The organism is Pseudomonas sp. NFX71 (assembly GCF_048079215.1).
GTDB classification, from domain to species: domain Bacteria; phylum Pseudomonadota; class Gammaproteobacteria; order Pseudomonadales; family Pseudomonadaceae; genus Aquipseudomonas; species Aquipseudomonas fluorescens_B.
In genome coordinates, this window is sequence record NZ_CP182230.1 from 6513161 (window position 1) to 6568533 (window position 55373).

The 55373-nt window shown below is 60.7% G+C and carries 56 protein-coding genes and 3 pseudogenes (1 of these 59 cut by a window edge); 30 read left to right on the plus strand and 29 right to left on the minus strand.

The features are described from left to right. Positions 1-2 precede the first annotated feature (2 nt). The 3 genes from ACM1ZW_RS30340 to ACM1ZW_RS30350 all read left to right on the plus strand — a co-directional run bounded on the left by ACM1ZW_RS30340 (position 3) and on the right by ACM1ZW_RS30350 (position 1304). Positions 3-371 carry a hypothetical protein gene (locus tag ACM1ZW_RS30340; RefSeq protein WP_031319047.1) on the plus strand — a complete coding sequence of 123 codons (369 nt, stop codon included), beginning with the start codon at positions 3-5 and terminating at the stop codon, positions 369-371. A gap of 443 nt (positions 372-814) precedes the next feature. Beyond that, positions 815-1009, plus strand: a complete 195-nt coding sequence (locus ACM1ZW_RS30345; RefSeq protein WP_017339884.1) for a hypothetical protein — start codon at positions 815-817, stop codon at positions 1007-1009. Between the two features lie 112 nt (positions 1010-1121). After that, the gene (locus ACM1ZW_RS30350; protein WP_017339885.1) at positions 1122-1304 is read left to right on the plus strand and encodes a hypothetical protein; all 183 of its coding nucleotides are present in this window, start codon (positions 1122-1124) and stop codon (positions 1302-1304) included. On the opposite strand, the gene ACM1ZW_RS30355 is transcribed toward ACM1ZW_RS30350, so the two are convergent. Continuing rightward, positions 1301-2362 carry an AI-2E family transporter gene (locus tag ACM1ZW_RS30355; RefSeq protein ID WP_017339886.1) on the minus strand — a complete coding sequence of 354 codons (1062 nt, stop codon included), beginning with the start codon at positions 2360-2362 and terminating at the stop codon, positions 1301-1303. The genes ACM1ZW_RS30350 and ACM1ZW_RS30355 overlap by 4 nt on opposite strands. Before the next feature lie 163 nt (positions 2363-2525). On the opposite strand from ACM1ZW_RS30355, the gene yegQ reads away from it, so the two are divergent. After that, positions 2526-3851, plus strand: a complete 1326-nt coding sequence (yegQ, locus tag ACM1ZW_RS30360; RefSeq protein WP_416739930.1) for a tRNA 5-hydroxyuridine modification protein YegQ — start codon at positions 2526-2528, stop codon at positions 3849-3851. 175 nt (positions 3852-4026) lie between these two features. Here the strand turns inward: yegQ and ACM1ZW_RS30365 are convergent, their stop codons facing one another. Continuing rightward, positions 4027-4890 (minus strand): LysR substrate-binding domain-containing protein, encoded by an 864-nt coding sequence (locus ACM1ZW_RS30365; protein WP_414877977.1) that lies wholly within the window; start codon positions 4888-4890, stop codon positions 4027-4029. A 96-nt stretch (positions 4891-4986) separates the two neighbouring features. On the opposite strand from ACM1ZW_RS30365, the gene ACM1ZW_RS30370 reads away from it, so the two are divergent. Then, complete coding sequence (locus ACM1ZW_RS30370; protein WP_416739931.1) at positions 4987-5892, plus strand: DMT family transporter; 906 nt, start codon at positions 4987-4989, stop codon at positions 5890-5892. Between the two features lie 110 nt (positions 5893-6002). Here the strand turns inward: ACM1ZW_RS30370 and ACM1ZW_RS30375 are convergent, their stop codons facing one another. Both ACM1ZW_RS30375 and ACM1ZW_RS30380 read right to left on the minus strand, forming a co-directional pair. After that, complete coding sequence (locus tag ACM1ZW_RS30375; RefSeq protein WP_416740867.1) at positions 6003-6164, minus strand: hypothetical protein; 162 nt, start codon at positions 6162-6164, stop codon at positions 6003-6005. Between the two features lie 89 nt (positions 6165-6253). After that, positions 6254-6970 carry a FadR/GntR family transcriptional regulator gene (locus tag ACM1ZW_RS30380; protein WP_416739932.1) on the minus strand — a complete coding sequence of 239 codons (717 nt, stop codon included), beginning with the start codon at positions 6968-6970 and terminating at the stop codon, positions 6254-6256. A gap of 281 nt (positions 6971-7251) precedes the next feature. On the opposite strand from ACM1ZW_RS30380, the gene ACM1ZW_RS30385 reads away from it, so the two are divergent. Both ACM1ZW_RS30385 and gudD read left to right on the plus strand, forming a co-directional pair. Continuing rightward, positions 7252-8598, plus strand: a complete 1347-nt coding sequence (locus ACM1ZW_RS30385; RefSeq protein ID WP_017339892.1) for an MFS transporter — start codon at positions 7252-7254, stop codon at positions 8596-8598. Positions 8599-8622: 24 nt separating this feature from the next. After that, positions 8623-9966 carry a glucarate dehydratase gene (gene gudD / locus ACM1ZW_RS30390; protein ID WP_416739933.1) on the plus strand — a complete coding sequence of 448 codons (1344 nt, stop codon included), beginning with the start codon at positions 8623-8625 and terminating at the stop codon, positions 9964-9966. Positions 9967-10002: 36 nt separating this feature from the next. Here gudD and ACM1ZW_RS30395 read toward each other — a convergent pair whose 3' ends face one another. Further along, positions 10003-10884 (minus strand): LysR substrate-binding domain-containing protein, encoded by an 882-nt coding sequence (locus tag ACM1ZW_RS30395; protein ID WP_017339894.1) that lies wholly within the window; start codon positions 10882-10884, stop codon positions 10003-10005. 160 nt (positions 10885-11044) lie between these two features. Here ACM1ZW_RS30395 and ampC point away from each other — a divergent pair, with 160 nt between their 5' ends. Further along, positions 11045-12211 carry a class C beta-lactamase gene (ampC, locus tag ACM1ZW_RS30400; RefSeq protein ID WP_416739934.1) on the plus strand — a complete coding sequence of 389 codons (1167 nt, stop codon included), beginning with the start codon at positions 11045-11047 and terminating at the stop codon, positions 12209-12211. A 78-nt stretch (positions 12212-12289) separates the two neighbouring features. On the opposite strand, the gene ACM1ZW_RS30405 is transcribed toward ampC, so the two are convergent. Further along, a complete protein-coding gene (locus tag ACM1ZW_RS30405; RefSeq protein ID WP_416739935.1) occupies positions 12290-12841 on the minus strand; it encodes a DUF4174 domain-containing protein in 552 nt (183 codons plus the stop codon). 177 nt (positions 12842-13018) lie between these two features. Between ACM1ZW_RS30405 and ACM1ZW_RS30410 the strand changes: the two genes are divergently transcribed. After that, the gene (locus ACM1ZW_RS30410) at positions 13019-13387 is read left to right on the plus strand and encodes a VOC family protein (protein WP_017339897.1); all 369 of its coding nucleotides are present in this window, start codon (positions 13019-13021) and stop codon (positions 13385-13387) included. An 18-nt stretch (positions 13388-13405) separates the two neighbouring features. On the opposite strand, the gene ACM1ZW_RS30415 is transcribed toward ACM1ZW_RS30410, so the two are convergent. Both ACM1ZW_RS30415 and ACM1ZW_RS30420 read right to left on the minus strand, forming a co-directional pair. Continuing rightward, positions 13406-14191, minus strand: coding sequence for a sulfite exporter TauE/SafE family protein (locus tag ACM1ZW_RS30415; protein ID WP_017339898.1), 786 nt, complete (start codon positions 14189-14191; stop codon positions 13406-13408). A gap of 225 nt (positions 14192-14416) precedes the next feature. Further along, positions 14417-15166 carry a hypothetical protein gene (locus ACM1ZW_RS30420; protein ID WP_414877985.1) on the minus strand — a complete coding sequence of 250 codons (750 nt, stop codon included), beginning with the start codon at positions 15164-15166 and terminating at the stop codon, positions 14417-14419. A gap of 236 nt (positions 15167-15402) precedes the next feature. Between ACM1ZW_RS30420 and ACM1ZW_RS30425 the strand changes: the two genes are divergently transcribed. From ACM1ZW_RS30425 to ACM1ZW_RS30435, 3 genes and pseudogenes are all read left to right on the plus strand, one after another. Further along, positions 15403-16551 (plus strand): aldose epimerase family protein, encoded by a 1149-nt coding sequence (locus ACM1ZW_RS30425; protein ID WP_416739936.1) that lies wholly within the window; start codon positions 15403-15405, stop codon positions 16549-16551. A 364-nt stretch (positions 16552-16915) separates the two neighbouring features. Further along, a pseudogene (locus ACM1ZW_RS30430) lies at positions 16916-17748 on the plus strand (aldo/keto reductase). Between the two features lie 29 nt (positions 17749-17777). Further along, on the plus strand, positions 17778-18248 hold the full coding sequence (locus ACM1ZW_RS30435) for a DUF1810 domain-containing protein (RefSeq protein WP_017339902.1): 471 nt from the start codon (positions 17778-17780) through the stop codon (positions 18246-18248). Here the strand turns inward: ACM1ZW_RS30435 and ACM1ZW_RS30440 are convergent. Further along, positions 18213-20573, minus strand: coding sequence for a DNA polymerase II (locus ACM1ZW_RS30440; RefSeq protein WP_416739937.1), 2361 nt, complete (start codon positions 20571-20573; stop codon positions 18213-18215). The genes ACM1ZW_RS30435 and ACM1ZW_RS30440 overlap by 36 nt on opposite strands. Before the next feature lie 217 nt (positions 20574-20790). Between ACM1ZW_RS30440 and ACM1ZW_RS30445 the strand changes: the two genes are divergently transcribed. Then, on the plus strand, positions 20791-21231 hold the full coding sequence (locus tag ACM1ZW_RS30445; RefSeq protein ID WP_017339904.1) for a CBS domain-containing protein: 441 nt from the start codon (positions 20791-20793) through the stop codon (positions 21229-21231). A gap of 70 nt (positions 21232-21301) precedes the next feature. On the opposite strand, the gene ACM1ZW_RS30450 is transcribed toward ACM1ZW_RS30445, so the two are convergent. Further along, positions 21302-21925 carry a glutathione S-transferase gene (locus tag ACM1ZW_RS30450; protein WP_416739938.1) on the minus strand — a complete coding sequence of 208 codons (624 nt, stop codon included), beginning with the start codon at positions 21923-21925 and terminating at the stop codon, positions 21302-21304. A 146-nt stretch (positions 21926-22071) separates the two neighbouring features. Between ACM1ZW_RS30450 and ACM1ZW_RS30455 the strand changes: the two genes are divergently transcribed. From ACM1ZW_RS30455 to ACM1ZW_RS30475, 5 genes are all read left to right on the plus strand, one after another. Further along, the gene (locus ACM1ZW_RS30455) at positions 22072-22866 is read left to right on the plus strand and encodes a DUF4349 domain-containing protein (RefSeq protein WP_414877989.1); all 795 of its coding nucleotides are present in this window, start codon (positions 22072-22074) and stop codon (positions 22864-22866) included. A gap of 128 nt (positions 22867-22994) precedes the next feature. After that, positions 22995-23516 (plus strand): DUF3455 domain-containing protein, encoded by a 522-nt coding sequence (locus ACM1ZW_RS30460; RefSeq protein WP_017339907.1) that lies wholly within the window; start codon positions 22995-22997, stop codon positions 23514-23516. Positions 23517-23630: 114 nt separating this feature from the next. Further along, positions 23631-24158, plus strand: a complete 528-nt coding sequence (locus ACM1ZW_RS30465) for a sigma-70 family RNA polymerase sigma factor (protein ID WP_031319051.1) — start codon at positions 23631-23633, stop codon at positions 24156-24158. After that, on the plus strand, positions 24155-24865 hold the full coding sequence (locus ACM1ZW_RS30470) for an anti-sigma factor (RefSeq protein WP_017339909.1): 711 nt from the start codon (positions 24155-24157) through the stop codon (positions 24863-24865). The genes ACM1ZW_RS30465 and ACM1ZW_RS30470 overlap by 4 nt, the downstream gene beginning before the upstream one ends. A gap of 203 nt (positions 24866-25068) precedes the next feature. Next, the gene (locus tag ACM1ZW_RS30475; protein ID WP_416739940.1) at positions 25069-25431 is read left to right on the plus strand and encodes a hypothetical protein; all 363 of its coding nucleotides are present in this window, start codon (positions 25069-25071) and stop codon (positions 25429-25431) included. Positions 25432-25508: 77 nt separating this feature from the next. Here ACM1ZW_RS30475 and ACM1ZW_RS30480 read toward each other — a convergent pair whose 3' ends face one another. After that, on the minus strand, positions 25509-26603 hold the full coding sequence (locus ACM1ZW_RS30480; RefSeq protein WP_017339700.1) for a DUF1615 domain-containing protein: 1095 nt from the start codon (positions 26601-26603) through the stop codon (positions 25509-25511). Between the two features lie 210 nt (positions 26604-26813). Here ACM1ZW_RS30480 and ACM1ZW_RS30485 point away from each other — a divergent pair, with 210 nt between their 5' ends. Then, positions 26814-28349: an FAD-dependent oxidoreductase gene (locus ACM1ZW_RS30485; protein WP_416739941.1), complete on the plus strand. Its 1536-nt coding sequence runs from the start codon at positions 26814-26816 to the stop codon at positions 28347-28349. A gap of 26 nt (positions 28350-28375) precedes the next feature. Here ACM1ZW_RS30485 and hemB read toward each other — a convergent pair whose 3' ends face one another. From hemB to ACM1ZW_RS30500, 3 genes are all read right to left on the minus strand, one after another. After that, positions 28376-29350, minus strand: a complete 975-nt coding sequence (gene hemB, locus ACM1ZW_RS30490) for a porphobilinogen synthase (RefSeq protein ID WP_017339702.1) — start codon at positions 29348-29350, stop codon at positions 28376-28378. Between the two features lie 134 nt (positions 29351-29484). Further along, positions 29485-30327, minus strand: coding sequence for a PhzF family phenazine biosynthesis protein (locus ACM1ZW_RS30495; RefSeq protein ID WP_017339703.1), 843 nt, complete (start codon positions 30325-30327; stop codon positions 29485-29487). A 33-nt stretch (positions 30328-30360) separates the two neighbouring features. Then, complete coding sequence (locus ACM1ZW_RS30500) at positions 30361-31059, minus strand: glutathione binding-like protein (RefSeq protein ID WP_416739942.1); 699 nt, start codon at positions 31057-31059, stop codon at positions 30361-30363. A 367-nt stretch (positions 31060-31426) separates the two neighbouring features. Here ACM1ZW_RS30500 and ACM1ZW_RS30505 point away from each other — a divergent pair, with 367 nt between their 5' ends. After that, a complete protein-coding gene (locus ACM1ZW_RS30505; protein ID WP_017339705.1) occupies positions 31427-32101 on the plus strand; it encodes a hypothetical protein in 675 nt (224 codons plus the stop codon). A gap of 153 nt (positions 32102-32254) precedes the next feature. Here ACM1ZW_RS30505 and mnmH read toward each other — a convergent pair whose 3' ends face one another. The 5 genes from mnmH to ACM1ZW_RS30530 form a co-directional block, all read right to left on the minus strand. Next, positions 32255-33358, minus strand: a complete 1104-nt coding sequence (mnmH, locus tag ACM1ZW_RS30510) for a tRNA 2-selenouridine(34) synthase MnmH (protein WP_414883235.1) — start codon at positions 33356-33358, stop codon at positions 32255-32257. Then, positions 33358-34392 (minus strand): selenide, water dikinase SelD, encoded by a 1035-nt coding sequence (selD, locus tag ACM1ZW_RS30515; protein WP_017339707.1) that lies wholly within the window; start codon positions 34390-34392, stop codon positions 33358-33360. The genes mnmH and selD overlap by 1 nt, the downstream gene beginning before the upstream one ends. Before the next feature lie 169 nt (positions 34393-34561). Further along, a complete protein-coding gene (locus tag ACM1ZW_RS30520; protein ID WP_017339708.1) occupies positions 34562-35518 on the minus strand; it encodes a quinone oxidoreductase family protein in 957 nt (318 codons plus the stop codon). Between the two features lie 30 nt (positions 35519-35548). Then, positions 35549-35722, minus strand: a complete 174-nt coding sequence (locus ACM1ZW_RS30525; protein ID WP_008035179.1) for a DUF1427 family protein — start codon at positions 35720-35722, stop codon at positions 35549-35551. Positions 35723-35849: 127 nt separating this feature from the next. After that, complete coding sequence (locus ACM1ZW_RS30530; RefSeq protein WP_017339709.1) at positions 35850-36620, minus strand: AraC family transcriptional regulator; 771 nt, start codon at positions 36618-36620, stop codon at positions 35850-35852. Positions 36621-36765: 145 nt separating this feature from the next. Between ACM1ZW_RS30530 and ACM1ZW_RS30535 the strand changes: the two genes are divergently transcribed. Together ACM1ZW_RS30535 and ACM1ZW_RS30540 are read left to right on the plus strand one after the other, a co-directional pair. Further along, entirely contained in the window at positions 36766-36993 is a 228-nt protein-coding gene (locus tag ACM1ZW_RS30535) for a DUF6555 family protein (RefSeq protein WP_017339710.1), read from the plus strand. A gap of 31 nt (positions 36994-37024) precedes the next feature. Next, complete coding sequence (locus tag ACM1ZW_RS30540; RefSeq protein ID WP_017339711.1) at positions 37025-37303, plus strand: hypothetical protein; 279 nt, start codon at positions 37025-37027, stop codon at positions 37301-37303. Positions 37304-37330: 27 nt separating this feature from the next. Here ACM1ZW_RS30540 and ACM1ZW_RS30545 read toward each other — a convergent pair whose 3' ends face one another. The 3 genes from ACM1ZW_RS30545 to ACM1ZW_RS30555 all read right to left on the minus strand — a co-directional run bounded on the left by ACM1ZW_RS30545 (position 37331) and on the right by ACM1ZW_RS30555 (position 38514). Next, complete coding sequence (locus tag ACM1ZW_RS30545) at positions 37331-37495, minus strand: metallothionein (protein WP_017339712.1); 165 nt, start codon at positions 37493-37495, stop codon at positions 37331-37333. 72 nt (positions 37496-37567) lie between these two features. Continuing rightward, positions 37568-38023, minus strand: a complete 456-nt coding sequence (locus ACM1ZW_RS30550; RefSeq protein ID WP_017339713.1) for a DMT family transporter — start codon at positions 38021-38023, stop codon at positions 37568-37570. Next, positions 38023-38514, minus strand: coding sequence for a DMT family transporter (locus ACM1ZW_RS30555; RefSeq protein ID WP_017339714.1), 492 nt, complete (start codon positions 38512-38514; stop codon positions 38023-38025). The genes ACM1ZW_RS30550 and ACM1ZW_RS30555 overlap by 1 nt, the downstream gene beginning before the upstream one ends. Before the next feature lie 240 nt (positions 38515-38754). On the opposite strand from ACM1ZW_RS30555, the gene ACM1ZW_RS30560 reads away from it, so the two are divergent. Then, positions 38755-39690: a LysR family transcriptional regulator gene (locus tag ACM1ZW_RS30560; RefSeq protein ID WP_414877996.1), complete on the plus strand. Its 936-nt coding sequence runs from the start codon at positions 38755-38757 to the stop codon at positions 39688-39690. Between the two features lie 129 nt (positions 39691-39819). Here the strand turns inward: ACM1ZW_RS30560 and ACM1ZW_RS30565 are convergent, their stop codons facing one another. Both ACM1ZW_RS30565 and ACM1ZW_RS30570 read right to left on the minus strand, forming a co-directional pair. After that, entirely contained in the window at positions 39820-41502 is a 1683-nt protein-coding gene (locus ACM1ZW_RS30565) for a methyl-accepting chemotaxis protein (RefSeq protein WP_017339716.1), read from the minus strand. A 164-nt stretch (positions 41503-41666) separates the two neighbouring features. Then, positions 41667-42983 (minus strand): Na+/H+ antiporter family protein, encoded by a 1317-nt coding sequence (locus ACM1ZW_RS30570; protein ID WP_162491081.1) that lies wholly within the window; start codon positions 42981-42983, stop codon positions 41667-41669. 636 nt (positions 42984-43619) lie between these two features. Between ACM1ZW_RS30570 and ACM1ZW_RS30575 the strand changes: the two are divergent. Both ACM1ZW_RS30575 and ACM1ZW_RS30580 read left to right on the plus strand, forming a co-directional pair. Further along, positions 43620-44642: pseudogene (locus ACM1ZW_RS30575) on the plus strand (chemotaxis protein); the annotation flags it as partial. A 309-nt stretch (positions 44643-44951) separates the two neighbouring features. Beyond that, positions 44952-45548, plus strand: a pseudogene (locus ACM1ZW_RS30580) (methyl-accepting chemotaxis protein); the annotation flags it as partial. Between the two features lie 159 nt (positions 45549-45707). Here the strand turns inward: ACM1ZW_RS30580 and ACM1ZW_RS30585 are convergent. From ACM1ZW_RS30585 to ACM1ZW_RS30600, 4 genes are read right to left on the minus strand one after another with little or no spacing between them, the layout of a single operon-like run. After that, positions 45708-47021 (minus strand): sensor histidine kinase, encoded by a 1314-nt coding sequence (locus tag ACM1ZW_RS30585; RefSeq protein ID WP_017339719.1) that lies wholly within the window; start codon positions 47019-47021, stop codon positions 45708-45710. Beyond that, positions 47018-47686 carry a response regulator transcription factor gene (locus tag ACM1ZW_RS30590; protein WP_416739944.1) on the minus strand — a complete coding sequence of 223 codons (669 nt, stop codon included), beginning with the start codon at positions 47684-47686 and terminating at the stop codon, positions 47018-47020. The genes ACM1ZW_RS30585 and ACM1ZW_RS30590 overlap by 4 nt, the downstream gene beginning before the upstream one ends. A gap of 3 nt (positions 47687-47689) precedes the next feature. After that, a complete protein-coding gene (locus tag ACM1ZW_RS30595) occupies positions 47690-47995 on the minus strand; it encodes a PepSY domain-containing protein (protein WP_414883232.1) in 306 nt (101 codons plus the stop codon). Next, positions 47995-48303 carry a PepSY domain-containing protein gene (locus ACM1ZW_RS30600; protein WP_416739945.1) on the minus strand — a complete coding sequence of 103 codons (309 nt, stop codon included), beginning with the start codon at positions 48301-48303 and terminating at the stop codon, positions 47995-47997. The genes ACM1ZW_RS30595 and ACM1ZW_RS30600 overlap by 1 nt, the downstream gene beginning before the upstream one ends. A 262-nt stretch (positions 48304-48565) precedes the next feature. On the opposite strand from ACM1ZW_RS30600, the gene ACM1ZW_RS30605 reads away from it, so the two are divergent. Together ACM1ZW_RS30605 and queD are read left to right on the plus strand one after the other, a co-directional pair. After that, on the plus strand, positions 48566-49645 hold the full coding sequence (locus tag ACM1ZW_RS30605; RefSeq protein WP_414883231.1) for a patatin-like phospholipase family protein: 1080 nt from the start codon (positions 48566-48568) through the stop codon (positions 49643-49645). A gap of 74 nt (positions 49646-49719) precedes the next feature. Beyond that, entirely contained in the window at positions 49720-50076 is a 357-nt protein-coding gene (gene queD / locus ACM1ZW_RS30610) for a 6-carboxytetrahydropterin synthase QueD (RefSeq protein ID WP_017339724.1), read from the plus strand. 78 nt (positions 50077-50154) lie between these two features. On the opposite strand, the gene ACM1ZW_RS30615 is transcribed toward queD, so the two are convergent. After that, a complete protein-coding gene (locus tag ACM1ZW_RS30615; RefSeq protein ID WP_416739946.1) occupies positions 50155-52863 on the minus strand; it encodes a C2H2-type zinc finger protein in 2709 nt (902 codons plus the stop codon). 152 nt (positions 52864-53015) lie between these two features. Between ACM1ZW_RS30615 and ACM1ZW_RS30620 the strand changes: the two genes are divergently transcribed. The 3 genes from ACM1ZW_RS30620 to codA all read left to right on the plus strand — a co-directional run. Next, positions 53016-53837: an alpha/beta fold hydrolase gene (locus ACM1ZW_RS30620; RefSeq protein WP_414878000.1), complete on the plus strand. Its 822-nt coding sequence runs from the start codon at positions 53016-53018 to the stop codon at positions 53835-53837. 186 nt (positions 53838-54023) lie between these two features. After that, positions 54024-55295 (plus strand): cytosine permease, encoded by a 1272-nt coding sequence (gene codB, locus ACM1ZW_RS30625; protein ID WP_414878001.1) that lies wholly within the window; start codon positions 54024-54026, stop codon positions 55293-55295. Between the two features lie 13 nt (positions 55296-55308). Continuing rightward, on the plus strand, positions 55309-55373 hold the 5' portion of the coding sequence (gene codA, locus ACM1ZW_RS30630) for a cytosine deaminase (protein ID WP_017339728.1). Its footprint extends 1183 nt past the window's final position; 65 of the gene's 1248 nt are visible here — the first part of the coding sequence; the start codon lies at positions 55309-55311; its stop codon lies beyond the right edge, outside the window.

The window sequence follows — 55373 nt, forward strand, 5'->3', positions numbered from 1 at the left end:
TCATGATCCGTAAAATTCCCACAGTGGCCTTGCTGATCGGTGCTCTTGCTATCGCAGGGCAGGCAGAGGCTGGCGGCGGTCACGGTTGGCAAGGTCCAGCGGTATTTGGCGCGATCGTTGGCTCGGCCATCGTCGGTTCGGCCATCATCAACAGCAACCGGCCCGTTTATGTCCAGCAGCAACCGGTTTACTACCAGCCGCAACCGGTGTACGTGCAGCAACCGCCACCGGTTTACTACCAGCCGGCGCCGGTCTACGTGCAACAACCGGTCTATTACGCCCCGCCACCGGTCTACTACGGTCCGCCCCGTGGCTATTACGGCCCGCCACGCGGTTATTACGGCCATCCCCATGGTTACGGCCGCTGGTAACAGGCGCACAAGGCCCCGCTTTTATAGCGCAATGTTGTTCACTTAAGAGTGTCTTGAATCAAAGGAAACTTGTGGCGAGGGAGCTTGCTCCCGCTTGAGTGCGTAGCACTCACAAAACTCGGCAATAGTTGTCAGATTTTTGGGGCCGCTACGCAGCCCAGCGCGAGCAAGCTCGCTTGCCACAAAGGTATGCACGATTCAAGAGCGCGCTTAAGTGAACAGCATTGCTTTTATAGCGGGGCTTTTTTATGCCCGTTCGTCGGCGAAGGTCTGAAAAAATCTCGCCAAGGTCGCTATCGGGACAGTCCCGCCGGTTCAAGCGGGCAAGATTGACTTGAGCGCCCTTTCCCCGCGGAGGGGAACCGGTCATGTTTATGTCATGTCAGGTCCGCAAGCTTGGATCTGTCCGTCAACAACAGGTTGATAACAACAAGGACGACCTCATGCCCACGCAAAATCCGCACCGCGATATCAGCTTGTGCACTTCCAGCAAGGTGTACAACACCCTGACCGAACTCAAGCACCTGGAAGGCCATCGCAGCGCCAAGTTCTTATCGCTGCTGACAGAAAACCTGGTGCGCAAAGGCCTGCTTAACGAGCACGAAGTGGTCCACATGCTGGATCTGGTGGTCGACTGACGGACAGACGGTCGTTTGGGACCGCTAACGTCAATGACGACTATCGAAAGCGTTGATTTCTCGTTCAAGCGCAAGATCCGTAAGGTAGCTCCATAGATTGATGGAGGTACTTATGTCCCAGGTTCAGATCATGTCCGTTATCGGCAGCGCCGTTCCCGCCCCGCTCAGAGAGCTGGGATTGCTCGCCTGTTGGTATCTGGTGCAGGACGGCGAAGCGATCAGCGGTCCGCTCACCTCACTTAACGCCGCCAAGGCCCTGTCGCAGAGCCTCGACACCGGTCGACTCAGCGCCTAAGGCAGCTGTACCCGCGGTTTGGTTTCGATGAAAATCGCCCAGCTCGACATGAACAGTGCCGCGATCAGGGGCCCGATGACAAAGCCGTTGAGCCCGAAAATCGCCAGGCCGCCCAAGGTCGAGATGAGAATCAGATAGTCCGGCATCTTGGTGTCCTTGCCCACCAGGATCGGTCGCAGCACATTGTCCACCAGGCCGATCACGAACACGCCGAACAGCCCCAGCACCACGCCCTGCCAGATCGCTCCGGAGAACAGGAAAAACGCCGCCACCGGCGCCCAGACAATCCCCGCGCCCACCGCTGGCAACAGCGATAGAAACGCCATCAACACCGCCCAGAGCAAAGCGCTCGGGATGTCGAGAAACCAGAAAATCAAACCGCCCAAGGCGCCCTGCGTAATGGCCACCAGCAGGTTGCCTTTCACCGTGGCGCGCACCACGCGGTTGAACTTGAGCTGCAAGCGGCGTTTCTGGTGTTCCTCCAGCGGCACGGCTGCGCGAACCTTGCGTGCAAGCTCTGCGCCGTCGCGCAAAAAGAAGAACAGCAAGTAGAGCATGATGAAAAAACCCACCACGAAATCAAACGTACCCTGCCCGAAACTGAACACCTGCGTGGCGACAAACTCGTTGCCCGTCACCGCACTCTTGATGATTTTTTCCCGCAGCCCGTCCAGCTCACCGACCCCGGCCCGATCGAGCAAGTGCTGAAAGTACGGCGGCAGGCTGTGTTTGAAATGCGTCACGTACCCCGCGATGTCCAGCTCGCCGCTTTCGATGCTTTTGTACAGCGTGGCCCCCTCTTGCACCAGCAGGATACTGAGGATGATCACCGGCAGAATAGCGATGATCAGGCAGATGCTCAGGGTGAGCAGCGACGTCACGTTGCGTTGCCAGCCAAACTTCAGTTGCAGGCGACGCTGCAGCGGTGCGAAGAGGATGCCGAGAATCACCGCCCAGAACACCGCGCCGTAGAACGGCAGCAGAATCCAGATAAACGCCGCCGTCACCAGCCCAAGCAGAATCACCAGTGATTTGTTTTTTACCGTCTCTTCGTTCATGTCCGATCCATGTCAGTCCGCAGGGACGCAATGTCGCGTCCTGATGCTTAGTCCGCCACGGTTCGCGCGAGTGCCATCCGCTTGTTCATCAAGCATAGATCCAGATCAATGAAACCTGTGGGCAAGCCGATTACCCTCGCGGTCTTTTGCGATCGACCCGCCCATGACCCTCGCCACGCCTGAACTGCTCGCCCCCGCCGGCACCCTGAAAAACATGCGATACGCCTTCGCCTATGGTGCCGATGCGGTGTACGCCGGCCAGCCGCGCTACAGCCTGCGGGTGCGCAACAACGAATTCGATCACGCCAACCTCGCGCTCGGCATTCGCGAAGCCCAGGCCCAGGGCAAGCGTTTCTACGTGGTGGTGAACATCGCCCCGCACAACGCCAAGCTCAAAACCTTTCTCAAGGACCTGCAACCGGTGATCGCCATGGCACCGGACGCGCTGATCATGTCCGACCCCGGCCTGATCATGCTGGTGCGCCGGCACTTCCCGCAGATGCCGATTCACCTGTCAGTGCAGGCCAACACGGTGAACTGGGCGAGCGTCGAGTTCTGGCAGCAACAAGGCTTGAGCCGGATCATCCTGTCGCGTGAGCTGTCTCTGGAAGAAATCGCCGAAATCCGCCAGCAAGTGCCCGCCATGGAACTCGAAGTGTTCGTTCACGGCGCACTGTGCATGGCCTATTCCGGACGCTGCCTGCTGTCGGGCTACATGAACAAACGCGATGCCAATCAGGGCAGTTGCACCAACGCCTGTCGCTGGAAGTACACCGCGCAAGAAGCCACGGAAAACCAGCTCGGCGAAATCGTGCAGACGTTCCAGCCCGAACCGACGCTGGGGATTGGCGCACCCACCGATCAGGTGTTCCTGTTGCAGGAAGCCAATCGTCCGGACGAACTGATGCCGGCGTTCGAGGACGAACACGGCACCTACATCATGAATGCCAAGGACCTGCGCGCCGTGCAGCATGTCGAGCGTCTGACGCAGATGGGCGTGCACTCATTGAAAATCGAAGGCCGGACCAAATCCCATTTCTATTGCGCGCGGACCACTCAGGTGTATCGCCGGGCAATCGACGATGCGGTGGCCGGTCGTGAGTTTGACCGCGGCCTGATGACCGATCTGGAATCCCTCGCCCAGCGCGGTTACACCGAAGGTTTTCTGCGTCGCCATGTGCATGACGAATACCAGAACTATCAGCAAGGCAGCTCGGTGTCGGAACGGCAGCAGTTTGTCGGTGAGCTGACCGGCGAGCGGCGTGACCGCTTGGCGGAGGTCAAGGTGAAGAACCGGTTTGGCCTGGGCGACCACATGGAACTGATGACGCCCAAGGGCAACTTCCACTTCGATCTGCATCAGCTGCAGAACGTCAAAGGCGAGGCCATCGACGTGGCGCCGGGGGACGGGCACACGGTGTACCTGCCGATTCCGGATGCGGTGGATTTGCGGTTCGGGTTGTTGATGCGGGATGTGGGTATGAAGTAGCCCGGTAGTCCAGATAAAACCTGTGGCGACGGCGCTTGCTCCCGCTCGAGCGCGAAGCGTTCGCCAAGGGTGATCAGTGCTCAACCTGAAGAAATCCATGTTCTGGTTTGGGGGAACTTCGCTCCCAGCGGGAGCAAGCTCCCTCGCCACAAAGTCCCCTGTTTCACAATGTCGTCTACGCGAACTCCTCCCGCAACATCGCCACAAATGCCTCTCTCGCCGGGTGCACCCCGGCGTTTTCGTGCCAGTAAAACAGGTTGTCGATGGCCGTCAGCTCAGGGAATTCGTACCCCGCGCACCCGGCGCCCTTGGCGTATTGATCGAACACACCTTTGGGCACCAGCGCGACACCCGCCCCTGCGCTGACGCAACCGACAATCGCGCCATAACTGGCCAGGCTGACAATCGGCAGCGCCTGCCCCTGACGCAACAACCAATGCTCCAGCGCCGCGCGGTATGGGCAGCCCTGCGGCCACATGAACACGGTTTTGTCCTGCAAATCGGCAATGTCACGCACCGGTCCCAGGGACGTCGAGGCGATCAGCAGCAGCTCCTCGCGGTACATCGGCGTGCGTTTGAGGTGCGCACGCTCGACGTCCACCGCGACAATCGCACCGTCGAGCCGGTGGCTGACAGTGTCATCGAGCAATTGGCCCCAGGTGCCGGTGGTCAGTTCCAGCGCCACCGCCGGGTAGCGCTTGTGGAACTTGGCGAGCAAGCGCGGCAAGCGCCCGGTGGCCGAGGATTCGATGGCGCCGATGCGCAGCGGGCCAGAGGGCTCGGCCGCGGGGTCGACCGCGCGTTTGGCCTCCGCCGTGAGCGCGAGAATCTTCGAGGCATAGGCCAGAAACGTCTGTCCCGACGGGCTGATGCGCAATCCCCGGCCTTCCCGTAGAAACAGCGCGACGCCCAACTCCGCCTCCAGCGCCTTGATCCGTGCCGTGATGTTCGACGGCACGCAATGCAGCAACTCGGCCGCACGGGCGATGCTGCCGACGTCGGCAACGGTCTTGAACATGCGAATCTGCGCGAGCTCCATACATCACCCAAAGTGAACAGTAGGCGCAGTATAAGTCAGTTGTGGCGAATGGTTAGAGTTCTGATACTCGATGCATCTGTCCACAGGTGCTCGACCATGCAAACGCACACTCATCCTTCGCCCTTCAAAATCATTCTGGCCATGGCGTTTGTCGTGGCCTGCTGGGGTTATTCCCCGACCGGCATTCACATCGGCCTGCAAGCCTATGACCCAGGGCATCTGGCGCTGCTGCGGTTCCTGGTGGCGTCTGTGTTCATGGCGCTGGTCGCGCTGGTCAACGGCATCAGCCTGCCCAACCTGCGTGATTTGCCGCTGCTGTTCGGCCTCGGTTTTTTTGCCGTGAGCCTGCATCACGTGGCGATCAATTTCGGCCAGCAAGGTGTCAGCGCCGGCGCGTCCAGCGTGCTGGCGCAAACAACGCCACTGTTCAGCACGCTGCTGGCGCGTTTCGTGTTCAAGGACCACGTGAGCGCCTGGCGTTGGGGTTGTGTTTTTCTGGGGCTGGTCGGCGTAGTGATCGTGGTCGCCGGGGATCGCGGGGTGGGCAGCATCGACGCCCACGGCTTGTTGATCCTGCTGGCGGCGGTGTCCTGGAGCTTTTACTTCGCGTTGCAGAAACACCACTCCGGGCGCTACGACGGACTGACGCTGGTTTGCTACACGGTGTGGTCGGGAACGGCGTTGTTGCTGGTGTACCTGCCGGGGTTGACGGCGCAAGTGGTCAACGCACCGATGCATGTACAACTGGCGGTGATGGCGCTTGGGGTGTTTCCAAGTGCGCTCGCGTACCTGGCCTGGGCGTTTGTGTTGGCTCACGTTGATTTGAGCCGGGCGACGATGACCTTGTATCTGGTGCCGCCGACGGCGATGGCGATGGCCTCGTTTGCGCTGGGCGAGCGGCCGACGTTGATGATTGTCGCGGGGGGCATCGTGGTGTTGCTGAGTGTGTTGGCGTTGAATCTGGAGCGGCGGTGGGTGGCGATTCGGGTGGCGGAGGTTTGATTGGGGATTTGTGGTGATGCGTCTGGCGTTATCGCGAGCAGGCTCGCGATGAACGATGACGTGGCCAACCGGCCAGGCACAAAAAACCCGGCACACTGGCCGGGTTCTGTTCAGCGCCTGTCATCGGACAGCGGCGTGGGTTCATCCGGCGGAGGCACGTCCTCCTCCGCGGCGGGGTCTATCCAGTCTTCAGGTCGGTCAGGGTCTGCGGCGGCCGGGTCCCGCGCAGGGTCCATGCCAGGTGGAGCATCGTGATCCATTGGGTTAGCCATGGCGCACCTCATTGGTGAGGTCCAGCAAATCTGGGCCGTATTCGTTGGAAGCAAGCGCACGAACGGCGTGCTATCGAATAGACAGACGGCTAGTCGCGATCCGCCAAAAACCGGTCCCGACTGTTGGTCAGGTGCAGCCACATGGCCGCCCGCGCCGCGTCCGCGTCCTGGCGTTTGATGGCGTTGAGAATCGCCTCGTGCTCAAGGTTGGCAAGGTGCCCGAGCTTGCTCAAATCCGCCGCGCCACGCTCGACGGCATTGACCCGGGTCCGGGGAATCATGGCGCTGCCCAGGTGCTGCATGATTTCGGTGAAGCAGACGTTGCCGGTGGCTTCCGCGATCAACAGGTGAAAGCGCTTGTCGGCTTCGACGCAGCTGTCGTTGTTGGCGAGCAGGCTTTGATAGTCATCCAGCGCTTCGCGCATTTGCGCCAGTTGCTGATCCGTGCGACGCATGGCCGCCAACGCGGCGGCCTGGGTTTCGAGGCCCATGCGCAACTCCAGAATGCTGCGCACCCCCAGCGCCGTATCGACATTCAGTCGCAGCCCCTGCTCCGGCGCGCGTTCGATCACGAACGTGCCGATGCCGTGCCGGGTTTCCACCAGGCCGGACGCCTGCAATTTCGAGATCGCCTCGCGTACCACCGTGCGACTGACGCCGTGCTCCAGAACGATCGTGTTCTCCGAGGGAAGTTTGTCCCCCGGCAACATCTGGCCCAGCAGAATGCTCTGGGTCAGTTTCGCGACCAGGTCGTGGGCCAGGTTGTGTGTGCGCTTGCGGGCAGGCGCGTCGAGGTCTTCTTGCATGGCGGTCATCCGAGAGCAGAGCTGACGGAATCGTAGCACCGCGATCAAGTGAAAGCCCCAAAAAATACCGCCCTACTTGTATGACAACACTCAACAACGGCAGCAAATCCAGTTCAAAAAGACCGACTCACAACCAGCCACCACCACAAAAATTTCGAGATAACAGCCATTTTATTGGACATTACAGCTTGCAGAATAAAAAAACGCAGTTGTATGATGTCTAGCAACAACACAGCACCCGCAACACCCCCGCACAAAAATAATCAGTGGGAGAAAACCAAGTGAATACATCCATCTCCGGGATGCACGACGGCGCCGATTCGGTCCTGAAATCCGCCATCTCGAAAGTGAAACGCCACGTTCTGCCGCTGTTCGTCATCATGTTCATCGTCAACTACATCGACCGCGTGAACATCGGCTTCGTCCGCGCCCACATGGAACACGACCTGGGCATCGGCGCCGCCGCCTACGGCCTCGGTGCCGGTCTGTTCTTCATCGGTTACGCGCTGTTCGAAGTCCCCTCCAACATCCTCCTGCAAAAAGTCGGCGCGCGAATCTGGCTGACCCGCATCATGCTGACCTGGGGCCTGGTGGCCGCATGCATGGCCTTCATCCAGAACGAAACCCACTTCTACATCCTGCGATTCCTGCTGGGCGTGGCTGAAGCCGGGTTCTTCCCGGGAGTGATTTATTACTTCACGCGCTGGTTGCCGGGGGTGGAACGCGGCAAGGCCATTGCGATTTTCCTCAGTGGCTCGGCGATCGCTTCGCTGATCTCCGGCCCGTTGTCCGGGTTGCTCCTGCAGATCAGCGGGTTCGGGATGCACGGCTGGCAATGGATGTATTTCATTGAAGGGATGTTCTCGGTCGGGCTGTGCGTGTTCGTCTGGTTCTGGCTCGACTCCAAACCCCACGACGCCAAATGGCTCAGCCGCGAAGAACAGGACGCACTGGTCAAGGCCATCGACGACGAACAACTGGCCCGAGAAGCCGCGACGCCGATCAAACCGTCGCTGGGCAAGTTGCTCAAGGATCGCCAGATCATCCTGTTCTGCCTGATCTATTTCTTCATTCAGCTGACCATCTACGCCGCGACCTTCTGGCTGCCAAGCATCATCAAGAAGATGGGCGACCTCAGCGACATTCAGGTCGGGCTGTTCAACTCGATCCCGTGGCTGCTGTCGATCGTCGGCATGTACGCCTTCGCGTCGCTGTCCGCGAAATGGAAACACCAGCAAGCCTGGGTGGCCGCTGCCCTGCTGATCGCGGCGGCCGGCATGTTCATGTCCACCACCGGCGGGCCGGTCTTTGCCTTCGTGGCGATCTGCTTCGCAGCACTGGGCTTCAAATCCGCTTCGTCACTGTTCTGGCCGATTCCCCAGGCGTACCTCGATGCACGGATCGCCGCAGGCGTCATCGCGCTGATCAATTCGGTGGGCAACCTCGGCGGCTTCGTTGCACCGACTACGTTCGGCCTGCTGGAAGAACACACCGGCTCGATTCAGGGCGGGCTGTATGGCCTGGCCGCCACCTCGATCATTGCCGCGATCATCGTCTTCTCCGCACGGAACACACCGAAAACCGTACCTGCCGTTGCCTTGGACGAAACCGCCCCCCACCGCGCCTGAACATTGCTTTTTAAGGACAAGAAAATGAATCCACAAGACACCGCAAAAGCCCCGATCATCACCAGCATGCAAGTGGTTCCGGTGGCGGGTCACGACGGCATGCTGCTCAATCTGAGCGGCGCCCACGGTCCGTTTTTCACCCGCAATATCGTGATCCTCAAGGACAACGCCGGCCACACCGGCGTCGGCGAAGTGCCCGGTGGCGAGCGTATTCGCCAGACACTGGAAGATGCGCGCAGCCTGGTGGTCGGCAGCCCGATCGGCACGTACCAGAAGATCCTCAATCAGGTGCGCCAGACCTTCGCCGATCGCGATGCCGGTGGCCGCGGCTTGCAGACGTTCGACCTGCGCATCACCATCCATGCTGTCACCGGCCTGGAAGCGGCGTTGCTCGACTTGCTCGGTCAGCACCTGGACGTGCCGGTCGCCGCCCTGCTGGGTGAAGGCCAGCAGCGCGATGAAGTGAAGATGCTCGGCTATCTGTTTTATGTCGGTGATCGTCACCAGACTGACCTGGCCTATCGCAGCGAACCGGACGCGGACAACGACTGGTTCCGCGTACGTCACGAAAAAGCCATGACCGCCGACGCCGTAGTGCGCCTGGCCGAAGCCGCCCACGCCCGTTACGGCTTCAAGGATTTCAAACTCAAGGGCGGCGTGCTCTGTGGCGATGAAGAAATCGAAGCGGTCACCGCGCTGGCCGAACGCTTCCCCGAGGCGCGCATCACCCTCGATCCGAATGGCGCCTGGTCGCTGAAAGAAGCCATTCGCTTGTGCCGGGACCAGCATCATGTTCTGGCCTACGCCGAAGACCCGTGCGGTGCGGAAAACGGCTTTTCGGGCCGGGAAGTCATGGCTGAGTTCCGCCGCGCCACCGGCCTGAAAACCGCAACCAACATGATCGCCACCGACTGGCGGGAAATGGGTCACGCGATCCAGTTGCAATCGGTGGACATTCCGCTGGCCGACCCGCACTTCTGGACCATGCAAGGCTCTGTGCGCGTGGCGCAGATGTGCCACGAATGGGGCCTGACCTGGGGCTCGCATTCCAACAACCACTTCGATATTTCCCTGGCAATGTTCACGCATGTCGCGGCCGCCGCACCCGGCGACATCACCGCCATCGACACCCACTGGATCTGGCAGGACGGCCAGCGCCTGACCAAAGCCCCGCTGCAAATCGTCGACGGTTGCGTGCAAGTGCCGAAGAAGCCGGGGCTCGGGGTCGAGCTGGACATGGACCAGTTGGCCAAGGCCCATGAACTGTACAAAGGCATGGGGCTGGGTGCGCGGGACGACAGCGTGGCGATGCAGTTCCTGATTCCGGGGTGGACGTTTGATAACAAGCGGCCGTGCCTGGTGCGCTAGGCCCTTCGAAACCACCTCATTTTGTGGGGGCTGTGTTCACCCGTTTTGCTGTGCCGTTTGCAACAGCCAGCTCTTGAACGCCGCCATCGCCGACGTCTCGGCCCGCGACTGCAAGCGGGTCAGCCAGTAGCTGCCGGTGGTGATGCCGATGGCGAAGGGTTGCTCGATGGCGCCCGTTGCCAGCAGTCGGGCGAACATCAGCGGTGGTGCCAATGCCACGCCCATTCCTTGCAGTGCCGCCTCCATCATCGCCAGCGAGGAATCGAAGACGATGCTCCGGGGTGGCGCGGCATGGGCCGCAAGGCCGGTGGCCTGAAACCATTCGGGCCACTCATCCGTGCGATAGGAACGCAGCAGCGTTTGCTGCAACAGATCGGCCGGCGTGCGCAGTTGCCGGGCAATCTCGGGCACGCACAACACCGATAACGGCGCCTCGATCAAGCGCACCGCTTCAATCCCGTGCCACGCCCCCGCGCCAAAGCGAATCGCGTAATCCAGCCCTTCCGCCGCCACATCCACCCGATTGTTGTGGGTCGACAGGCGCACATCTATGAACGGATGTTTCGCCTGGAAGTCGGACAATCGCGGCAACAACCAGCCCACCGCAAACGTTCCCACCGCGCCCACCGTCAGCACTTCGCGAAAATGCCCGCCCTCGAAGCGCTCGAGGGTTTCAGCGATGCGGTCAAAGGACTCGCGCAGCACCGGCAACAACGTCTCCCCTTCACTGGTCAGCATCAGGCCGCGGGGCAAGCGTTTGAACAGCGTAACGTTGAGCTGGGCTTCCAGGCTTTTGACCTGGTGGCTCACCGCAGCCTGCGTGACGCACAACTCTACCGCCGCCCGTGTGAAACTCAGGTGGCGTGCCGAAGCCTCGAAGGCGCGTAGTGCGTTAAGCGGTAATTGCGGCCGAATCATGCCAACCCCTAATTTTTCTAATGGCTCATCTGAAATAACGTCGTTTGTCGATGGCCGGCAAAGTGACTAGATTTGGCACGCTCATTCGGCGCACCACTGTGCAAACCGCTCGCTGTGTAGCGGGCACACCTCTTGAAAACTCATGGACAGCGGCACACACATGCAGAACTTCAGACTCAGCAAGGTCTTATCCTACAGTGCTTTCAGCCTTTTCCTCGGCGCGGGCTACTGCGTTGCCGCAACCCCCACGGACCCGCAGATCGAAACAGCGGTCAAAAACGCCGTCGTTCCGGTCATGCAGCAACAGCACATTGCGGGGATGGCGATCGCCATCACCGTCAACGGCAAACCGCATTACTTTAACTACGGCGTGGCCTCGAAGGAAACCGGAACGGTTGTCACCCAAGACACCCTGTTCGAGATCGGTTCGGTGAGCAAAACCTTCACCGCCACCCTCGCCGCCTACGCCCAGGCCAGCGGCAAACTGTCCCTGTCCGACAAGGCCAGTCACCTCCTGCCGGCTTTACGCGGCAGTGCGTTCGATAACATCAGCGTGCTGCAACTGGGCACTTACACCGCCGGTGGCCTGCCGCTGCAATTCCCGAGCGATGCCGATGCGCCGGACAAGATGCTCGGCTATTTCAAACAGTGGAAACCGGTCTACGCGGCTGGCAGCCATCGGCAGTATTCGAACCCGAGCCTGGGGCTGTTCGGTTATCTTGCGGCCCACAGCATGGGCCAGCCGTTTGAGGCGCTGATGGAAAAAACCTTGCTGCCGAAACTCGGGTTGCAGCACACCTTCCTGAAGGTGCCGCCCACGCAAATGGCGCTTTACGCCCAGGGCTACAGCAAGGATGACAAGCCTGTGAGGGTTGAACCAGGCGCACTGGACTCAGAGGCGTATGGCGTGAAAACCAGCGCCTCGGACTTGCTCCGATACGTCGAAGCGAACATGAAGCCAACGGGCCTGGAAGCGCCGATGCAGCAGGCAATCGCCGCGACGCATACCGGCTACTACACAGTTGGCGACATGACTCAGGGCCTGGGCTGGGAGCGTTACACCTACCCGATCGCCCTCGACAAACTGCTTGCCGGCAACTCGTCGCAGATGGCGATGGAGGCTCATAAAGTCCAGTGGTTGAACCCGCCGCAACCGCAACCGGCCAATGTGCTGTTCAATAAAACCGGCTCAACCGGTGGCTTCGGTGCCTACGTGGCGTATGTGCCTTCGAAGGACATTGGCATCGTGATCCTGGCCAACAAAAACTACCCGAACCCGGAGCGGATCAAAATCGCCCATTCGATATTGAGCACACTCAGCCAATAACACCCCGGAACGGGCGTAAACAAAATGGGCGACCCCTTGAGGTCGCCCATTTTCGTTGGTGCGTGTCCATTCCTGTGTTCAATCGTCAGGCATCTCAGGTGGCTTGGCGGGCTTCGCCGGCTTGCCCGGTTTCGTTCCTTTCGCACCTTTGGCCGGTTCGGCTTCGGTGACCGGCGGCGTGGGCGTGGGCACCGTGGCTTCTTTTTCGGTCGGCGGCAATTGGTCGACGGTACTGAAGATCGCCTTCAGATCAACCGCATCCGATTGCTCGAGTTTCTTTTCGCCGTCCTTGCCAACCAGAATCACTTTGGTCTTTGCGCCAGCGCCCAGCTTGAGCGAACGGATCAGTGCCGCCGTGTCTTGTGGTCCCAGGTCTTTGCCTTCGCGCTGGCCCATCAGGTTGAGCACGGTGTACAGGACCATATTCCGGTCGGTGAATTCTTTGCGATTGGCCGGCTCATCCAGCGACTTTTTCAGGCTGACCCACGTCGGATCGACCGTGCTCGGAGCGATGACAATCAATGGCCGGGACCTGCCCTTGTCCATGTCCAGCGGTGAGTCGCCATCGGCGGCGAGCAAGGGGCCGGCAATCGCCAGCAGGGTTGTCAGGGTCAATGACCTGATGAGCATGCGCATCTCCTTTTGATATCCACGCTCTAATGATTGCGCATCGCGGCGTTCGTTCCGGGTGACGCACCGCAATTGTGTCTCGCCTTGACCCAAGCTTAGGTCAGGGCGGTCATTGCGCAACAGGCTGAGCTAATCTCATGACTCGATACGCACCTGAACCGCCGTGAGGATCACACCATGAGCGCTCAGTTGAATCACACCATCGTCTGGTGCCAGAACAAACACATATCCGCGACGTTTCTCGTCGAGATTCTCGGCTTGCCGCCCCCCGAGCCCTTCGGGCCGATGCTGATCGTGAAACTCGATAACGGCGTGTCGCTGGACTACTACGACAATGATCCGCCGATAGCCTCCCAGCACTATGCGTTCCTGATCGGCGACGACGATTTCGATGCGGCCTTCGCGCGCCTGCAAGCCAGAAAACAACCCTGGTGGGCTGATCCAGGCAAGCAGCGCCCAAAAGAAATCAATGATTTTGCGGGAGGACGGCGCGTGTATTTCGATGACCCGGACGGGCATCTGCTGGAGATTTTCACCCGTGAATGACTGACGCCCGGACAACCATCAGAACGCCAGTTTGTAGCCGATCAACACCAGCATCGTGGCCAGGCAAGGACGCAGCACTTCATCGGAGATACGGCCCGTCAGGTGACTGCCCAGGTAAATGCCCGGCAGTGAACCGATCAGCAAGAAGCCCAGTACATGCCAATCCATGTTGCCCATGCTGGCATGGCCAAGACCGGCGACCAGGGTCAGTGGCACGGCGTGGGCGATTTCCGTGCCGACCAGGCGGCGTGTCGGCAGCAGCGGATAGAGGATGAACAACGCCACGGTACCCAGCGCACCTGCGCCGATGGAGGTCAGGGCCACCATGGTGCCGAGGACGAGGCCGGTAATCACGGTCAGCACATTCAAGCGCTTGCCGCTTGGGTTGTACTCGCCGCCCGCGCGTTTGTGGGCGAAGTCGAGCAAGCGCTTCTTGAAGAAAATCGCCAGTGCCGTGGCAAACAGCACAAAGCCCAGCGCCTGTTTGATGACGGCGTTCATCGCGTCGGGGGAAGTTTGCAAACTGCTGAGGAACCACAGCGTCAGCGCCACCGCCGGCACACTGCCGAGGGTCAGCCAACCGGTAATCGCCCAGTCGATGTTCTTGTTCTTGCGGTGCACCAGCACACCACTGGACTTGGTGATCGCGGCGTACAAAAGGTCCGTGCCCACCGCGGTGGCAGGATTGATCCCGAACCACAGCAGGATCGGCGTCATCAACGAGCCGCCGCCCACGCCGGTCATGCCGACGATGAAGCCCACCACCAAACCTGCAACCACCAACCCGAAGTTAACGAATTCCATTAACACGCCCACTGAAAACGCACGAGAAATCTGGCCCGCAGCATAGCGATTTTTCTTATAACCACTTATATCGATAAGGACTATCGTTATGCCTTCCCCAATGGGTAGCGAGCCTTTGTGGCGAGGGAGCTTGCTCCCGCTGGGCTGCGTAGCGGCCCCTTTTGTGAGTGCTGCGCACTCAAGCGGAAGCAAGCTCCCTCGCCACAAAGGGGTGACACATCAGGATCACTGCACAGGCAGGAAATTGAGGAACAGCAGACTCTGCGCGTAATTCAGGCCGATCCGTCGGTAGCGTTCGTCCAGCATCTGGGTCAGCAGGTCCAGGCGCGCGACGATCTTGCCGAACTCCACGGCGAAACTCAGGTTGCTGCCCTCCTCCGAGATTTCGTTGGAGAACAGCAAGGGTTCGCCGTTTTTGTTCTGCCGCTGACTGAGGATCCAGGTGGCTTTCTCGATGTTACGCGCGGCGTTGTTGACGAAGGTCGGGTTGATCGCATCGGTCATGTAGAACTCCAGCCGGTTGCCGTGCGCGGTGACCAGCATACTGCCGATGGCATAGATGAAGGCACCGACCCGGTCGCCGAGGAACTCCGGACTCATGGCGTAACTCAGCGCCGCCAGATCCTTCTTGCCCCCCAGGGTCGGCAGCGGCTGTTGTTGCTCAATGGCCATGCGCACCTGTTTGCCGGCGGTGCGGGCGTCGAGGAATCCGGACTTTTTCAGCTCCTGCGGGTTACGCAGGTAGAGCTTGCTCATCAGCAGGTAGAGGCTGTCGAGGTTGTCGCGCATCGCCAGGGTGGCCATGCGGTCGACGCTGGTCTGGAGGAATTCCTGGGGCCGGCCTTCGCGAAACTGGCTGACGATGTCGCGGCCCTGCTGCTGGCTGCAACCGGTCGTGATGAGCATCGACAACACGGCGAGCAGCAGACAATGGCGGCGGATGTGCTCAGCGGTGAGGGGTAAAACTCGGGCCATGGGCGCTTGAACTTGGCATGGGCCGGCGGAGGGGATCGCCGCGGGCTGACCAAAGATAGAGCCGTGGATGTCGAAAAAGTGCAGTGCCTGCAGTCCACAAACATGAGCGACAAGCTAATTAGTCTGACTTTATTCAGACGCAATCGCAAATATCGACTATAAATCCTTCCTGATCGATTTATTGATCAACAACTAGTATGACTACTTCATAAAAAACAAAAACAGGAAGGTCAACCATGCTTCTATCCCGGTACCCACTTCGCGGCCTCGGAGTGTCCCTGATGATCGCCACCCTCACCTCCCAGGCCGCCGGCCTGTCCAGTGAACACAAAGCCTTCGGCAAAACCAATGACGGTACGCCCGTCGAGCAATATGTGCTGCGCAACAGCCACGGCATGCAAGCCACTGTCATCACCTATGGCGCGACGCTGCAGGCGCTCGAGGTGGCGGATAAAAACGGCAAGTTCGAGGACGTGGTGCTCGGCTTCGACGATGTCCAGGGTTATCAGAAAGGCACCGCCTACTTTGGCGCGACCATCGGCCGCTTCGGCAATCGCCTGGCCAACGGCGCGTTCGAACTCGACGGCAAGCGCTTTCAGGTGCCGCTCAATGACGGCACGAATTCGCTGCACGGCGGGCCGCTGGGTTTTGACAAACATGTGTGGAAAGCCGAACCGGCCAAAGGCAAGGACTCGGTTGGCGTGACACTGACGTACCTGTCGGCGGACGGCGAGATGGGTTTCCCCGGCAACCTGAAAACCGAGGTCACTTACAGCCTCAATGACAAAAACGAGCTTCGCATCGAGTACAAGGCATCCACCGACAAACCCACGGTGTTGAACCTGACCAACCACAGCTACTTCAACCTGGCTGGCGCGGGTAATGGCGACGTGTTGCAACAGGTCGCGACGTTGTATGCGAGCCATTACACGCCGGTCAACGGCACGTTGATCCCTACCGGCGAAATCGCGCCAGTGACCAGCACGCCGATGGACTTCACCCACCCCACTGCAATCGGCAAAAACATCAAGGCCGATCATCCGCAGTTGAAATTCGCTGAACCGAAACACGGTGGCTTTGATTTCAACTGGGTGCTGGACGCCAAGGGTGACCAGGGCAAACTTGCCGCCGACGTCAGCGATCCGCAGTCCGGGCGCCGCTTGCAGCTCTACACCACTGAGCCTGGCGTGCAGTTCTATACCAGCAACTTTCTCGACGGTTCAGTCAAGGGCAAAGCCGGCAAGACGTATGCGCACTGGAGTGCATTTACCCTGGAGACCCAGCATTATCCGGATGCGCCGAATCAGCCGAACTTCCCCTCTACGCGGCTGGATCCGGGCAAGACGTATACCCAAAGCACTGTGTTGAAATTTTCAGCTCATTAAAATACCGAACGCCGGTTCAGTCGGGTTTGGTGTCGGAGCGTTTGGGGTATCTGCGTCTCGGCGGTAACGGCTGACAGGGGTTTCCACCCCTGCGGCGGGCTACGTGGAGAAACACAACGCCGCCCGGCACCCGGAAACCGGGTGCACCGGCAATTTTGGCGAACCCGGTGTTCGGGTATGACACCGGTCAACTGGAGCTGGCTTGCCGGCTCCTACAAGGGAAATACGTACGCCCCGCCGCAATTAAGGAGAACGCGGATAGCAAAAGAGCCAGGCCGGCCGGCAGGCCGTCTCGGCAACGAACGGAACCCATGGGCTATTCTGCTGCCAACCTAAGTATCCATCGAATACACAGGAGGTTTGCATGCGGACCCTGGAACTGGCCGGCATCCACGTACCCGTCATCGGCCAAGGCACCTGGCGCATGGGCGAGGATCCCGCTCGATACCGCGAAGAAGTCGCCGCGCTGCGCCTGGGCATCGAGTTGGGCATAACCCTGATCGACACCGCTGAAATGTATGCCGAAGGTGGCGCCGAAGAGGTGGTGGGCGAAGCGATTGCCGGCAGGCGCGACGAGGTGTTTCTTGTCAGCAAGGTCTATCCGCACAACGCCAGCCGCAAAGGCATTCCGCAGGCCTGCGAGCGTAGCTTGCGCCGCTTGAACACTGACTACATCGACTTGTACCTGTTGCACTGGCGCGGCCAGTATCCGCTTGAAGAAACCGTCGAAGCCTTCGAGCGCCTGCGCGAAGACGGCAAGATCGGTCGGTGGGGCGTGTCCAATTTCGATGTGGATGACCTTCAGGAACTGGCCTCCCCGGCGTGCGCCACCAATCAAGTGCTCTACAACCTGGAGGAACGAGGCATAGAAGAGGCATAGAATTTGATTTACTGCCGTGGTGCCAGCGGCATCGGCAGCCATTGATGGCGTACTGCCCCATCGGCCAGGGCGGGAAGCTGCGGACCCACCCGACGCTCAATCAGGTGGCCGCTCGTCACAGTGTGGCGCCGGCACAGATAGCGCTGGCATGGATTCTGCGACAGGAGGGTGTGATCGCCATTCCCAAAGCGGTTCTGCCTGAACACGTGCATTTGAATGCGCAAGCCGCGCAATTACGGCTTGAGGCCGGGGATCTGGAGGCGCTGGACCAAGCGTTTCGCGCGCCACAACGCAAACAGCGACTGGCCATGGTCTGAGCCAGCGCGGTGTTGTCAGAGGGCTTCTCATGAGAAGCACCGATCAGCTCGACGCCTTCAACCTGCAGCGCTTTATCCAGGCGCAGGACCCGGTGTTCGAGCGAGTGAAAAAAGAACTCGGCACAGGACGAAAGCGCAGTCACTGGATGTGGTTCATCTTTCCGCAATTCGCCGGGCTGGGCGGCAGCAAGATGTCTCAGCACTTCGCAATCCGTTCAGGCGCAGAGGCAACGGCCTACCTGAACCATCCCCGGCTGGGTGCCCGCCTCCTTGACTGCACACAAAAGGTGCTGGATATCCCGGACGGCTCCATCAGCGAAATTTTCGGCCATCCGGACGACATTAAATTTCGTTCATCGATGACCCTGTTCGCGCAGTTCGCCCCGGATGACAGCCTGTTCCATCAGGCACTGGACCGCTATTTCCACGGTATTGCGGACGAGTGGACGTTAACCCTGCTGGACTCAAAACAAGCCCAGTTGCCCCCCAATCAGGGTTGAGAAATCGTCGTCCACGAACGGCAGGATGGCATCGGCCACCGGTTGCAGCTGCCGGGTGACGTAATGGTCGTAATCGATCGGCGCACTGCGGATCTCCAGCGGCTCGGGCCCGGCGACGGTGATCACGTAGCTGATCCAGCCGCCGTTCTGGTATTGCCGCGGCCGCCCCTGCTGATCGTTGTAATCGTCGGCAGTCCGCGCCGCGCGCACATGCGGGGGGACGTTGCGTTCGTAGTCATCCAGGGTCCGGCGCAGGCGCTTGCGATAGATCAAGCGATCATCGAACTCGCCCGCCAGGGTTTTGCGCACGTACTCACGCACATAATCCTGATAAGGCTGGCGGTGGAAGATCCGCGTGTACAGCTCTTGCTGGAATTGCCGCGCCAGCAGCGACCAGTCGGTGCGTACGGTTTCCAGCCCCTTGTAGACCATCTCGTCAGTGCCGTCGTCACGTGTGACCAGCCCGGCATAACGTTTCTTGCTGCCCTCTTCGGCGCCACGAATGGTCGGCATCAGAAAGCGTTTGTAGTGGGTTTCGAACTGCAACTCCAGTGCGCTTTCCAGCCCGTATTCCTGTTGGACATGCTCGCGCCACCACTGGTTGACGTGGTCCACCAGCGCGCGGCCGATCTGCGCCGCTTCCTGCTGACCGTGGGCTCGGCGCAACCAGACAAATGTCGAGTCGGTGTCACCGTAGATCACCGTGTGCCCCTGGGCTTCGATCAGTTGCCGGGTGCGCAGCATGATTTCGTGGCCGCGCAAGGTGATCGACGAGGCCAGACGTGTATCGAAGAAGCGGCAACCACTGGAACCGAGTACGCCGTAGAAGGCGTTCATGATGATCTTCAGCGCCTGGGACAACGGCGCGTTGTGTTCGCGCTTGGCGGTTTCGCGGCCTTCGGCGACCCGGGCGACGATGGCCGGCAGGCAATGCCGGGTCCTGGAAAAACGCGCACCGCGGAAACCGGGCACGGACTCGCTGTCATCGGGATGCTTGAGCCCTTCGATCAGGCCCACCGGGTCGATGAGGAAGGTGCGGATGATCGACGGATAGAGGCTTTTGTAGTCGAGTACCAGCACCGATTCGTACAGGCCCGGCTGCGAGTCCATGACAAATCCGCCGGGGCTGGCCTGCGCCGGTTTGGTGCCGAGGTTGGGCGCGACGAAACCCTGACGGTGCATCAGCGGCATGTACAGGTGCGTGAAGGCCGCTACCGAGCCACCACTGCGATCCGCCGGTAATCCGGTGACGCTGGCTCGCTCAAGCAGGAAAGTGAGCAATTGGGTTTTGGCGAAAATCCGCGTGACCAGTTCGCAGTCCTTGAGGTTGTAGGTGGCCAGGGCCGATTTGTCCTCGGCGAACATGCGGTTGATTTCGTCCATGCGCTGGTACGGCGTACTGATCGCCTTGCCTTCGCCAAGCAAGGTTTGCGCGACGTTTTCCAGGCTGAACGAGGGGAAACTCCAGGTCGCCGAGCGCAGGGATTCGATGCCATCGATGATCAATCGCCCGGCGGCCGAAGCGAAGTAATGGTTGCGGCTGCCGTGTTCACGCCACTGCATTTCTTCGCCGCCCCGCCCCAGTTTCAGCGGCACCGCGAGCCGTCGTGCGTGTTCGTGCAGCACGCGCAGATCGAACTGCACAACGTTCCAGCCGATGATCGCGTCCGGGTCATGCCGGGCGAACCATTCGTTGAGTTTTTTCAGCAGCAGGGTTCGGGAGTCGCAATATTCGAGCTGGAAATCCACCTCGCTGTCGTCGCCATTCGGCGGGCCGAGCATGTAGACCTGGCGCTCGCCGCAGCCTTCCAGGGCAATGGAATACAGATCGCCTTGCGCGGTGGTTTCGATGTCCAGGGACACCAGCCGGAGCGATGGCCGATAGTCGGGGTCGGGTTTCATCTGCGCGTCGAGCAGCAGGCCTTCGGCATTCGGTGTGCCACCGAAGATCACCGGCGCCGTGATGAAGCGCTCCATCATGTAGCGTTCCGGCGGGCGCACATCGCCCTCGAACAGCTCGACGCCAGCCCTGCGCAGCGCGGTGTCCAGGCGCATCAACTGACCGTGCTGCCGGCAATACAGGCCGAGCACCGGGCGATGTTCGAAATCCAGCAGAGCCAAGGGTTTGAGCTCGACGTTTTTTTCGTCGCGCAGCACTTGCTCCGCCTGTTCACGCTGCTCGGCCGGGATGAACGCCACCGACGGTTGATGCGGCAGGCGGATGCACCGGGGACCGGTGTCGGTCGCCAGCCAGAACTCGACTTCCGTACCGGCCGGGGTATCGCGCCAATGCCGGGTCAGGACGAAGCCCCGCTGTAAATCCACCACTGCAACCTCAAATCCGATTCAGGTGGCAATTCTACGCGTCATCGCAGGCGATAGCGCTCCTGAAGTGGGTGCCCGCAGTGGGTGCGTGTTTGCGCTTTTTTGAAGAAAAACCGCTGAATGACGTTTTTTGCGCGTTATCTGCCGCTTTCTGCCTTGCCCTCAGCGCTTGCGTCTACGATTCTTCAAGAACAACGACAACACCCGAGAAGCCACCATGAAAACCGTCGCCCAACTGCTCAAGTTGAAAGATCAGAAAAATCAGGAAGTGCATCAGATCAAGCCGGATCACATGGTGCTGGAAGCGCTGATGAAGATGGCCGAGAAGAACGTCGGTGCCTTGCTGGTGGTAGAGAATGAAGAAGTGCTGGGCATCATCAGTGAACGTGACTACGCGCGCAAACTGGTGCTGCATGGCCGTTCTTCGGTGGGCACGCCGGTGCGCGACATCATGGTGTCACCGGTGATCACCGTGGACACCCATCAAACCGTCGATACCTGCCTGGGCATCATGTCCGACAAACGCCTGCGCCACCTGCCGGTGGTGGAGAACGGCAAGCTGATCGGGTTGCTGTCGATCGGCGACCTGGTCAAGGAAGCCATCGCCGAACAGGCTGAACTGATTCGTCAGTTGGAGCAGTACATTCGCGGCGAATAAGTGCAGATCAAAAGATCGCAGCCTTCGGCAGCGCCTACATTGAGAGGGTGTTTACACTCTAGCGATCTTTTCAGGATGGCCAATGTCGCGCAAAGACCGGTGCCAGTGTCGGGTGCCGGTCGATTCGCTCCAGCCAGGCGAAAAACCCCGGTCGGGCGCTGCGCAAATGTTCCCGGCTGCCCGCCCAACGCGTAATTACCGCCGCCAACACATCAAGCGCCCCGGGCGACTCATCGCCCAGATACAACTCGCCCGAGAACTGATCGGCGAACACCTCCCAACTCCAGTGCAGTCGGTCGCGAGCGCCCACCATGAGGTTGTCTCTGGAGGGCTTGTCCGCCACGGCCAGCCACCGTTCCGGATAGTCGATGATGCCGATCGCCGCATAACAATTGCTGACGATATACACCAGGCCACGGATCGCCTGGTCGCGTTCGACGGCGTTATCCGGCAGCAGGTTCGACTTGGGAAACGTGAGCCCGAGATGAATAAGGATCGCCGCACTTTCCGTGAGAACGCTGCCGTCGGGCAGCTGCAAGGTCGGAATCTGCTTGAGCGGGTTGAGTTTCTCCAGGGCGTGGGCCGCCTCCGTGGAGACCTCGACGTCGATGAAGCGGTAAGGAATCTCGCAGAGTTCCAGCGCGGCTTCGATGGCGGCGGCGCCGGAGTTCTGGTGTCCGTATAGCTGATACATATCGCGCTCCTGGCGAGACGAACAGATAGTCAGTAGACGAGCGGGTACAGGTCACGTTCCCTGCCATTTGGCGGATCGATGCAGGTAAGATGCGCGATCCCGGGGTTCTCTTTCAGTACCCCCGCAGCACTCTTCAAGGAAAGACCATGCGCCAACAGGATGGCCAGCGCGCCTCACTTTTTCGTACCTTCGGGTTCATTCTGGCCTGCCTGGCGATAAGTGCCTGCTCGCCGAGCGACCATTCGTCATCGGCCAGTCTAGCCGGTGAACAAGGGCGTGGCGGGGCCATGCTCGCCTACGAACACGAACTGCAGCTGTTGCTGCCCCAGGCACTCATCGCCCCGCGCTTGCAGGCCACACGTGAGGCGTGCGAAACCGCGCGTTTCGGCGCCTGCAACGTGTTACGCATCGAGCAAGGCGCAGGCCGTGCCGACATCACCCTGCGCATCGCTCCGGCCGGCGTCGAACCGCTGGTGGCCATGGCCGCCGAGGGTGGAGAACTGGGTCAGCGGATCACCAGTGCCGAAGACCTGGCCGATGCCGTGGACGACACTCGCCGACGTCAGGAACGACTCAAGGCCCAACAGCAGCGTCTGGATGAACTGGCGACCCGCAAGGACATCAGCGTCACTGACCTGATCACCCTGAGCAAGGAACAGGCCGGGATCGAGAACGATCTGCAAGCCCTGGCGCAGATTGCCGCCGGGCACCAGCGGCGTCTGGACACCAATCGGGTCACGCTGTCGTTCCTGCCAACGGGCGCCAGCAGTCGCTCGTCGCACCTGAGCCAGGCGTTCAGCAATTTGCTCGACAACCTCGCCGACGGCGCCGCCGATGCGCTGGAAAAAACCAGCTACGCACTGCCCTTCCTGATCCTCGCGTTCCCGCTGTTCATGCTGTGGGTCTGGTTGTGGCGCAAATTTGTTCGGCGTCGGACCTGAGTCGGGCGGGCGCCAACGGCATTCAATTATTTTTTTTTGCCACTGCATCCAAATCGCTTTTCGCCGGGTAGTCCTTGTAGCAGCCCTTGTTGCTGCACAGCGGATGACTCATTAACGGAGAGAATGTCATGAACGCCAGACACCTGATTTGCCTTGCTGCTTTGTTCACCGCAGCGCCTGCGGCCTTTGCCCAGACCGGTCTGCCCGACACCATCAAGGTTCCGGACGGGCACAAGGTTGCCATGGAAACCACCGGCGTCGGTGAGATCACCTACGAATGCCGTGACAAGGCCAACATGGCCGGCCAGACAGAGTGGGTGTTTGTCGGACCCAAGGCGGTGCTCAATGATCGCGCTGGCAAGCAAGTCGGCACCTACTTCGGCCCCCCGGCGACCTGGCAAGCGAAGGATGGCTCGAAAGTCACCGGCACCCAACTGGCCGTCGCACCGTCGAGCCCGGGCAATCTGCCCTATCAACTGGTCAAGGCCAATCCGGCCGAGGGCAAAGGTGCGATGAGCGGCGTCAGTTACATCCAGCGCGTGGCCCTCAAAGGGGGTGTCGCCCCGAGCGCCGAGTGCACGGCGGCTAACAAGGGCAAGCAGGAAGTGGTGAAGTATCAGGCGGATTACATTTTCTGGGCGGCCAGCTAACCCTCGGCCTGACGCAATCCTGTGCAGGAGCCGGCTTGCTGCGAGCGGTTCCTACAGGAATGGGGATTGTTTGCTAGATTGCATTTGGACTGCCCCACATTACGGCTGAGATCTGTGTCCTTGCCCGAACCCATTTTCGACTATGAAGCTCACCTCGCCGCGTGTGGTCGGGGCGAGCGTCAGGCCTTGCGCGATTTGTATGTGCAGGAGAGTCCGCGCCTGCTCGGCGTGGCCAGGCGCCTGGTGCGCGACACCGCGCTGGCCGAAGACATCGTCCACGATGCGTTCCTCAAGATCTGGGCCGGCGCTGCGGGTTTCGACCCGACGCGGGGGTCGGCACGGGGCTGGATGTTCAGCGTGACCCGGCATCTGGCGCTCAACTTCATCCGTGACAACAGCCGCGAAATCCAGGGCGATATCGACGTGCAGAACGACGCTGAAACCTTCGATGCCCAGGTGCACTCCTCGCGCATTCATCTGTGCCTGGAGCAGTTGGACCCTGCGCGGCGCAGCTGCATCCTCCACGCCTACGTCGACGGTTATTCCCATGCACAAATTTCACGCAAACTCGGCACCCCGCTGGGCACTGTCAAAGCGTGGATCAAAAGGAGCCTGACGGCATTGCGGGAGTGCATGGGATGACGATCAGGCCTGTGGATGAGACCCCGGAGCAACTCGACGAACTGGCCAGCGAGTATGTGCTGGGTACGCTCTCGGACGAACGACGCCGCACGGTACAGCGACGCCTGCCCGACGATGCCGAACTGCGCCAGGCGGTCGACACCTGGGAGCGTCGCTTGCTGGGCCTGACTGACTTTGCCCAACCCGAGACGCCCTCGCCCGCGCTGTGGCAGCGCATCGAGCGCAGCGTCACCGCCCTGACCCGAGCGCCAAAGGTCGAACCGTCATCCTGGTGGAATCGGTTACCGCTGTGGCGCGGGCTCGCCGGTGCGGGGCTGGCGGCCACGTTGCTGCTCGGCACGCTGCTGCTCACGCAAACCACGGTCAAGCCGACCTACCTGGTGGTGCTGGTCGCGCCACAGGACAAATCACCGGGCTGGGTGATTTCTGCCAGCAATCCCAGGGAAATCCAGTTGATTCCGCTGGGGGTCGCGCAGGTTCCGGAAGACAAGGCGCTGGAGTTCTGGACCAAGGCCGAAGGCTGGCAAGGGCCGGTGTCGCTGGGCTTGGTCAAACCGGGGCAAACGCTGTCGGTGCCTGTGGATAAACTGCCGCCGCTGCAACCCGACCAATTGTTCGAACTGACCCTGGAAAACCGCACCGGCTCGCCGATCGGCAAGCCTACAGGGCCGATTCAGTTCATCGGGCGGGCGGTGAAGGTGATCTGAACGTCACGCGCCTGCCCCCGTGTAGAAGCGTCGGTCAACTGACCTCAGCCAGCCGACGAATGAACCATCACGCCCACGCACGGGGAGTTACCCGATCCATCATTGCCGTCGATGTTCACCATCACGTCAATGAAGTTCTCTTAAAAATTCTGCGGCGTAACATCGGCTCCATACCAAACAACTACACCCCGGAGCACACACTCATGAAACGCCAAATCCTCCTCAGCATCGCTTTCTCGGTTTTTGCAGTTAACGCTTTCGCCGCTTCTTCTGCTCACCCGGTTGTCGCTGAAGGCGGCTCGGATCGTCTGATCGAAAACCGCGTCGCCGAAGGTGGCTCTGATCGTCTGATCGAAAACCGCGTCGCCGAAGGTGGCTCTGATCGTCTGATCGAAAACCGCGTCGCCGAAGGTGGTTCCGACCGCCTGATCGAAAACCGCGTCGCCGAAGGTGGCTCTGATCGTCTGATCGAAAACCGCGTTGCCGAAGGTGGTTCTGATCGTCTGATCGAAAACCGCGTCGCCGAAGGTGGTTCTGACCGCCTGATCGAAAGCCGTGCGGTGTGAATGAATGGCGTTACCGCAAGACTCGACAAAAAACCCGGCCTCATCAGCCGGGTTTTTTTACGCTTTTTTGAAACCGGTCACTTCCCTGCCCGCGCCATGCAGCGCTGATAACGTTCGTCGACCCGCTTGGCAAACCACGCTGTCGTGAGTTTGCGGGTTATTTTCGGGCTCTGCAGCACGATCCCCGGCAACACCGCACGCGGCAATGAACGGCCTTCGGCTTGTTCGGCCAGCTCGAAGACCCGCTGATACAACCGGGTGTCCTCGAATTCAAGGCTTTTGCCCTCCTCCAGTTGATCCCTGATGGTCGTGTTGCGCATGCCCAGGCGCTTGCCGAGGGTACGCACGGCCAGTTCCGTGGTGCCGGGCATGATCGAGTCGTAGCGCACCAGATCGCCGTCCAGCGCCAGCGGGATGCCCGAGGCACGGCTCACAGCATTCTGAAACGCGGCATTGCGGCTCGCGTACCAGCCAGCGTTGAAATCGGCGAAGCGGTACAGCGGCTGTTTGTAGCTCACCGGATAACCGAGCAGGTGAGCGATGCCGAAATACATGCCGCCGCGACGGCTGAACACTTCATGCCGAATCGTGCCGTCCACCGGGTAGGGGTAATTCCGTGCCTGTTGCTCGGCGAAGTCGATGCTGACCTGCATCGGGCCACCGGTGTGCACCGGGTTGAAGCCGCCGAACAGCGTCCGCCCCATGGGCACCATGCCGATGAAGTCATCGAAGATCGCGCTCAGCTCCTTTTCACTGCGCGCGGCATTCAATCGGTCGCTGTAGCTTTTGCCGTTGCTCGAACTCACCTGCAACGCCCCGCTCACCAGCAGGCCGGGAATATGGACCTTCGCGGCACGCCGGTCGATTTCATCCCGGGCGATCTTGCCCAAGCCAGGCACCGACGGATCAACCTGAAAGGTCGATTCCTGCTCGGTGACGGCCAGAACGGAACACAGGTTTTGTGTGGACGGATAAATGTCCTGCGCGACAAAGGCGGCGTAAATATCCGTGGCCCAGCCTTGGCGGTCCGCGGTTTTGGCTGGCAGCAGGCGCACGATCTCTGCCTTGACTTCGGCAGATGGTCGGGCCGGGGCTTCCTGGCTGCGTTGCGTTCCGCAACCGGCCAGCACCAAGAGCGTCGCGACGCTCGTGATCAATCGATTGGCTTGCATGCTGCTCCATCAAATCCGTTGGGCCGGGGTAACCATACGATCAATCCCATGACGCAGGCTATGACTGTACTGACGACACACTGTTCCCTGCACAGGTTCAACCCTTGGATTCCACTCCACGGCTGGAGGGCCTTTTCCGTTGGGCAGTCCGTCTGGCGGCCCTCCTCGCCTGAACCATACTTGAGCCAAACGCCCGGGGAGGACAGGCGCATGAACCGTAGCGATGTATTGATCATCGGCGCCGGTCCCACCGGGCTGGTGCTCGCACTGTGGCTGAGCAAACTGGGGATCCGCGTGCGGATTCTCGACAAGACATCGGCACCCGGTACCACATCCCGGGCGCTGGCGGTGCAGGCGCGGACGCTGGAGCTGTACCGCCAGCTCGACCTTGTCGACGCCGTGATACAGGGCGGTCATCGCGTGGCGGCGGCCAACTTCTGGGTCAAGGGCGAACCGGTAGCGCGCTTGCCGTTGAGCCGGGTGGGCGAAGGGTTGACGCCCTACGCGTTCCTCGAAATATTTCCTCAGGACGAGCACGAGCGTTTGCTGATCGAACGCCTGGAAGCCTTTGGTATCCTGGTCGAGCGCAATACCGAGCTGGAGGGTTTCGAGGAAACCGGCGACGGCATCACCGCACGCCTGCGCTTGCCGGACGGCCAACAGGAAACCTGTCAGGCCTGTTACCTCGCCGGATGCGACGGTGCCCGCTCGATCGTGCGCAAAACCCTGGACACCGGATTTCCCGGCGGGACATACCAGCAGATTTTCTATGTGGCCGACGTGCAGGCCCGCGGGCCGACGTTCAATGGCGAACTGCACGTGGATCTCGATGAGGCGGACTTTCTCGCGGTGTTTCCATTGGCCGGCGAAGGCCGCGCGCGGCTCATCGGAACGGTGCGCGACGAACGCGCCGAGCATGCGGAAACCCTGCAATTTGAAGACGTCAGCAGCCGGGCCATCGAGCATCTGAAGGTGCAGATCGAACAGGTGAACTGGTTCTCGACCTACCGCGTGCATCATCGGGTAGCTGACCACTTTCGCAGCGGCCGCGCGTTTCTATTGGGCGACGCGGCGCACGTCCACAGCCCCGCGGGCGGCCAGGGCATGAACACCGGGATTGGCGATGCCATCAACCTCGCGTGGAAACTCGCCGCCGTGTTGAGCGGCGGTGCCGCGCCGCATTTGCTCGACACCTATGAAACCGAACGCATTGCGTTTGCCCGCAAACTGGTCGCCACCACCGACCGGGTGTTCAGCTTCGTCACCGCCGAAGGACGCGTGGCCGATTTGCTGCGCACCCGTCTGGCACCGTTCCTGCTGCCGAAAATGGCCGCGTTCGAGACCTCCCGCGAATTCCTGTTCCGCACGGTGTCGCAGATCACCCTCAATTATCGCGGGATGCCATTGAGCACCGGTGTTGCCGGACACGTGCATGGCGGCGACCGCCTGCCTTGGGCGCACGACGGTGAAGGGGATAATTTCAGGCCGCTGAAATGCCTGAGCTGGCAGGTGCATGTGTACGGCGACACCAGCGACGAAATGATCGCCTGGTGCAACGAACATCACTTGCCGTTGCATGTGTTCGACTGGCGGCCGGCGTTTGAAGCGGCAGGCCTGGGGCGTAACGGGTTTTACCTGTTGCGGCCGGATACCTACGTGGCGATTGCCGAGACGTGCTCGGACCCGAAAGTGATCGAGCGGTATTTCCGGGATCGCGGGATACGGCCGTTTTTTGGCCCTCTCTGATTCACACATTGGGTGTTGTGTATTTTTCAGATCCCGGCCAGGGCCAGGTCCATCGCAAAGTAGGTAAAGATCAAATCCGCCCCCGCCCGCTTGATCGCGCCAAGGCTCTCGCGTACCACGCGGTCTTCATCGATCGCCCCGGCCTGTGCGCCGAACTTGATCATCGCGTACTCGCCGCTCACCTGATACGCCGACAGCGGCAGGCGCGAGACTTCGCGGATGTCGCGGATGATGTCCAGGTACGCACCGGCCGGTTTGACCATCAGCGCGTCGGCGCCTTCCTGCTCGTCCATCAGCGACTCACGCACCGCTTCGCGGCGGTTCATCGGGTTCATCTGATAGCTTTTGCGGTCGCCCTTGAGCGCGCTGCCGCCGGCCTCACGGAACGGGCCGTAGAGCGCGGAGGCGAATTTGGTCGAATAGGCCATGATCGCGGTCTGGGTGAAACCGGCGTCGTCCAGCGCCCGGCGAATCGCCTGGACCTGCCCGTCCATGGCCGCCGACGGTGCAATCACATCGGCACCGGCACGGGCCGCCGCAACGGCTTGCCTGCCGAGGTTGATCAGGGTCTGGTCGTTGTCGACTTCGTGGTTGTGCAGCACGCCGCAATGACCGTGATTGGTGTACTCACAAAAGCAGGTGTCGGACATCACGATCATGTCCGGCACTGCGTCCTTGGCGATGCGCGACATGCGCGAGACCAGGCCATTGTCGTTCCAGGTGTCACTGCCGCTGCTGTCCAGGTGATGCGACACGCCGAAGGTCATCACCGACTTGATCCCGGCCCGGGCATAACGCTCGATCTCGCCGGCCAGTTTCGACTCCGGAATTCGCATCACGCCGGGCATGCTCTTGATCGGCACGAAGTCATCGATTTCTTCCTCGACGAAAATCGGCAGCACCAGGTCGTTCAGGGTGAATTCGGTTTCCTGGAACAGGCTGCGCAGGCTCGCATTGCGGCGCAGACGGCGTGGACGTGCTTCGGGGAACTGGCTGGACATGGGGGTTCCTGAATTCGGAGGAAGAGACGAAAGTCGTAAGGGCCGGAAGCTTATGCCCTGTGTGCTATCAGTGACAAACCTCAGCGGAGTAAAAACCCTTACCGCTTCGGCAACAATTCCCGCTCCCACAGGTTTCAGAGGTTCAGCGTGCCGGTAATGCAGGTCACAACGGAACCGCCAATCCAGATCTCATCGCCGATCCGCTCGACCTGAATACGCCCCGCGCGCCCCATGGTCAGGCCCTGGCTGACCACGTAGGACGCCGGCGCCAGCCCCTCGCCGAGCAACCACTGGGCAATCCCGGCATTCAGGCTGCCGGTGGCAGGGTCTTCCGGCATGCCGTCGCCGGAGATGAATGCACGTACTTCGAACTGGGCATCATCGCCGTCACGCTCCGGACGCCACGGCGCGATCACGCCGACCGCGAGGCCAAGCATGTGCGTGTGATCCGGTTGCAGGTCCAGCACCTGCTGGCGATCCTCGACCATCACCGCCAGCCAGCCCGCACCGTTATCAACCCACTGCGCCCGCACAATGGCACCCGGTTGCAGCCTGAGCCCGCGACGGACGCGCTCCATGACATCGGCCTCCACCGGCCCGGTCCTGAGCAGTGGCGGCGCGAGAAAAGCCAGTTCCGCACCTTGTCGACGCACCCGCACCAGGCCGACGCCGCATTCCTGAATGATCTCCTCGCCCCTGGGCACGCCACCGGCTTCGAGCCAGGCATGACAAGTGCCCAGCGTCGGGTGCCCGGCGAACGGCAACTCGCTCTGCGTGGTGAAAATCCTCACCCGGTAATCGGCCCGGGGATCCTGCGGCGCGAGGATGAACGTGGTTTCACTGAGGTTGGTCCACGTGGCGAATGCCGCCATGCGCTCATCGCTGAGCTCGTCCGCGCCGAACACCACGGCCAACGGATTGCCCTTGAGGGCGACGCGACTGAAGACATCTACTTGCTTGAAATCGAATGAATGCATGGCCTGCCCTGGTCCTGATGAAATCGAAACGTCCTATTTGGGAATTTCCAGCCCGCGCATCACTGCTGGACGTGCGAGGAAGCGCTCCAGCACCCGCGTTACGTTCGGGAAATCCTTGATGCCCACCAGATCGCCCGCCTCATAGAAACCGATCAGGTTGCGCACCCACGGGAATGTCGCGATGTCGGCGATGGTGTAGCGCTCGCCCATGATCCAGTCGCGGCCTTGCAGGCGTCCATCAAGAACTTTTAACAAACGTTTACTTTCCTCGACATAGCGATCCCGAGGACGTTTGTCTTCGTAGTCCTTGCCGGCGAATTTGTTGAAAAAGCCGAGCTGGCCAAACATCGGTCCGATACCCCCCATCTGAAACATCAGCCACTGGATCGTCTCGTAACGCGCCGCCGATTCCTGGGCCAGCAATTGCCCGCTCTTGTCCGCGAGGTAGATCAGAATCGCCCCGGATTCGAACAGCGGCAGCGGCTTGTCGTCCGGGCCGTGGGGGTCGAGGATCGCCGGGATCTTGTTGTTGGGGTTCAGCGAAAGAAACTCGGGAGACAGCTGGTCGTTGGTATCGAAGCCCAAACGATGCGGTTCGTAGGGCAGACCGATCTCTTCGAGCATGATCGACACCTTGACGCCGTTGGGGGTCGGCAAGGAGTAGAGCTGAATCCACTCGGGGTACTGGGCCGGCCATTTCCGGGTGATGGGGAACGCAGACAGATCGGTCATGGGAAGGATCCACGATGAGATTGAGGAAGACGATCATAGTGTGAGCAGCCGAAGGGTGCGATGTCTGGGTATCGATATTGATGATTAGCAAGATCAATGCAATGCAGCGCTCTGCGCGGCCATCCCCGTGTACCGTGTCCATAAATCCGCAACATCCTGCCGGTAACCTGTGTTCCAACCCGTTCAAGGTTGTCGGTGGATTGCTGCTTGCTCCGCCGGAATCGAACCAAACGGGCTTCAGTGGACTCTGAGTGTTGCCCTTTCGGAAACGGACCGGCTTAACGACATGGAAAACACCCGACGCTGGGAGCGCGGGGTGTAAAGGTTTGTCAGCCTTAACCGAATGCGCTGAAGACTCCCTATTTCCATGATGAACTTTCTGAAATTCGTCCAACGCTTCAAGCATCGCGCGTATGTCGTGCTGCCCTCCCTGTTGGCGGCCAGTGCGCTCTTCCTGTCACTGGAATCCAGCGAAAGCCGCGCCCAGCCGGTTGACGGCACCCAGACCCTGGTGTTCCTGCGTCACGCCGAGAAACCTGCCGGCGGCCTGGGCCAGCTCAACTGCCAGGGCCTGAACCGCGCCATCGACCTGGCGACCCTGCTCCCGGAAAAATTCGGCAAGGCCAATTACGTGTTTGCGGCCAACCCGACGCGCAATGTCGAGGAAGGCGAACTGGACAATTCCTACAGTTACATTCGCCCACTGATGACCATCAGCCCCAGTGCGATCAAGCTCGGTTTGCCGGTAAACATCAATTTCTCGGCCAATGACACCAGCGACCTGGCCGATGAGCTGCTCCACGACAAGTACCACAACGCAGTGATCTACACCGCCTGGTCCCACGGCTACCTGCCCGAACTGATCAACAAGGTCGCTGGCGAAGCCGTCGGCAAGAAACAGAAGATCACTGAAGACTGGGAGTCCAGCGATTACGACTCGTTGTTCGTGCTGACCCTGACCTGGCACAACGGCAAGGCCAGTCTGCAGAGCCACAGTTACAAGCAAGGGCTGGATAACGGTCGGGAAACCTGTCCGACTTGAGGCTGATGGTTCAAATCTTGTAGCCGCTGTCAGGGCCCTATCGCGAGCAGGCTCGCTCCCACCTTTGATTTCTGTCGGACACTTAATTCATGTCCACTGAAGATCCAATGTGGGAGCGAGCCTGCTCGCGATGAGGCCGGAAAAATCAACACATCACCCCGGGCGATGGCCACGCGCTTGCAGGTATTCGATAACCGCCCCCCGCTCCCCGGCAAACTCGATCCGCGCCCCTTTTTTCTCCCGCTGGAACGCATACATCGGGTCGTAATATTCACGCAGCAACCCTTCGATCCAGCCCCGGTGCAAATCCACCGCCCCGCTGCGCGCCTGCTCCGCCAGCGCATCCTCCATCAGGATCAGCATCCGCCGATGACGCTCGCCGCCCAGCCGCTTCTGTACGTTGTTCAGGCTCGCCAGCAAGCGTTCGGCAAACAGCCCGAAACCTTCCTCGCCATGCACGTCGCTGAACTCGGCACTCAAGTCCACCACGTAATCACGCAGGATTCGTTCGACCCGTCCTTCAAGGCTGTCTTCGAGCCAGACCATCGGAAATTGCTGCATGCCCTGATACAGCGGCAACGGCAGCGCGCAACTGCCGATCGCGCGGCTTTCATCTTCCAGCACAAACTGCTCGATACCGCGGCTGCGTTTCTTCAGCACGTCCACGGCCAGGCGGTTTTCAAAATCGATGTTGGACGGCTGGCCCGTGGCGCGTTTGCCGAAACTGGAACCGCGATGGTTGGCATGGCCTTCAAGGTCCAGGCCGTTGCGCAGTTGCGTGAGCACTTCGGTCTTGCCGGTGCCCGTCATGCCGCCCAGCAGGACAAAATCACACTGAGCCATCGCCTGATCGATCGTCTCCAACAGGAAGCTACGCAGGGCCTTGTAGCCGCCGCCGACCCGCGGATAATCGATACCCGCCTCACTCTTCAGCCATTGCTGAACGATCTGCGAGCGCAAGCCACCGCGAAAACAATACAAAAGCCCTTCGGGGTGAGCCCGGGCGAACTCGGCCCAGGCCTGAATTCGCGCGGCCTTGATCTCGCCTGACACCAACTGATGCCCCAACGTTATAGCCGCCTGCTGACCCTCTTGCTTGTAGCAGGTGCCGACCCGTTGCCGCTCGTTATCATTCATCAGCGGCAGGTTGATCACACCGGGGAAGGAACCCTTGATGAATTCGACCGGCGCGCGCGCATCCATCATCGGCCGGTCATTGAGGAAAATGTCGCGGTAATCGGTGAATTCGCTTGCCATCAGAACACCTCGACCGCGTTCGTCTGTCGCTCGACCAGTTCACCGATCGGCGCCAGAGTCAGGCCCAGTTCGGCAGCGACGCTGAGGAATTGATCGTTGCCTTCGGGAGTGACCGCCACCAACAGACCGCCACTGGTTTGCGGATCGCAGAGCACGCGTTTGTGCATTTCCTGCAGTCGCCCGAGTTTGCTGGCGTAGCTGTCGAAGTTGCGCAGCGTCCCGCCCGGCACGCAACCCTGGTCGAGGTAATACTCGACGCCCGGCAGACGCGGCACGCGGTCATATTCGATGCGTGCTGTGAGGTTGCTGCCGTCGGCCATTTCCACCAGGTGCCCGAGCAGGCCGAAACCGGTGACATCGGTCATCGCGGTCACGCCGTCGAGCTTGCCGAAACGGCTGCCGGGCTTGTTGAGGGTGCACATCCAGTCGCGGGCCAGGCCGATGTCGGCGTGGCGCAACTTGCCCTTTTTCTCGGCGGTGGTGAGGATGCCGATGCCCAGGGGTTTGGTGAGATAGAGCAGGCAACCGGCAGTGGCCGTGTCGTTGCGCTTCATGTGGCGCTTTTCCACCAGCCCGGTGACAGCCAGGCCGAAGATCGGCTCCGGCGCATCGATGGAGTGCCCGCCCGCCAACGGGATCCCGGCTTCATCGCACACCGAGCGCCCGCCGCGAATCACTTCCCGGGCAATCTCCGGCGCCAGCACATTCACCGGCCAGCCAAGGATCGCGATGGCCATCAACGGATCGCCGCCCATGGCGTAGATGTCGCTGATGGCATTGGTGGCGGCGATGCGGCCGAAATCGAACGGGTCGTCGACGATGGGCATGAAGAAGTCGGTGGTCGAGACCACGCCGCGTTCTTCATCGATGGCATACACCGCCGCGTCATCGCGCGAGGCATTGCCGACCCAGAGTTTGGGGTCAAGGTTCTGCGCCCCGCTGCCGGCCAGAATCACTTCCAGCACCTGGGGGGAAATTTTGCAGCCACAGCCTGCGCCGTGGCTGTATTGGGTCAGACGAATCGGCTCGCTCATGGGGGCATCTCGTGAAGTCAGTGCCGATGAGTCTACAGCAAGGTTATTTTCAGGGGCTTTAACGAACAACACAAAACCTGTGGGAGCCAGCCTGCTGCGATGGGGTGTCAGCCGCCATCAATGCAGCTGATACACCATCGCCAGCAGGCTAGCTTCCACAGTGGTCGGGTTACGGCAGCAGGATTACCTTGTCGCCACTGCCCTGATTCACCTCGGCATAGCGCTCCAGCCCCTCTGCCAACGGCGACTCAAACAACCCTTGCGGCAATGGCAACAGGTCCTGATCGAAGAACCGGCCGAACTGATCGAGCATCGCCGCGCACGCCTGTACCCCGTACAGAAGCGAGTTGATCCCCACCACCGAACCACCCTTGCGATACAACGCCAGGGCCGGCAATTGCACCAGACCATCCACCGGCGCGGCGATGATCGCGATGCGGCCGAACGGTGCCAACGCGGCGACCGAGGCCGGCAGCCAGAACCCGGTGGTGTCGAAAATCACGTCGGCGCCGCCGGCATAAACCCCGTTCACCTGTGCGCCCAGCTCTTCGGGTTTATCCAGTTGCAGGGTCTGATAACCCTGATCCTGCAAGTCCTTCACCTGCTCCGGCCGTCGCGCCGCCGCCAGCACCTGGGCGCCGCGCACCTTGGCCAGCGCCAGCGCCGCACTGCCGACTGCGCCGCCGCCGATCACCAGCAACCGTGTTTGCGCGGTCACCAGGCTGCGTTCCAGCGCATCCCACGCCGTGGTGTAAGGCACGCCGAGGCTGGCGGCCTGCGCGAAGCTCAAGTGGGTCGGCTTGAGTGCCACGCCGTTGGCCGGCAATTTGACGAACTGTGCATGGGAGCCGTCAGCGAAAAAGCCCAGTTCCCGACCGGTGCCCCAGACCTCCTGACCGATCAATGCTTGCGGACCTTCAACCACGACCCCGGCGAAATCACGACCGGGAATCCGCGGCAGCGTGGTGTAGGGAAACCGCCCCAGCACGTTCTTCACATCGCTGGGGTTGAGGCCGGCGGCCTTGATCTGCACCAGCACTTCATCGGCGCCGGGAACGGGGGTCGGCACTTCGACGTAGCGCAGGGCCGAGAGGTCGCCGGTTTTATCGAACTGCAATGCTTTCATGGGAACGTCCATCGAACAGAGGGGAGAAATTCAGGAGATCCAGCCGGTGACCAGTTGTCGGCCCATCGGCCACAATTTTTCACCGGCGAGCATGCCCAGCAGGCCCACCAGCGCGATGGCCGGTGGTGCGGGGGAACGAAAATCCAGTGCGCCGTAGAGCAAACCGACGCCCAGACCGATGACCAGCGAGATGAGGTAGCTCATGGCAGACTCCGTGGGCAATTGAGGTATGCCTGAAGTCTAAAGGTGGGCAACGGCGAGCATCGGCCAAGTGCTTCTGAATTTCGGCCAAAGCACTTGATGTCGCCGCAACGCGAACCTGCGGCAGCGCCTACAGGCTCGCGGCAAATTGCGACGGCGCAACACCCAGCTCGCGACGGAACATGTCGCTGAAGCTGCTCGGCGAATAGCCCAGTTCCCGGGCAATCGTGCTGACGGCGACGCCCTGTATCAACTCGGCCGCCGCCGTCGCCAGTTGCACTTGCCGTCGCCACTCGGCGAAGCCCATGCCCAGGCCGTCCTTGAACAGCCGCGCCAGGGTGCGCACGCTGGCGCCGGCGTTTTCGGCGTGTTGTTCGAAGGGAATGTCCAGCGACGGCGCGGCCATGACCGCCTGACACAGGTTCATCAGGCGCCGGTCGGAATCGTCCGGCAAGGGGATCTTCAGCAGCGAACGCCGGGCACGTTTGAGTTCCAGCAGCGCCAGCCCCACCAGCGCTTCGTAGTACTCCGGCGCGCCGTCGTCACCCTGTTCCACCAGGCCGATGATCAGCTCTCGCAGCAACCCGCCCACTTCGATCACTTGAACCGTCGCGTCCAGCGTTGCTGCCAGCGAGGGCCGCAGGTAGATGTTGCGCATCTGCAGGTCCGAGACCACTCGAATGCCGTGAGGCACGCCTGGCGGCAGCCACACCGCCCGTTGCGGCGGCACCACCAGCGCTTCGTGGGGCGTTTCGACCCACATCACCCCGCTCATCGCATATAACAACTGGCCCCAGACATGCTCGTGAGGCTCGATATACAACCCGCGCGGGTAAGTGCGCGCCAGCGGTTGCACGGGCACATCGGTGTCACTCAGGTCAGGGGGCGCGGCAAGGGCCATGGGCAGCAATCATTGGGGGTTTCAGGAAATGCATGGTAACCAGCCGCACGCCTTGTCGCCACTGGCGGCCGCCGTCTGACAATCCGACTGAATTTTCCGCAGCCGCGACGATCCCTCTAATACCACAGGGAGGAATACGGGCTTTATGAACAACGCAAAACTTTTCGTCATTGAATACACCCTTCATGGCGCCCCCAAGTCTTTCATTATCCGTCTGGACAAGATGGATAATGCGGAGGCCTGGCATTGGGCGAGCTGTGACGCCGGCGTGGGTCGCATCCCGCGGTTTGGTCGGGAAAAAGTGCAAAAGACCACTAAACCGATGGCAGAGAAGTTCGGTGTGGAAAACGTCACGTGGCGGCCAGCGAACTAACCGAAGGGCAGGATCTGGAGGGATCGGGCGCATGACAGCGACACAACTTACCAGCACGGCACACATCGACTACGGCCTCGATACGCTGTTCGGCCGAGTCACCAAAAGCGCCGAGTGTCAGGTCGGCCTCGAACAGGTCGAGCATGATCCGACCCGCTTCGCACTACGCGTCCAGCCACCCTTGCCGCCCGATCTGGAGCAGGCGAAAACCCTATTGGTACGGGTGGAGGGACGGCGACTCAATGGCATCGTCCGCCATACCGAACGGCTGGAAGACCAAAGTCTGAAACTGGAAGTGGAGCCCGAATAGGCTCCACTTTTTTGCGCGTGGCTGATCTCAGCCATGGGCGCACTTGCAGCCCTTGCTTGTGCATTCTTCACCGTGTTCGTGGTGCTTGGCGCAGGCTTCGCAACAGTAGTGTTTGCCGTGGCGAGCAATCGGATGCTGGCCCAGTTTGCACGCGCATTTCGGGCAGTCGCATTTACTTTCACTGTCGATCATAAGTCTGACTCCATGGGTGGTGGTCGTCCGGACTCGCGAATACGATCCGTCTCACCAGTGTAGGAGCTGGCGTCAGGCCTGCCGCGTACTGCTGCGATACATGAACACCAAGGCCAACCCGAGCAACACCATCGCCAATACCCGGCTCCCGGACAGCTCGATCGCCGGGTTGCCCAGCCAGCCGAAGTTGTCGATCAGCATCCCCATGCCCAATTGCCCGACGATCACCGCGACCGTCGCGACCGCCGTGCCTACCCGCGGCACCGCCCCCACCATGACCATCATGTACACCACGCCGAACAACGCGCCGCTGAGTTGCCATTTCGGCACGTCCAGCAGGCTCACGGCATGGGCCGGTTCGAAAAACAGGATCAGCAACCCGGTGCTCACCGCGCCCACCACGAACGTCAGCAAACTGCTGCGCAACACACCGACCGTTTCGCCCAGACGTCCGTTGATCGCCGCCTGCACACTCAACACCGCACCGGCGGCCACGACCACCGCCAACAAAATAATCAGATTCATCATCAACCCCGAGCAATCAGAACAAGTGCCGCGACAATCAGCAGCAAGGCCAGCCAGCGTTCACCGTTGACCTTTTTGCGGGTGGTGCCGAACCAGCCGAAGTGGTCGATCAGCACGCTTTTGCCGACCTGCCCGGACAGAATCGCGATCATCGTCATCGCAATGCCGATGTGCGGCGTGGCCAGGGTCAGCACCACCACGTACATCGGCCCGAGGAAACCGCCGATCAACTGCCAGCGCGGCAATGCGTTCAAGGCCGGGCCACGTTGCGGGCCGCTGAACAACAGCAGCAGAAACAGAATCGCCGAGCCCACGCCGAAGATGCTCAGCGTCGCCCACAAGTGCCCGACCTGGACGCCGAGGGGGCCGAGCAGACCGGCCTCTACGGAAAGGCCCATGCCGGCGAGGATGACCAGGGGCAACAACAAGAGCCGTAACCCTGGTTTGGTGGTTGGCGTTGTGGCAACGCCCACGTCGATTGAAGAAGATTGCATGAATGAACACCTGCCATTTATCAGAAAAAACACCTTCCCTTGTGGGATCGAGCCTGCTCGCGATAGCGATTTGTCAGTCACCTTGATGTTGGATGTCTGGCCGCTATCGCGAGCAGGCTCGCTTCCACATGGGTTTTGAGTAGTCAGTGGAACAGGCGCGCATTATCGGCGGGTGCTGCTTTGCGATAAACGGGATCATACTGACAACACTTTTGCGCAACTCGCACAGCAGGAACCGCCATGCACGGCCTCAACGAATTGGGATTCAAGGCGCTTCGGCTATTTGTCGCGGTGCTCGATCACGGCAGCTTTTCCGAGGTAGCCCGCCGAGAAGGCCTGGCGCCCTCCTCGATTTCCCGACAGATCCAGTTGATGGAACAAGCCCTGAGCCAGCAATTGCTCTACCGTCACACCCGCGCCGTCTCGCCCACCGAAGCAGGACGAATGCTCGGCCACCATGCGCGGCTGGTGCTGGTGCAACTGGAAGAAGCCGAACAAGCCCTGCAGGAACAGCAAAGCGAGCCCAGCGGGTTGGTGCGGATCAATGCCCCCGTGGTGTTCGGGCAACGGCACCTGACACCGTGGCTCGGGCAGTTGTGCGAGCGCTATCCGAAACTGCAACTGGACATCCAACAGACCGACAGCTACATCGACCCGTTGCAGGAAGGCGCCGACCTGTTGTTCCGCATCGGCCCGCTGCACGATTCGAGTATGCAGGCGCGCATTCTGGCGCCCCACCGCTTTCAGGTCGCGGCAAGCCCGGCCTACCTTGAGCGCCATGGCATCCCGCAACATCCCCAGGACCTGGCGGCGCATCAATGCCTGGCCTACAAAGGTGTAACCGGCCAGCAGCGCTGGTTTTTCCGCCAGGGTCGGCAGGACTGGACGCCCTATTCGGTGAAGGGACCGCTCACCGGCAACCACGCCGACACACTCACCCAGGCCGCCGAACAGGGCTTGGGGCTGGTGATGTTTCCGTCATGGCTGATTGGTGAGGCCGTGCGCAACGGCACGCTGGTGCCGGTGCTGGGGGACTATCAGGTGTCCAACAGCCTTGAGCCGCAGCAGATCGCCGTGCTCTGGCCCGGCAGCCGACGGTTATCCGTGAAGGTGCGCACGGTGATTGATTTCTTTGTCGAATGCTTTGGGCCGGTGCCGTATTGGGACAGGCCCTAGAACCTGAGTCGAACACGCGAGTGTGGCGAGGGAGCTTGCTCCCGCTTGAGTGCGCAGCGCTCACAAATTTTCAGGGCCGCTGCGCAGCCCAGCGCGAGCAAGCTCGCTCGCCACAAGAGCATCATCAAATCAGATACGGAACTGTCCGACCAGACTGCCCAGGCGCTGACCCAGATCCGCGAGGCTGCGGGAGGTCTGGGCGCCGAGCTGGGTTTCGTCAGCCACGTTGTCCACAGCCACCGCGATCTGATGCACGCTGCGGTTGATCTCTTCGGCCACGGCGGTCTGCTCTTCGGCGGCGCTGGCGATCTGTGCGTTCATCGAGTTGATGGTGCCGATCAGCTGGGCCATGGTGTCGAGGGACGCGCCCGCTTCGTTCGCCTGTGCGGACGTACCGTCGCCAGCCTCGCTGGAACGGCGCATCGCTTCCACCGCCGATTGAGTACCCGCCTGCAGGCGATCGATCATGCCCTGGATTTCCTGGGTGCTGATTTGCGTGCGGCTGGCCAGCGCGCGGACTTCGTCGGCCACCACCGCAAAACCGCGACCGGCCTCACCGGCACGGGCCGCTTCGATCGCAGCGTTGAGCGCCAACAGGTTGGTCTGTTCGGCAATCGAACGGATCACCCCAAGCACACTGACAATCGACGACACGTCCTTTTGCAGGCTGTCGAGGGACACGCCGCTGCTGCGAATATCGTCGACCAATGCATGAATCTTGACGATGCTGCCCGCCACCACACGCTTGGCGGTCTGGCCTTCTTCGTCGGTCTGTTGCGCGGCGACGGCGGCGTTCTGTGCACTTTTGGCAACTTCCTGCGCGGCGGCCGACATTTCGTTGATCGCCGTGGCGACCTGATCGGTCTCGTGACGCTGACGCTCCATCGCCTGATCCGAGCGCTGAGCCTGATCGGATACCTGATTCACCAGCCCGGTCAGTTGCGAGGTCATTTCAGTGATCTGGCGCACCAGGCCGTGGATCTTGTCGACAAAACGGTTGAACGAACCGGCGAGCTGGCCGAGTTCGTCCTGGCTGGTGATGGTCAGGCGCCGGGTCAGGTCGCCCTCGCCTGCCGCGATGTCATCGAGGTTGGCTTTCATCAGGTTCAGCGGACGCAGGATGGTGTTGGCCAGCAGCATGCCGGCGGCGGCGATCACCAACAGCACCACTACGGCGATGCCGATGATGCTCAGCAACACGCCTTCCATGCGCTCCTGAACCTTGGCCTCGACCACCGCCACCTGCGCTTCGATGCCGTCGAGGTTGACCGAGGTGCCGACGGCCATGTCCCACTTCGGCAGGTATTCGGTGTAGCCGAGTTTCGGCACCAGCACCTTGGTATTGCCGGGCAATGGCGAGCTGTATTGCAGGTAATGCGTACCGTCCTTGGCGACTTTCACCAGGTCGCGGTTGACGTAGACGCCGTTCGGATCACGGTTGTCCTTGAAGCTTTGGCCCACGCCTTCAGGGCTGTTGGCCTTGAACAGGCGCACGGTGTTGGAGTCGTAGCCGAAGAAGTAACCTTCCTTGCCGTAGCTGACGCTCGACAGCAATTTGATCACCTGGGCCCGCGCCGCGTCGTCACCCGGGGCTGCGGCGTCGTAGAGCGGTTTGATCGTAGTCATCGCCACGGCCACGTAACTTTGCAGGGTGGCCTTGGCATCGCTGAGCAGGCGTTGGCGCGTCTCCTCGACTTCCTTGCGGGCCTGCTCCTGCAGCACGAACAACGTGGTCAAACTGATGACCAGCGCAAAGAGCAACACCGGGAGTACGGCAAGGGACAGGACTTTAGCCTTCAGGCTCATGCGCATGACGGTTCACTCTTTTTGATTTTTGTTGGCGTGGTTAAAGGCTTTAACGGCACGCCGGATCAAAAGTTGAATGCTCAAAAAAGATCGCAGCCCTCGGCAGCGCCTACAGGGTGTGTGCCATTCCTTTGTAGGGCTGCCGAAGGCTGCGATCTTTTGATCCTGAATCAGAGCACCATCGCCGCCACCCAACCGAACGCCAGCAGCGGCAGGTTGTAATGCAGGAAGGTCGGCACCACGGTGTCCCAGATGTGGTGATGCTGGCCGTCGATGTTCAGGCCGGAGGTCGGGCCCAGTGTCGAGTCCGAAGCCGGCGAACCGGCATCGCCCAACGCGCCGGCGGTGCCAACGATGCACACGATGGCGATCGGGCTGAAACCCAGTTGCACACACAGCGGCACGAAAATCGCCGCCAGAATCGGCACGGTGGAAAACGATGAGCCGATGCCCATGGTCACCAGCAAGCCGACCAGCAACATCAACAGCGCGCCGATGCCCTTGCTGTGGCCGATCCACGACGCCGACGTTTCAACCAGCGTCTGCACCTGACCAGTGGCTTTCATCACTTCGGCAAACCCCGAGGCGGCGATCATGATGAAGCCGATCATCGCCATCATCTTCATGCCTTCGGTGAACAGGTCGTCGGTGTCGCGCCACTTGACGATGCCCGACACCGAGAAGATCAGGAAACCCGCCAGCGCACCGATAATCATCGAATCCAGCAGTAGCTGAATGATGAACGCCGCCGCGATGGCCACACCCGCGACCATCAGGCTCAACGGGTTGTACTGGACCGCAACCTGTTCGACCTGCTCGATCTTTTCCAGGTTGTAGACGCGTTTCTTGCGGTAGCTGATGAACGCTGCCGCCAGCCCCACGACCATGCCCAGCGCCGGAATGCCCATGGCATGGGTAACGTTGATGCCGCTGATGTCCACGCCGCTGCGGGCCACGTTGGCCAGGAGGATTTCATTGAGGAAGATGTTGCCGAAACCCACCGGCAGGAACATGTACGGCGTGATCAGGCCGAAGGTCATGACACAGGCGATCAAGCGGCGATCCAGTTGAAGCTTGGTCAGCACATACAACAGTGGCGGCACCAGCAACGGAATAAACGCGATATGTATCGGCAGAATATTCTGTGAAGCGATGGCCACCACCCAGAGCAAACCGATCAACAGCCACTTGACCGAGCCACCACCGTTGGCGTGCTGGCGATCGACCATGGCCAGGGCCTTGTCCGCCAGCGCATGGGCGAGGCCGGACTTGGCAATCGCCACCGCGAAGGCGCCGAGCAAGGCATAGGACAAGGCCACCGTGGCCCCGCCGCCGAGGCCGCTGTTGAACGCTTTCAGGGTGGCGTCGATGCCCAGGCCACCGGTCAGGCCGCCCACCAGCGCGCCGATAATCAGCGCGATCACAACGTGCACGCGGGACAGGCTGAGCACCAGCATGACGCCGACCGCGGCAATTACAGCATTAATCATCGTTACCTCAAGGCAAGCGAAATGAACCCAGCCGGCAGTCTGCGAAGAGACGCCAGCGGGACAAGGAATGGGTTTTATTAGACGGCGCGCACTGTGCCGCAGAGTGGGGCCGGTGTCAAAGCGAGTGGTGCCAACGAACATGTAACGGCCAGTGATACCCCTGTGGCGAGGGGATTTATCCCCGTTTGGCTGCGCAGCAGCCACAATCGATTCGTCTGGATAATTGCAGGGGCCGCTTCGCGACCCAACGGGGATAAATCCCCTCGCCACACGTCCCACTCCTCACCACAGATATATATCCCTTCTCCAGAGATAAACCTCTTGCCACAAAAGCTCCGCACACCGAATAAAGAAAGCGGATTCGCGGCCGTTACAGTGCAAAGTCTCAGATATTTATCGAATAAGGACGTCTCCATGTCGCTCAGACAACTTTCCATTCAATGGAAAATCACCCTGCTGGCCGGGCTTTGCCTGGCGGGTATCGTGACCTTGCTGGTAGGTCTTTCGCTGTACCGCATGGAGCACAGCTCCGAGCTGGTGAAAGCCTCGAGCATGGAGATGCTCACCGAAGCTGCCCAGGCCCGGATCGAGTCCCAGGGCGAAAACCAGGCGCTGGGGATTCGCCAGCAGTTCATGGACGCCTATCAATATGGCCACGGCTTTTCACGTCAGGTGTTGTTCCTGCGTGATCAGGCCGAAAAGCGCTTTCTCGATGCCTTCGACCTGCGCGAAGACCTGACCCGCCAGGTCAAGTCCGCGCTGCAAGCCAATCCAGAATTGCTCGGCCTGTCCCTCGTGTTCGAGCCCAACGCGCTGGACGGCAAGGACGAACTGTTCGCCGGCCAGTCGGAACTGGGCAGTAACGACAAGGGCCGTTTCGCGCTGTACTGGTCGCAACCGACACCCGGCAAGGTGACGTCGATGGCGCTGCCCGAAACGGACATGGCCGACACCCGCACCGGCCCCAGCGGCGAGCCCGCCAACGCCTGGTTCACCTGCCCACGCACCTCGCTCAAACCTTGCGTGATCGAACCCTACTTCTACGTGATCGACGGCCAGAACGTGCTGATGACCAGCATCGTGTTCCCGCTGATGCTCAACGGTAAAGTCATCGCTTCGCTGTCGGTGGACATCAACCTCAACAGCCTGCAAGCGGTCAGTCAGGGCGCGAGCAAAAAGCTCTATGACGGCCAGACCCACGTCAGCATCATCAGCCCGGCCGGTTTGCTCGCCGGCTACAGCCCGGACGCCAGCAAACTCAGCCAGCGCCTGGATGCCGTGGATAAAACCAACGGCGCCGAGCTGATCCGCCTGCTCGCCAACAGCAGCAAAACCACCAGCCTGCACAGCGACCAGCAGTTGAAAGTGCTCTCGCCGTTCCAGCCGATCCCCGGTGGCAAGTCGTGGGGCGTGTTGCTCGACGTGCCGGAAAAAGTCCTGATCGGCCCGGCCGAGGCGCTGAAGAAACAACTCGACGACAGCAATACCGCCGGCACGCTGGTCGAACTCGGCCTCGGTGTGCTGGCGGCGTTGATCGGCCTGTTGCTGGTGTGGTTGATGGCGCGCAGCGTGACCAGGCCGATCCTTGGCGTCGCGCACATGCTCGAAGACATCGCCAGCGGTGAAGGCGACCTGACCCGGCGTCTGGCTTACGACAAAAAGGATGAACTGGGCCAACTGGCTGGCTGGTTCAACCGTTTCCTCGACAAGCTGCAACCGATCATCGCCGAAGTGAAACGCTCGGTGCAGGACGCGCGCAGCACGGCGGATCAGTCTTCCGCCATCGCCACGCAAACCAGTGCCGGCATGGAGCAGCAATACCGCCAGGTCGATCAGGTGGCCACCGCCTCCCACGAAATGAGCGCCACCGCCCAGGACGTCGCCCGCAGCGCTGCGCAAGCGGCACAGGCTGCAAAGGACGCGGACCAGGCGACTCGCCGCGGATTGACGGTGATCGACCAGACCACCAGCAGCATCGACAACCTCGCCGCCGACATGAGCGCGGCCATGGTGCAGGTCGAAGGCCTGGCGGCGAACAGCGAGAAGATCGGTTCAGTGCTGGAAGTGATTCGTGCCATCGCCGAGCAGACCAACCTGCTGGCCCTCAACGCCGCCATCGAAGCCGCCCGTGCCGGTGAAGCCGGTCGTGGTTTTGCCGTGGTGGCCGACGAAGTGCGCAACCTGGCGCGACGCACCCAGGAGTCTGTCGAAGAAACCCGTCTGGTGATCGAGCAATTGCAAAGCGGCACCCAGGATGTGGTGGGGTCGATGAACAACAGCCATCGTCAGGCCCAGGGCAGTGTCGAGCAGGTCAGCCAGGCGGTCACGGCGTTGCGGCAGATTGGCGACGCAGTCACGGTGATCAGCGACATGAACCTGCAGATCGCCAGCGCGGCGGAGGAGCAAAGCGCGGTGGCGGAAGAGATCAACAACAACGTGGCGACGATTCGGGACGTGACCGAGTCGTTGTCGGGGCAGGCGAATGAGTCGGCGCGGGTGAGCCAGTCGTTGAATAGCCTGGCGAATCAGCAGCAGAGTCTGATGGATCAGTTCCGGGTTTAACGCCAATCCAATGGGAGCGACTTGTGGCGAGGGGAGTTATCCCCGTTGGACTGCGAAGCAGGCCCCAGTGTTTGGGGCGGCTTCGCCACCCAACGAGGATAAATCCCCTCGCCACACGAGCCCGCGCCCACAGGGTTATCGGTTGGCTTCGGATCGCTGTCAGCGCTTGGGGAGCTCGATGACAACGCTCAACCCACCCCACTCGCTCTCCTCCAGCCGCAGCCCCCCGCCCCACGTATCGACGATGTCGCGCACAATTCCCAGCCCCAACCCATGCCCATCCGTTTGTTCATCCAGCCGCGTCCCCCGGCTGAACACCTGATCGCGCTGGTCCTCGGGAATCCCCGGCCCATCATCTTCCACACTCAACTGAAATCCTTCAGCCGTCTCGACCACGCTCAACCGCACCTCGGCATCCGCCCATTTGCAGGCGTTGTCGAGCAGGTTGCCCAGCAGTTCCAGCAGATCTTCGCGATCCCATGGCAACTGCAAACCGGCCGGTGCGCGATAGCTCAGGTCGAGGTGTTCGCCGTGGATCAGGTTCAACGTGGCGAGCAATCCCGGCAGTTCCGCATCGCAATCAAACAGCGCCCCCGGCAGCGCATCGCCGGACAGCCGGGCACGATTGAGTTCGCGGTTGAGTCGCTGCTGAACCTGTTCCAGTTGTGCCTTTAGGATCTTGCGCAGCTCGGGATGGGCGTCGAGTTTTTCGCTGGACGCCAGGCTCAACAACACCGCCAGCGGGGTTTTCAAGGCATGCCCGAGATTGCCGAGCGCATTGCGCGAACGCTTGAGGCTGTCTTCGGTGTGGGCGAGCAAATGGTTGATCTGCGCCACCAGCGGTTCAAGCTCCACCGGCACCTGATCATCCAGTTGCGAACGCTGCCCCTGCTGCAACTGGGCAATCTGCTCGCGAGCCCTTTCCAGTGGGCGCAAGGCGCGGCGCACGGTGATCCGCTGCAACAGCAGAATCAGCAACAGCCCCGCCAATCCCAGGCCCAGCCCCACTTGCTGCATGCGCTTGAAGCTGTCGCGCACCGGGGTGTAGTCCTGGGCGACACTGATGGAAATCGACTGGCCCAAACGGCGATAGTCCGAACGCAAAACCAGCAATTGCTGGCCTTCCGGCCCCAGTTGCAGGTTGCTGTGCAGGCCGGGATGGTCGAGACGCGGCAATTCCTGATCCCACAACGAACGCGAGCGCCAATGGCTGTCGGCAAAATCGATGCGAAAGTAATGCCCGGAAAACGGGCGCTGATAGGCCGGTGACAGGTGCCGCTCATCCAGTTGCAAGCCCTGTGGTCCGCGCACCAGCGCCACCAGCAAGTCTTCGCTGTCGTTGCGCAGCCCCGCCTCGAGGTAACGCTGTAAACCCACTTCGAACAGCCACAGACTGGTTTGCGCCAGCACCAGGCCGACGACCACCATCACGCTGATCAGTCCCAGGCTCAAGCGGCGCTGGATCGACCTCACTGCGCTTGACCGCCAAACAGATAACCCTGGCCGCGACGGGTTTCGATCACGCTGCGCCCAAGCTTGCGCCGCAGGTGATTGACGTGGACTTCCAGCACGTTGGAGTCGCGCTCGGTTTCGCCGTCGTAGAGGTGTTCGGCGAGGTGGCTTTTGGAGAGGATCTGCTCGGGGTGCAACATGAAATAACGCAGCAGGCGGAATTCCGCGGCGGTGAGCTGGATGTCGGCGCCATCGCGGGTCACGCATTGGCGCCCCTCGTCCAGGTGCAAGCCCGCCGATTGCAGCGTCGGTTGATTAACCTTGCCATGGGAGCGGCGCAACAGCGCCTGGATGCGCAGGTGCAGTTCTTCAGGATGGAAAGGTTTGGTCAAGTAATCATCGGCACCGGCCTTGAGGCCTTCGATCCGTTCGGCCCAGGAGCCGCGCGCCGTCAGGATCAGCACCGGCGTGGTGAGCCCGCCCTTGCGCCACTGCGCCAGCACGTCGAGCCCTGGCAAACCCGGCAAACCCAGGTCGAGGATAATCAGGTCATAGGGTTCGCTGCTGCCCTGATACACCGCGTCACGGCCGTCGGCCAGCCAGTCCACGGCGTAACCCTGACGGTTGAGGCCGGCGATCAGTTCGTCGGCCAGGGGCACATGGTCTTCCACCAGCAGCAATCGCATCGGTCAATCTTCCTTGTCTTTCAGTAACTGGCCTGTGATGGCGTCGACGTCCAGCTCACGGACCACGCCTTCGGTGGTCAGCAACTCGACTTCATAAATGTAGACGTCGTGTTTCTCTTCGAGCTCGGCTTCCAGCAGTTTCGACCCGGGATAGCGGTCCATTGCCTGCTTCAACAACTGTTCGAGCGGCATGATCACGCCCCGCTGACGCAGGCGCAGGGCTTCGTCCTGATCCAGGTCGCGGGCCATGACCACCGAGCAAAACGCCAGGAGCACCAGCGCCATGCGTGAAAATGAACACACCTTCATTACGTATCCTGATGATCCTTGAGAACCTGCCCGCTGACAGCGTCCAATTCCAGGTCCCATTCAATGCCTTGTGGGTCGCGCAGCTCCACCTGATAGATGTACTTGCCGTACTCTTCTTCCAGCTCGGTTTCGGTAATTGTCGAGCCAGGGTGTTTGGCCAGTGCCGTGGCGTTGAGCTTCTCGAAAGACACAATGGTACCAGCGTCGCGTAGCCGCAGAGCTTCGTCGGGGCCCAAATCACGGGCATGGGCGAGGCTGGCGGTGATGGCAATGAGGGAGGTGGTGATCAGGGCAGTCAGGGTTTTCATGGGATGTCTCCGTATTTTTTATGTGTTGCGTACGGCAGTCACCTTAGCGATTCGAACTTAATTGAAACTGAATTGCCATCATCGATGATTGCATCACGATATCACTGACGCCCCCCTCCTGCCGAAGGCTGCGATCTTTTGATTTTTGGCGGCTTCATAGGCGCCAACAATCAAGATCAACAGATCGCAGCCTTCGGCAGCGCCTACATTGATTGGTTGCGACACGCTTATAATCCCCCGCTTGCCAGACATCGAGACCGGTATGACCGCCATCCACATCAAGTTCCCTTCCCTGACCCTCAAGGCCGGTCCCCGCGCCTTCGCGCGCATCCGTGAACACGGTTTGAACGCCGCCGATGTCGGCACATTGCCGGGCGCTGCTGGCGGGCCCAAGGCGTTGGGAATTCAAGGCCTGGACCTGGCGCTGTTCGGCGAATGGCTGCCCGCCGCGCCACGCGAACGGTCGCTGATCGGCGCATCGGTCGGCTCCTGGCGCTTCGCCAGCGCCTGCCTGCCCGATGCCGCCGAAGGCATCCGCCGTCTCGGTCATCTCTACACCGAGCAGAATTTCGCCAAGGGCGTGACCATGGCGCAGATCAGCCAGAGCTCGCAGCGCATGCTCGATGACCTGCTCGACGGCCGCGACGCCTCGATTCTGGACAACGCCCATTACCGACTGAACATCATGGTGGTCAAAAGCCACGGCCTGCTCGCGGATGATCATCGCGGTCGCCTCGGGCTGGGCCTGTCGTCGGTAATCGCCGACAACCTGCGCAGTCGCGCACGGCTATCGCGGCATTTCGAGCGGCTGATCCTCCACGACCCACGCCTGGCGCCACCGGTCGATGCGCTGAACGACTTCCCGTCACGCTTCGTCGCGCTGAATGTCGGCAACCTGCGTCAGGCCCTGCTCGCCTCGGGTTCGATCCCGATGGTGATGGAAGGCGTGCGTGACCTGCCCGGCGCTGGCGCCGGAACCTTCCGCGATGGCGGTCTGCTGGACTATCACCTCGACTTGCCCTACAGCGGCAACGACATCGTGCTGTACCCGCACTTCACCGACCGGGTGATCCCCGGCTGGTTCGACAAAACCCTGCCGTGGCGCCGCGCGTGCACCACGCGCTTGCAGGATGTCCTGCTGCTGGCACCGTCGAAGGAATACCTGGCACGCCTGCCCTACGGCAAACTGCCGGACCGTAACGACTTCAAGCGCTTCATGGGCGATGCGCCGAGCCGGCAGAAATACTGGCGTGCGACGATGGATGAAAGTCGCAGGCTGGGCGATGAGTTTCTCGAACTGGCCGCCAACGGTCGACTTGGCGAACGCTTGCTGACCCTTTAGTCAGGACAAACTGTTAAACTCGCCGCCTGCCCACATCGCCGCGGCGATCGCCACCTGACAGAGCTGAAACCACTGTGGAAATCTTCAAAGAATTTACCTTCGAATCCGCCCACCGCCTGCCCCACGTCCCGGAAGGCCACAAGTGCGGCCGCCTGCACGGTCACTCGTTCAAAGTGGCGATTCATCTGAGTGGCGATCTTGATCCGCATACCGGCTGGATTCGTGACTTCTCGGAGATCAAGGCGATCTTCAAGCCGCTGTATGAGCGCTTGGATCACAACTATTTGAATGACATTCCGGGGTTGGAGAATCCGACCAGTGAAGTGCTGGCGAAGTGGATCTGGGGTGAGTTGAAGCCGTTGTTGCCGGAGCTAAGTGCGATTCGGATTCATGAGACGTGCACTAGCGGCTGTATCTATCGCGGCGAGTAAGTGTTGGACTGATAAATGACTATCCAACAGGGTGGTTTTTCATAGCCAATAATTAACTGTGCTCGATTTCAGGACCACCTAATTACGAGTATGCGTCAGCATATGTCTTTTTAGATGGTCCCTACGCGAAAACTCTCGACCACAACCTTCTTGATTGCAGGAATGAAGCTTTTCGCTCATATGTGTTCGTTTATGCCTGGCTGCACTACTCGCATTCGAAAATAAACTTCCACACCCGGACCAATCGCACTTATAAGGACGCTCATCACTATGTGTTTGCCTGTGCACTTGCAAACCTCTCAGTTGAGTAAATTTTTTGTCACACACATCACAAGTGAATAGTTTTTCGTTGTTATGTGTTAACCGATGCTCTGTTAGTTTCTGATTATCAGCAAATTCTTTGCCACAGACAGTGCAACTAAAATGTTTCTCACCAGCATGCATTTTCATATGCCGGGCACGATCACCAGAAACAGAAAATCTTTTTTTGCATGAGGGATCAAAGCAGCCGTATGGCTTTTCCTGGGTATGAATACGTACATGCCGAACAAGTGCAATAGAACTCGAAAGCACCTTGTTGCATGTCGGACAGGAAAAATGTTGGGAAGAGGTTTGCTTCGACGATGATCCTGAGGTGTTAACCGCCACCCCCCAATTTTTACGCAGTTCTGCCTCATCTTCAGGCCTCGGATGCGCGAGTATTTTATCCAGGTCCAATGACAGGAATGATGGGGTCCTCCCTGCTTTGGGTGAATCAAGCTCTTTTACCAACTCGTTTACTTTAGCCACCTCATCCGGATTTATTGACCTCGCTAGAATTTCATCTACATCAAGCGCTATAGCGTTTCGATCAACCGAAGTACCCACTCTCCCGTCTCGATCCACCCTCCCCACCGGCGAATTCCCCACAAAGCAATACACATTCAACCCATCCACCGCCCCCGCCGGATCCGGGTTGATCCAGCGGCATAACCACGGCGCAAAGTACCGATAACCGTAGTAATACAACCCGGTCGCATCGCGTTCCTTGCCTGAATAACGAATGGTTTTGTATGCGCCGCTCTGATCGCTGTGATCCTCCCAGGCTGTCCCCCCAAACGGGTAATACACTTCCCGGCTTTGCACCTTGGCCTGTTCACCGAGTTCCAGCGTCCCGGAACCGAGGTGGTCGGTCGGGTGGTAGCGCAACGAATGCTCCGGCACATCGGCGCCGTGCAACCAGTTCACCCGATTGCGTCCGGCCTCCAGGTCGAGCACTTCATGCTGCTTGCCGCCCGGACGATGATGGATCTCCAGCCCCGGCAGGTAGCGCACTTCGGCGATCACGGTGTGGGCGGCGGCCAGTGCGGTGCGGACCTTGCGCAGGCGTTTGCCCCCGCCGCCGTACACATAAATTTCAGTGTCATCGTCTTCGCCTTCGCGCACCACTGGCGATACGCGGGACAACTGGTTGCGCAGGTCCCAGGCCAGGGTTTGGCCAAGCTGCAAAAACTGCAGGTTGCCGTTGGCGTCGAAATGACTGACGAAATCCGGTGGCTGATCGCCCTCAAGCAGGCTGCGGTTGCTGTTCGTGGCCACGGCCCATCGGCGGGTAAACGGTTGAGCACCGAGATGCCGCAGTTCGATCATGTTGCCCGTCGCGTCGTAGTCGTATTCTTCGCGGTAGTTGACCACGGCATCAGGGTTGGTCGAGGGGTGGTACGGCGCGAAGGGATAAAAGGATGACTTTTCGGCTTCCCAACCCGTAGCGTGGGTTAGCTGTCCCAGCGTGTCGTAGCCATAGGTGCATTGAGCGTCGATACGCTGGTTTTTGTAGTAACGGATTGGCAGTGCGTGATCGTCGATCTGGACAATGTTGCCACCCGGGTCGATGGTGTAGCGAAGGTCTTGCACTGGAGCGGCGTTCGGCAACCCGGCGCACAAGCGCAGCAGACGGCCATCATCGAGCGCGTACTGCGCCTCGGTGACCACGCCATTGCCAGCGGTTTCCCGCTCGACTTTGCCACCAGGGTTATAACGGATGTCGTGCACCAGGCATTGTCCGGGCGAGGCGGTGTTCGCCGGTTGCAACCAGCCGTCCTTGAGCTGGCCGGCCACGGTGTAGGTGAAGTGGCGACGATGGGCTTTGGCGTCGGAGAGGTTCAGCAGATCGCCGAGCGGATTGTAGGTCCAGCGGCTTTCGAAGCCGGGGGCGGGTTCAAGCAACCCATCGCGTACGGAGCTCTCCTGCGGCCAGTCCGGTGGATCGAGAGCGGCCAGAAAGTGGCTGATTTCATTCAGCGCCAGCCCCAGCAAATCGTACTCCGGCATATGCCGTGTACCGGCCGGGTCATCATGGCGGATCAACCGGCCGCATTGGTTTCCCGGATTCGCTTCGGGACCACAGGTTCCGTACTCGAAGCGCTCCACAACCCGTGCCTGTTCCATCACGACAAGAGGACGCAGCAACGTGTCGTACTCAGTCTCTTGCCGAGTACCCCGACCGTCCCACCCGCTCAACACCTGAGCGGCCTGACCAAACAAAGCCACCCGCCAACCGGCATCGACACTGTCAGTCGCCACCACCCTGCCGGTCAGGCTGAAACAATGCCTCAATGCCGGCGCGGACAACCGCGCATCCCACTGCTCAACTCCACGCCCCGCCGCATCGAACCCCTGCCGCGTCACCCGCGCCTGCGGCGTTTGCCCACTCTCCCCACGCCAGTACGTCACGCTGCGCACAACGAGGCCGCGCGGGTCGATGACCGCGAGCCTCGGTGTTCCGTGATGCAGGCTGAAATTGTCCATGGACTCTGGATAGCATCTGCGCCCAAAAGCCGTCTACTGTCACAAATCACAGGTATTCATCCCGCTGATCCGACAGATCAAAAAAACTGCCGGGACTGGCTGTTTTTTTATGCCTATGCTTTTTGGCTGGTACCCGCCAAGAGGACGCACCCATGACTGACTGGCCGCTCGCTCAGACCTACCGCTTCAACGGGCACTCCGTTCGCTACGCCGTGCGGGGGGACGGCCCGCCGCTGGTGTTTGTGCATGGCACACCCTTCTCTTCGTATGTGTGGCACCGGATTGCGCCGCACTTCATCACGTCACACCGGGTGCATTACTTCGACCTGTTGGGTTATGGCCTGTCCGAGAAGGTCGAGGGTGATGTGTCCCTTGGTGTACAGAACGAGCTATTGGCGCAACTGCTGGAGCACTGGGGCCTGGACTGCCCGGATGTGGTGGCCCACGATTTCGGCGGCGCCACGGTGCTGCGCGCGCATCTGCTGAACGGCAAGAATTACCGCAGCCTGACGCTGATCGACCCGGTGGCGCTGTCGCCCTGGGGTTCGCCGTTTGTGCAGCATGTGCGCCAGCATGAGGCGGCGTTCAGCGGACTGCCTGATTACATTCAGCGGGCGATCGTGCCGGCCTACATTCGTGGGGCGATCAAGCGGGAAATCCCCGACGAGGAACTCGCCCATTACGTCCAGCCGTGGCTGGGCGATCCGGGGCAAGCGGGGTTTTACCGGCAGATCGCGCAAATGGATGAGCGCTATACCCGCGAAGTTGAGGGACTGTACCCGACCATTCGCTGCCCGGTGCAGATTCTCTGGGGTGAAGATGACCAGTGGATTCCCATCGAGCGGGGGCAGGCGTTGCAGCAGATGATTCCGGGGGCGCAGTTTCACCCGATCCCCAATGCCGGGCATCTGGTTCAGGAGGATGCGCCCGAAGCCATCGTCGCGGCGTTGTTGCGGTTCTTGCCCTCTTTCTGAAAAAACGAATATCCCCCTGTGGGAGCAAGCTCGCTCCTACATGGTTCCTGTGTTCATTCAGCTGCACCGGTTTCGTGCCCTTCCCCCGCCCCAATCCTCTCCGCTCGTCTATACATAACGGCATCCACCCGCTTGGCACGACCACTGCAACCCCTCCGCGTCACCCACTCAGCAAGGAACGCCCCCATGACGCAAAATGATCCCGGCAACGACTACCCCCTCAGCGAAGTGCCGATGCACGCCCGCAAAGGCCTGGCCTCCACCGCCATGGTGCTGCTGGGTTTCACCTTCTTCACGGCCACCATGTTTGCTGGCGGCAAGCTCGGTGTGGCGTTCAGTTTCGGCGAGATGATGGCGGTGATCATCGTCGGCAATCTGCTGCTGGGGATCTACGCCGCAGCGCTGGGCTACATCGCCTTCAAGAGCGGGCTCAACTCAGTGCTGATGGGGCGTTTCTGCTTCGGGGAAGTGGGCAGCAAACTCAGCGACCTGATCCTCGGTTTCACCCAGATCGGCTGGTACGCCTGGGGCACCGCCACGGCGGCCGTGGTGCTGGGCAAGTATTTCGAGTTGAGCGAAGGCACCGTGCTGGGTCTGATGGTGCTGTTCGGCCTGGCGTTTTGCGCCACGGCCTATGTCGGTTATCGCGGACTGGAAATCCTTTCATACATCGCAGTGCCGGCCATGATGTTGCTGCTGATGCTGTCGATGTGGGTCGCGACGGTGAAAGTCGGCGGGCTCGATGGTTTGCTGGCCGTCGTTCCGACCGGCACGCTGGACTGGTCCACCGCGATCACCCTGGTGTTTGGCACCTTCGTCAGCGGCGCCACGCAAGCCACCAACTGGACGCGTTTTTCCCGCTCGGCGCGGGTCGCGGTGCTGGCGAGCCTGATCGGTTTCTTCATCGGCAACGGACTGATGGTGCTGATCGGCGCCTACGGGGCCATCGTTTATCAGCAACCCGATGTCGTCGAAGTGTTGCTGTTGCAAGGCTTCGCCATGGCTGCGATGGCGATGTTGCTGCTGAACATCTGGAGCACCCAGGACAACACCATCTACAACTTCGCCGTCGCCGGCTGCAACCTGCTGCGCACCCGCCGTCGCAAGACCGTGACCCTGTCCGGCGCGGTGATCGGCACGCTGCTGGCATTGCTGGGCATGTACGATCTGTTGGTGCCGTACCTGATTCTGCTGGGCACCGTGATTCCGCCGATCGGTGGCGTGATCATGGCGGACTTTTTCTTTCGCTACCGTGGTCAATATCCTCGACTGGCCGATGCTCGGCTACCGGCATTCAACTGGCCGGGTCTGAGCGCTTATGCGGTCGGCACGGTTGCCGCGTTCGGTTCGCCATGGGTCGCGCCGCTGGTAGGGATTGCCGCTGCCGCGCTAACGTATGTGATATTGACTGGCGTACTCGGTGCCCGTGCCGCCAACGCACCACTACAAGATCTCTAAAAGGATTCACCTGATGCACATCATCAACGCCCGCCTGCGCAACCAAGAAGGCCTGCATGAATTGCACCTGGAAAACGG

Coding starts and splice junctions, on each gene's coding strand:
- ACM1ZW_RS30340 (WP_031319047.1), top strand. CDS start 3: ATGATCCGTAAAATTCCCACAGTGGCCTTGCTGATCGGTGCTCTTGCT.
- ACM1ZW_RS30345 (WP_017339884.1), top strand. CDS start 815: ATGCCCACGCAAAATCCGCACCGCGATATCAGCTTGTGCACTTCCAGC.
- ACM1ZW_RS30350 (WP_017339885.1), top strand. CDS start 1,122: ATGTCCCAGGTTCAGATCATGTCCGTTATCGGCAGCGCCGTTCCCGCC.
- ACM1ZW_RS30355 (WP_017339886.1), bottom strand. CDS start 2,362: ATGAACGAAGAGACGGTAAAAAACAAATCACTGGTGATTCTGCTTGGG.
- yegQ (WP_416739930.1), top strand. CDS start 2,526: ATGACCCTCGCCACGCCTGAACTGCTCGCCCCCGCCGGCACCCTGAAA.
- ACM1ZW_RS30365 (WP_414877977.1), bottom strand. CDS start 4,890: ATGGAGCTCGCGCAGATTCGCATGTTCAAGACCGTTGCCGACGTCGGC.
- ACM1ZW_RS30370 (WP_416739931.1), top strand. CDS start 4,987: ATGCAAACGCACACTCATCCTTCGCCCTTCAAAATCATTCTGGCCATG.
- ACM1ZW_RS30375 (WP_416740867.1), bottom strand. CDS start 6,164: ATGGCTAACCCAATGGATCACGATGCTCCACCTGGCATGGACCCTGCG.
- ACM1ZW_RS30380 (WP_416739932.1), bottom strand. CDS start 6,970: ATGCAAGAAGACCTCGACGCGCCTGCCCGCAAGCGCACACACAACCTG.
- gudD (WP_416739933.1), top strand. CDS start 8,623: ATGAATCCACAAGACACCGCAAAAGCCCCGATCATCACCAGCATGCAA.
- ACM1ZW_RS30395 (WP_017339894.1), bottom strand. CDS start 10,884: ATGATTCGGCCGCAATTACCGCTTAACGCACTACGCGCCTTCGAGGCT.
- ampC (WP_416739934.1), top strand. CDS start 11,045: ATGCAGAACTTCAGACTCAGCAAGGTCTTATCCTACAGTGCTTTCAGC.
- ACM1ZW_RS30405 (WP_416739935.1), bottom strand. CDS start 12,841: ATGCTCATCAGGTCATTGACCCTGACAACCCTGCTGGCGATTGCCGGC.
- ACM1ZW_RS30410 (WP_017339897.1), top strand. CDS start 13,019: ATGAGCGCTCAGTTGAATCACACCATCGTCTGGTGCCAGAACAAACAC.
- ACM1ZW_RS30415 (WP_017339898.1), bottom strand. CDS start 14,191: ATGGAATTCGTTAACTTCGGGTTGGTGGTTGCAGGTTTGGTGGTGGGC.
- ACM1ZW_RS30420 (WP_414877985.1), bottom strand. CDS start 15,166: ATGGCCCGAGTTTTACCCCTCACCGCTGAGCACATCCGCCGCCATTGT.
- ACM1ZW_RS30425 (WP_416739936.1), top strand. CDS start 15,403: ATGCTTCTATCCCGGTACCCACTTCGCGGCCTCGGAGTGTCCCTGATG.
- ACM1ZW_RS30435 (WP_017339902.1), top strand. CDS start 17,778: ATGAGAAGCACCGATCAGCTCGACGCCTTCAACCTGCAGCGCTTTATC.
- ACM1ZW_RS30445 (WP_017339904.1), top strand. CDS start 20,791: ATGAAAACCGTCGCCCAACTGCTCAAGTTGAAAGATCAGAAAAATCAG.
- ACM1ZW_RS30450 (WP_416739938.1), bottom strand. CDS start 21,925: ATGTATCAGCTATACGGACACCAGAACTCCGGCGCCGCCGCCATCGAA.
- ACM1ZW_RS30455 (WP_414877989.1), top strand. CDS start 22,072: ATGCGCCAACAGGATGGCCAGCGCGCCTCACTTTTTCGTACCTTCGGG.
- ACM1ZW_RS30460 (WP_017339907.1), top strand. CDS start 22,995: ATGAACGCCAGACACCTGATTTGCCTTGCTGCTTTGTTCACCGCAGCG.
- ACM1ZW_RS30470 (WP_017339909.1), top strand. CDS start 24,155: ATGACGATCAGGCCTGTGGATGAGACCCCGGAGCAACTCGACGAACTG.
- ACM1ZW_RS30475 (WP_416739940.1), top strand. CDS start 25,069: ATGAAACGCCAAATCCTCCTCAGCATCGCTTTCTCGGTTTTTGCAGTT.
- ACM1ZW_RS30480 (WP_017339700.1), bottom strand. CDS start 26,603: ATGCAAGCCAATCGATTGATCACGAGCGTCGCGACGCTCTTGGTGCTG.
- ACM1ZW_RS30485 (WP_416739941.1), top strand. CDS start 26,814: ATGAACCGTAGCGATGTATTGATCATCGGCGCCGGTCCCACCGGGCTG.
- hemB (WP_017339702.1), bottom strand. CDS start 29,350: ATGTCCAGCCAGTTCCCCGAAGCACGTCCACGCCGTCTGCGCCGCAAT.
- ACM1ZW_RS30495 (WP_017339703.1), bottom strand. CDS start 30,327: ATGCATTCATTCGATTTCAAGCAAGTAGATGTCTTCAGTCGCGTCGCC.
- ACM1ZW_RS30500 (WP_416739942.1), bottom strand. CDS start 31,059: ATGACCGATCTGTCTGCGTTCCCCATCACCCGGAAATGGCCGGCCCAG.
- ACM1ZW_RS30505 (WP_017339705.1), top strand. CDS start 31,427: ATGATGAACTTTCTGAAATTCGTCCAACGCTTCAAGCATCGCGCGTAT.
- mnmH (WP_414883235.1), bottom strand. CDS start 33,358: ATGGCAAGCGAATTCACCGATTACCGCGACATTTTCCTCAATGACCGG.
- selD (WP_017339707.1), bottom strand. CDS start 34,392: ATGAGCGAGCCGATTCGTCTGACCCAATACAGCCACGGCGCAGGCTGT.
- ACM1ZW_RS30520 (WP_017339708.1), bottom strand. CDS start 35,518: ATGAAAGCATTGCAGTTCGATAAAACCGGCGACCTCTCGGCCCTGCGC.
- ACM1ZW_RS30525 (WP_008035179.1), bottom strand. CDS start 35,722: ATGAGCTACCTCATCTCGCTGGTCATCGGTCTGGGCGTCGGTTTGCTC.
- ACM1ZW_RS30530 (WP_017339709.1), bottom strand. CDS start 36,620: ATGGCCCTTGCCGCGCCCCCTGACCTGAGTGACACCGATGTGCCCGTG.
- ACM1ZW_RS30535 (WP_017339710.1), top strand. CDS start 36,766: ATGAACAACGCAAAACTTTTCGTCATTGAATACACCCTTCATGGCGCC.
- ACM1ZW_RS30540 (WP_017339711.1), top strand. CDS start 37,025: ATGACAGCGACACAACTTACCAGCACGGCACACATCGACTACGGCCTC.
- ACM1ZW_RS30545 (WP_017339712.1), bottom strand. CDS start 37,495: ATGATCGACAGTGAAAGTAAATGCGACTGCCCGAAATGCGCGTGCAAA.
- ACM1ZW_RS30550 (WP_017339713.1), bottom strand. CDS start 38,023: ATGATGAATCTGATTATTTTGTTGGCGGTGGTCGTGGCCGCCGGTGCG.
- ACM1ZW_RS30555 (WP_017339714.1), bottom strand. CDS start 38,514: ATGCAATCTTCTTCAATCGACGTGGGCGTTGCCACAACGCCAACCACC.
- ACM1ZW_RS30560 (WP_414877996.1), top strand. CDS start 38,755: ATGCACGGCCTCAACGAATTGGGATTCAAGGCGCTTCGGCTATTTGTC.
- ACM1ZW_RS30565 (WP_017339716.1), bottom strand. CDS start 41,502: ATGCGCATGAGCCTGAAGGCTAAAGTCCTGTCCCTTGCCGTACTCCCG.
- ACM1ZW_RS30590 (WP_416739944.1), bottom strand. CDS start 47,686: ATGCGATTGCTGCTGGTGGAAGACCATGTGCCCCTGGCCGACGAACTG.
- ACM1ZW_RS30595 (WP_414883232.1), bottom strand. CDS start 47,995: ATGAAGGTGTGTTCATTTTCACGCATGGCGCTGGTGCTCCTGGCGTTT.
- ACM1ZW_RS30600 (WP_416739945.1), bottom strand. CDS start 48,303: ATGAAAACCCTGACTGCCCTGATCACCACCTCCCTCATTGCCATCACC.
- ACM1ZW_RS30605 (WP_414883231.1), top strand. CDS start 48,566: ATGACCGCCATCCACATCAAGTTCCCTTCCCTGACCCTCAAGGCCGGT.
- ACM1ZW_RS30615 (WP_416739946.1), bottom strand. CDS start 52,863: ATGGACAATTTCAGCCTGCATCACGGAACACCGAGGCTCGCGGTCATC.
- ACM1ZW_RS30620 (WP_414878000.1), top strand. CDS start 53,016: ATGACTGACTGGCCGCTCGCTCAGACCTACCGCTTCAACGGGCACTCC.
- codB (WP_414878001.1), top strand. CDS start 54,024: ATGACGCAAAATGATCCCGGCAACGACTACCCCCTCAGCGAAGTGCCG.